Source organism: Paenibacillus sp. FSL R10-2748 (assembly GCF_038005565.1).
In the GTDB taxonomy this organism is placed as follows: domain Bacteria; phylum Bacillota; class Bacilli; order Paenibacillales; family Paenibacillaceae; genus Paenibacillus; species Paenibacillus polymyxa_B.
In genome coordinates this window covers 115,343-173,013 of sequence record NZ_JBBOTK010000001.1, presented here as the reverse complement: position 1 = coordinate 173,013, position 57,671 = coordinate 115,343, and the positions used below count along the sequence as shown (strand labels likewise).

The 57,671-nt window shown below is 45.8% G+C and carries 51 protein-coding genes (2 of these 51 running past the window's edge); 41 read left to right on the top strand and 10 right to left on the bottom strand.

Going from position 1 to position 57,671, the window contains the following annotated elements:
- Window positions 1-47, top strand: the final stretch of a protein-coding gene (locus tag NSS66_RS00770) for a nitroreductase family protein (protein ID WP_025722870.1). The gene continues 556 nt to the left of window position 1, outside the view; only the last 47 of its 603 coding nucleotides appear in the window; its start codon lies off the left edge, out of view; the stop codon is at window positions 45-47.
- A 240-nt stretch (window positions 48-287) separates the two neighbouring features.
- The gene (locus tag NSS66_RS00765) at window positions 288-1,211 is read left to right on the top strand and encodes an NAD(P)/FAD-dependent oxidoreductase (RefSeq protein WP_340958246.1); all 924 of its coding nucleotides are present in this window, start codon (window positions 288-290) and stop codon (window positions 1,209-1,211) included.
- A gap of 10 nt (window positions 1,212-1,221) precedes the next feature.
- Here the strand turns inward: NSS66_RS00765 and NSS66_RS00760 are convergent, their stop codons facing one another.
- Both NSS66_RS00760 and NSS66_RS00755 read right to left on the bottom strand, forming a co-directional pair.
- Window positions 1,222-1,551, bottom strand: coding sequence for a hypothetical protein (locus NSS66_RS00760; protein WP_023988302.1), 330 nt, complete (start codon window positions 1,549-1,551; stop codon window positions 1,222-1,224).
- A gap of 142 nt (window positions 1,552-1,693) precedes the next feature.
- Window positions 1,694-2,014 carry a winged helix-turn-helix transcriptional regulator gene (locus tag NSS66_RS00755; protein WP_007430161.1) on the bottom strand — a complete coding sequence of 107 codons (321 nt, stop codon included), beginning with the start codon at window positions 2,012-2,014 and terminating at the stop codon, window positions 1,694-1,696.
- Between the two features lie 290 nt (window positions 2,015-2,304).
- Here NSS66_RS00755 and zwf point away from each other — a divergent pair, with 290 nt between their 5' ends.
- The 8 genes from zwf (at window position 2,305) to NSS66_RS00715 (ending at window position 10,448) form a co-directional block, all read left to right on the top strand.
- Window positions 2,305-3,807, top strand: a complete 1,503-nt coding sequence (zwf, locus tag NSS66_RS00750) for a glucose-6-phosphate dehydrogenase (protein WP_023988303.1) — start codon at window positions 2,305-2,307, stop codon at window positions 3,805-3,807.
- Window positions 3,808-3,861: 54 nt separating this feature from the next.
- Window positions 3,862-4,755, top strand: a complete 894-nt coding sequence (gene gnd / locus NSS66_RS00745; protein ID WP_053325295.1) for a phosphogluconate dehydrogenase (NAD(+)-dependent, decarboxylating) — start codon at window positions 3,862-3,864, stop codon at window positions 4,753-4,755.
- 156 nt (window positions 4,756-4,911) lie between these two features.
- Entirely contained in the window at window positions 4,912-5,586 is a 675-nt protein-coding gene (locus tag NSS66_RS00740) for an SOS response-associated peptidase (RefSeq protein ID WP_071558831.1), read from the top strand.
- A 380-nt stretch (window positions 5,587-5,966) separates the two neighbouring features.
- Window positions 5,967-7,175 carry an MFS transporter gene (locus tag NSS66_RS00735; RefSeq protein ID WP_069080484.1) on the top strand — a complete coding sequence of 403 codons (1,209 nt, stop codon included), beginning with the start codon at window positions 5,967-5,969 and terminating at the stop codon, window positions 7,173-7,175.
- Window positions 7,176-7,230: 55 nt separating this feature from the next.
- Entirely contained in the window at window positions 7,231-7,677 is a 447-nt protein-coding gene (locus tag NSS66_RS00730; protein ID WP_013310026.1) for an OsmC family protein, read from the top strand.
- Between the two features lie 69 nt (window positions 7,678-7,746).
- The gene (locus tag NSS66_RS00725; RefSeq protein ID WP_025723669.1) at window positions 7,747-8,832 is read left to right on the top strand and encodes a lactonase family protein; all 1,086 of its coding nucleotides are present in this window, start codon (window positions 7,747-7,749) and stop codon (window positions 8,830-8,832) included.
- A 777-nt stretch (window positions 8,833-9,609) separates the two neighbouring features.
- Window positions 9,610-9,765 (top strand): hypothetical protein, encoded by a 156-nt coding sequence (locus NSS66_RS00720; RefSeq protein WP_023988309.1) that lies wholly within the window; start codon window positions 9,610-9,612, stop codon window positions 9,763-9,765.
- A 173-nt stretch (window positions 9,766-9,938) separates the two neighbouring features.
- Window positions 9,939-10,448 carry a hypothetical protein gene (locus NSS66_RS00715; RefSeq protein WP_023988310.1) on the top strand — a complete coding sequence of 170 codons (510 nt, stop codon included), beginning with the start codon at window positions 9,939-9,941 and terminating at the stop codon, window positions 10,446-10,448.
- 145 nt (window positions 10,449-10,593) lie between these two features.
- On the opposite strand, the gene NSS66_RS00710 is transcribed toward NSS66_RS00715, so the two are convergent.
- Window positions 10,594-11,220, bottom strand: a complete 627-nt coding sequence (locus tag NSS66_RS00710; protein ID WP_025723667.1) for an FMN-dependent NADH-azoreductase — start codon at window positions 11,218-11,220, stop codon at window positions 10,594-10,596.
- A gap of 240 nt (window positions 11,221-11,460) precedes the next feature.
- Between NSS66_RS00710 and murI the strand changes: the two genes are divergently transcribed.
- From murI to NSS66_RS00680, 6 genes are all read left to right on the top strand, one after another.
- A complete protein-coding gene (gene murI, locus NSS66_RS00705) occupies window positions 11,461-12,315 on the top strand; it encodes a glutamate racemase (protein WP_048481500.1) in 855 nt (284 codons plus the stop codon).
- A gap of 92 nt (window positions 12,316-12,407) precedes the next feature.
- Entirely contained in the window at window positions 12,408-13,256 is an 849-nt protein-coding gene (locus NSS66_RS00700) for a phosphotransferase (RefSeq protein WP_340958242.1), read from the top strand.
- A 42-nt stretch (window positions 13,257-13,298) separates the two neighbouring features.
- Window positions 13,299-13,697 carry a metallothiol transferase FosB gene (fosB, locus tag NSS66_RS00695; RefSeq protein WP_340958588.1) on the top strand — a complete coding sequence of 133 codons (399 nt, stop codon included), beginning with the start codon at window positions 13,299-13,301 and terminating at the stop codon, window positions 13,695-13,697.
- A 71-nt stretch (window positions 13,698-13,768) separates the two neighbouring features.
- Window positions 13,769-15,163, top strand: a complete 1,395-nt coding sequence (locus NSS66_RS00690) for an MATE family efflux transporter (protein ID WP_023988315.1) — start codon at window positions 13,769-13,771, stop codon at window positions 15,161-15,163.
- A 194-nt stretch (window positions 15,164-15,357) separates the two neighbouring features.
- A complete protein-coding gene (locus NSS66_RS00685) occupies window positions 15,358-16,338 on the top strand; it encodes a S8 family peptidase (RefSeq protein WP_340958240.1) in 981 nt (326 codons plus the stop codon).
- A gap of 154 nt (window positions 16,339-16,492) precedes the next feature.
- Window positions 16,493-16,978 carry a tetratricopeptide repeat protein gene (locus NSS66_RS00680; protein ID WP_340958239.1) on the top strand — a complete coding sequence of 162 codons (486 nt, stop codon included), beginning with the start codon at window positions 16,493-16,495 and terminating at the stop codon, window positions 16,976-16,978.
- 156 nt (window positions 16,979-17,134) lie between these two features.
- On the opposite strand, the gene budA is transcribed toward NSS66_RS00680, so the two are convergent.
- Entirely contained in the window at window positions 17,135-17,881 is a 747-nt protein-coding gene (budA, locus tag NSS66_RS00675; protein ID WP_025722973.1) for an acetolactate decarboxylase, read from the bottom strand.
- 162 nt (window positions 17,882-18,043) lie between these two features.
- Window positions 18,044-19,747 carry an acetolactate synthase AlsS gene (alsS, locus tag NSS66_RS00670; RefSeq protein WP_172828313.1) on the bottom strand — a complete coding sequence of 568 codons (1,704 nt, stop codon included), beginning with the start codon at window positions 19,745-19,747 and terminating at the stop codon, window positions 18,044-18,046.
- A 612-nt stretch (window positions 19,748-20,359) separates the two neighbouring features.
- Between alsS and uxaC the strand changes: the two genes are divergently transcribed.
- From uxaC to NSS66_RS00655, 3 genes are all read left to right on the top strand, one after another.
- Window positions 20,360-21,784, top strand: a complete 1,425-nt coding sequence (gene uxaC / locus NSS66_RS00665) for a glucuronate isomerase (protein WP_028542398.1) — start codon at window positions 20,360-20,362, stop codon at window positions 21,782-21,784.
- A 272-nt stretch (window positions 21,785-22,056) separates the two neighbouring features.
- Window positions 22,057-23,457 (top strand): MFS transporter, encoded by a 1,401-nt coding sequence (locus tag NSS66_RS00660; protein ID WP_023988322.1) that lies wholly within the window; start codon window positions 22,057-22,059, stop codon window positions 23,455-23,457.
- 87 nt (window positions 23,458-23,544) lie between these two features.
- Window positions 23,545-24,549, top strand: coding sequence for a LacI family DNA-binding transcriptional regulator (locus NSS66_RS00655; RefSeq protein WP_069079639.1), 1,005 nt, complete (start codon window positions 23,545-23,547; stop codon window positions 24,547-24,549).
- Window positions 24,550-24,648: 99 nt separating this feature from the next.
- Here NSS66_RS00655 and poxB read toward each other — a convergent pair whose 3' ends face one another.
- On the bottom strand, window positions 24,649-26,373 hold the full coding sequence (gene poxB / locus NSS66_RS00650; protein WP_028542396.1) for a ubiquinone-dependent pyruvate dehydrogenase: 1,725 nt from the start codon (window positions 26,371-26,373) through the stop codon (window positions 24,649-24,651).
- Window positions 26,374-26,687: 314 nt separating this feature from the next.
- On the opposite strand from poxB, the gene NSS66_RS00645 reads away from it, so the two are divergent.
- The 3 genes from NSS66_RS00645 to NSS66_RS00635 all read left to right on the top strand — a co-directional run bounded on the left by NSS66_RS00645 (window position 26,688) and on the right by NSS66_RS00635 (window position 30,790).
- Entirely contained in the window at window positions 26,688-28,181 is a 1,494-nt protein-coding gene (locus NSS66_RS00645) for a tagaturonate reductase (protein ID WP_023988325.1), read from the top strand.
- A 17-nt stretch (window positions 28,182-28,198) separates the two neighbouring features.
- Window positions 28,199-29,698, top strand: coding sequence for a UxaA family hydrolase (locus tag NSS66_RS00640; RefSeq protein ID WP_069079640.1), 1,500 nt, complete (start codon window positions 28,199-28,201; stop codon window positions 29,696-29,698).
- Between the two features lie 234 nt (window positions 29,699-29,932).
- Window positions 29,933-30,790 (top strand): DNA-binding protein, encoded by an 858-nt coding sequence (locus tag NSS66_RS00635; RefSeq protein ID WP_264453859.1) that lies wholly within the window; start codon window positions 29,933-29,935, stop codon window positions 30,788-30,790.
- A 195-nt stretch (window positions 30,791-30,985) separates the two neighbouring features.
- Here NSS66_RS00635 and NSS66_RS00630 read toward each other — a convergent pair whose 3' ends face one another.
- Window positions 30,986-31,876 carry a hypothetical protein gene (locus NSS66_RS00630; RefSeq protein WP_264453858.1) on the bottom strand — a complete coding sequence of 297 codons (891 nt, stop codon included), beginning with the start codon at window positions 31,874-31,876 and terminating at the stop codon, window positions 30,986-30,988.
- Between the two features lie 253 nt (window positions 31,877-32,129).
- Here NSS66_RS00630 and NSS66_RS00625 point away from each other — a divergent pair, with 253 nt between their 5' ends.
- The 6 genes from NSS66_RS00625 to NSS66_RS00600 all read left to right on the top strand — a co-directional run bounded on the left by NSS66_RS00625 (window position 32,130) and on the right by NSS66_RS00600 (window position 39,382).
- Complete coding sequence (locus tag NSS66_RS00625) at window positions 32,130-33,092, top strand: ABC transporter permease (RefSeq protein WP_076264208.1); 963 nt, start codon at window positions 32,130-32,132, stop codon at window positions 33,090-33,092.
- A 14-nt stretch (window positions 33,093-33,106) separates the two neighbouring features.
- A complete protein-coding gene (locus NSS66_RS00620; protein WP_028542392.1) occupies window positions 33,107-33,994 on the top strand; it encodes a carbohydrate ABC transporter permease in 888 nt (295 codons plus the stop codon).
- A 26-nt stretch (window positions 33,995-34,020) separates the two neighbouring features.
- Window positions 34,021-35,667, top strand: coding sequence for an extracellular solute-binding protein (locus NSS66_RS00615; RefSeq protein ID WP_028542391.1), 1,647 nt, complete (start codon window positions 34,021-34,023; stop codon window positions 35,665-35,667).
- Window positions 35,668-35,713: 46 nt separating this feature from the next.
- A complete protein-coding gene (locus NSS66_RS00610) occupies window positions 35,714-37,678 on the top strand; it encodes a sensor histidine kinase (RefSeq protein ID WP_028542390.1) in 1,965 nt (654 codons plus the stop codon).
- Window positions 37,650-38,438 (top strand): response regulator transcription factor, encoded by a 789-nt coding sequence (locus tag NSS66_RS00605; protein ID WP_023988332.1) that lies wholly within the window; start codon window positions 37,650-37,652, stop codon window positions 38,436-38,438. The genes NSS66_RS00610 and NSS66_RS00605 overlap by 29 nt, the downstream gene beginning before the upstream one ends.
- 131 nt (window positions 38,439-38,569) lie before the next feature.
- On the top strand, window positions 38,570-39,382 hold the full coding sequence (locus tag NSS66_RS00600; RefSeq protein ID WP_076160179.1) for a DUF3891 family protein: 813 nt from the start codon (window positions 38,570-38,572) through the stop codon (window positions 39,380-39,382).
- Window positions 39,383-39,497: 115 nt separating this feature from the next.
- Here NSS66_RS00600 and NSS66_RS00595 read toward each other — a convergent pair whose 3' ends face one another.
- Window positions 39,498-39,635: a hypothetical protein gene (locus tag NSS66_RS00595; RefSeq protein WP_023988334.1), complete on the bottom strand. Its 138-nt coding sequence runs from the start codon at window positions 39,633-39,635 to the stop codon at window positions 39,498-39,500.
- 257 nt (window positions 39,636-39,892) lie between these two features.
- Between NSS66_RS00595 and NSS66_RS00590 the strand changes: the two genes are divergently transcribed.
- From NSS66_RS00590 to NSS66_RS00560, 7 genes are all read left to right on the top strand, one after another.
- The gene (locus NSS66_RS00590; protein WP_076160182.1) at window positions 39,893-41,038 is read left to right on the top strand and encodes a glucose-1-phosphate adenylyltransferase; all 1,146 of its coding nucleotides are present in this window, start codon (window positions 39,893-39,895) and stop codon (window positions 41,036-41,038) included.
- A 23-nt stretch (window positions 41,039-41,061) separates the two neighbouring features.
- Window positions 41,062-42,165, top strand: coding sequence for a glucose-1-phosphate adenylyltransferase subunit GlgD (gene glgD, locus NSS66_RS00585; protein WP_023988336.1), 1,104 nt, complete (start codon window positions 41,062-41,064; stop codon window positions 42,163-42,165).
- Window positions 42,166-42,210: 45 nt separating this feature from the next.
- The gene (locus tag NSS66_RS00580; protein ID WP_264453855.1) at window positions 42,211-44,664 is read left to right on the top strand and encodes a glycogen/starch/alpha-glucan phosphorylase; all 2,454 of its coding nucleotides are present in this window, start codon (window positions 42,211-42,213) and stop codon (window positions 44,662-44,664) included.
- 190 nt (window positions 44,665-44,854) lie between these two features.
- Window positions 44,855-45,406 (top strand): DUF2062 domain-containing protein, encoded by a 552-nt coding sequence (locus NSS66_RS00575; protein ID WP_028542387.1) that lies wholly within the window; start codon window positions 44,855-44,857, stop codon window positions 45,404-45,406.
- Window positions 45,407-45,559: 153 nt separating this feature from the next.
- The gene (locus NSS66_RS00570; protein WP_340958237.1) at window positions 45,560-46,576 is read left to right on the top strand and encodes a hypothetical protein; all 1,017 of its coding nucleotides are present in this window, start codon (window positions 45,560-45,562) and stop codon (window positions 46,574-46,576) included.
- Window positions 46,577-46,733: 157 nt separating this feature from the next.
- Window positions 46,734-49,409, top strand: a complete 2,676-nt coding sequence (locus NSS66_RS00565) for a YhgE/Pip domain-containing protein (protein WP_279830684.1) — start codon at window positions 46,734-46,736, stop codon at window positions 49,407-49,409.
- A gap of 401 nt (window positions 49,410-49,810) precedes the next feature.
- On the top strand, window positions 49,811-50,785 hold the full coding sequence (locus NSS66_RS00560; RefSeq protein ID WP_023988341.1) for an aldo/keto reductase: 975 nt from the start codon (window positions 49,811-49,813) through the stop codon (window positions 50,783-50,785).
- Between the two features lie 146 nt (window positions 50,786-50,931).
- On the opposite strand, the gene NSS66_RS00555 is transcribed toward NSS66_RS00560, so the two are convergent.
- Complete coding sequence (locus NSS66_RS00555; RefSeq protein ID WP_053325309.1) at window positions 50,932-51,912, bottom strand: DMT family transporter; 981 nt, start codon at window positions 51,910-51,912, stop codon at window positions 50,932-50,934.
- Window positions 51,913-52,104: 192 nt separating this feature from the next.
- Between NSS66_RS00555 and NSS66_RS00550 the strand changes: the two genes are divergently transcribed.
- Complete coding sequence (locus tag NSS66_RS00550) at window positions 52,105-53,295, top strand: GTP-binding protein (RefSeq protein ID WP_075154117.1); 1,191 nt, start codon at window positions 52,105-52,107, stop codon at window positions 53,293-53,295.
- A gap of 2 nt (window positions 53,296-53,297) precedes the next feature.
- Here the strand turns inward: NSS66_RS00550 and NSS66_RS00545 are convergent, their stop codons facing one another.
- Entirely contained in the window at window positions 53,298-54,197 is a 900-nt protein-coding gene (locus tag NSS66_RS00545) for a LysR family transcriptional regulator (RefSeq protein WP_075154118.1), read from the bottom strand.
- Window positions 54,198-54,292: 95 nt separating this feature from the next.
- Here NSS66_RS00545 and NSS66_RS00540 point away from each other — a divergent pair, with 95 nt between their 5' ends.
- The 5 genes from NSS66_RS00540 to NSS66_RS00520 all read left to right on the top strand — a co-directional run.
- A complete protein-coding gene (locus tag NSS66_RS00540; RefSeq protein WP_025722950.1) occupies window positions 54,293-54,622 on the top strand; it encodes an antibiotic biosynthesis monooxygenase family protein in 330 nt (109 codons plus the stop codon).
- Between the two features lie 178 nt (window positions 54,623-54,800).
- Window positions 54,801-55,820 (top strand): ATP-binding cassette domain-containing protein, encoded by a 1,020-nt coding sequence (locus NSS66_RS00535; protein ID WP_075154119.1) that lies wholly within the window; start codon window positions 54,801-54,803, stop codon window positions 55,818-55,820.
- A complete protein-coding gene (locus NSS66_RS00530; protein ID WP_028542381.1) occupies window positions 55,817-56,632 on the top strand; it encodes an ABC transporter permease in 816 nt (271 codons plus the stop codon). The genes NSS66_RS00535 and NSS66_RS00530 overlap by 4 nt, the downstream gene beginning before the upstream one ends.
- A 61-nt stretch (window positions 56,633-56,693) precedes the next feature.
- Complete coding sequence (locus NSS66_RS00525; RefSeq protein ID WP_053325311.1) at window positions 56,694-57,368, top strand: response regulator transcription factor; 675 nt, start codon at window positions 56,694-56,696, stop codon at window positions 57,366-57,368.
- A protein-coding gene (locus tag NSS66_RS00520; protein ID WP_110455447.1) for a sensor histidine kinase crosses the window boundary here: on the top strand, window positions 57,365-57,671 show its start. It continues 818 nt past the right edge of the window; only the first 307 of its 1,125 coding nucleotides appear in the window; it begins with the start codon at window positions 57,365-57,367; its stop codon lies off the right edge, out of view. Before NSS66_RS00525 ends, NSS66_RS00520 begins: the two co-directional genes overlap by 4 nt.

Genomic DNA, 57,671 nt, shown 5'->3' with positions numbered 1-57,671 from the left:
AAAAAGAATTCCAGCCTGTTGAAGAACGAGTAAAAACATTTAAATAATTATAATTTTCACGATAAAATGACGATTCAGGCTCGACTTGGTAAAGCACTGTGGGTATCCACAGTGCTTTTTGTCATTCCATTTTTAAGGCATATAAGCTTTGATATGTACGGACACAGGGGTTAATTCATCCGTTAGTGGGTGATATTATGTTTAAAATTGGATGAGAAGTTTACATTGGTGTTATTGCGGTTTTATGCAGATGTCTAGGATAACGCGCATTCAAAGGAGGAAAAGTGATGAACTATGATTGCATTATTGTTGGTGGGGGAATTGCCGGATTGCAAGCAGCGATTCAATTGGGGAGATACAGCAGTCATCGAGTTCTAGTGATAGATTCGGGCTATGGTCGATCTACGCTGTGCCACCAGTATCATAATATTTTGGGCTTTCCTGACGGAATTTCTGGTGAAGAGCTGCGACGGCTTGGACGTAGTGAAGCCACGAAACTAGGTACTGAATTTGTTGAAGGGAAGGCGGTAAAAGCCACCAAAAGAGATGAGCTTTTTGACATTCAAGTGGAGGCAGGATCCGTCTATTCGTCAAAAACGCTGCTGTTGGCGACAGGGCTAACGGACCGTTTTCCAAAGCTGGATGGGTTACAAGCCTGCTTGGGCAACAGTGTATATGTATGCCCGGATTGTGACGGTTATGAGGTTCAGGATCGCAGCACGGTCGTTATGGGGGCAGGCAAAGCAGGAGCTTCCATGGCTCTGACTTTATCAGCGCGCACCGATCAACTTGTTTATGTCAATCATGAGCGTTCAGAGGTGCCGGACGAGCTGATCGTAAAGCTGCGGGAAAAAGGGATTGGCTATAAGGAAGCAGCCATTTCAGAGATTATAACCGGAGAATGGGGCTGTTTTGAAGGAGTGCGGCTGGCTGATGGACATGTGGTTCGAGCAGAGCGGGGCTTTTTAGCCTTTGGCAGCAATCACGTTCATTCAGAGCTGGCGGAGCAACTGGGTGTACATCTGCTGCATAATAAGCATATTGAGACTCATCCTCGCAGCAAAATGACAAATGTGGAAAATGTATGGGTAGCCGGGGACTTAGGAGCTCATGCCGAGCAAGCGACTGTGGCGATGGGAGAAGGAGCTATGTCAGCGATTTGGATACACAAGGTATTAACTGGTATGAAAACAAAAGAACCGCAGCTCTGAGAGCTGCGGTTTAGAACGATGGGTGTGTACTCGTTGGGAGTTGAAGTTCGAAGCGTTTTAATTGATCGCTCATGCCGTACTTACGTAAAATTTCCGTCTGTTTGTTGCCGATAAGATCAAAATGCGGATAGGGCTGACGCTGATGAATATATTGGGGGTTCAATCCGTTATGGTTGCACCATAAGCGCAGCTTGTCCAAATCAGAACATCCCACCTTGGTGACGGTTGTAATGCCTGGAAAGCGATCATCCAGCCAGTAATGTGTCAGGAAAGCAATTTCACCACGACTGACCTCTCTTTTCCAGGCCATAAGCTCCTGCCGGGTAATGCCAAATGCCATCGTTCTCATCCTTCCTTGGCTCATTCTGAAATCATGAGCTGTTGCGCGGTTGTTCCATTATTTTCGTACTATAGTTTGTATTATGATCCACATGGGGTAACACAATAACAGGAGACCCTGTGTGACGACCTCCTGTTAGCGGTTAAAGCCATCTCTCGGCCCAGCTCTCCACACCATTTAATGCATCACCTAGCTCTTTACCCTTGCGTGTCAGCGAATACTCGGTACGCACAGGCCGCTCTGTGATGACATTGCGAAGGATCAGGCCGGAAAGCTCTAGTTCCTTGATGCGTTCGTTCAGCATGCGTTTACTAAGATCAGGTATGGAGACGTGAATTTCACTAAATCGTTTGGGATGTTCCATCAAAGTATGAATGATGAGAGCGGTCCATTTTTTGCTGATGATCTGAAAGGACTGTTCCACCTTACCGCACAAAAGCTTAGGCTGCCTGTCGTCGCTCATCTGAATCCCCTCAATTTCATTGTTGTTTTAAACAGTATACTAAAAGTAACTCTGTATACCAATAGTAACTATAACGCTTTGTATCAACTGTGACATATTTAACAGTTTTTTCTCTTTCCTTTCGTCAATCATACCACAGAAAACGTTATCATTACAGGATATATCGAATGTTCACGATTTCGCTAAAATTTGATTGACTTGCCCCTTATTTTGGGTGTATTATGGGTTACGTTAATTCCTCAGGTAACTTTTAATAACCTCATCTTTATAATGGGAAGAAGGAATATTTCATGGATTCAATGACATTTGTCTTATTTGGAGCGACAGGGGATTTGGCGAAACGCAAAATTTACCCTGCCTTGTATAATTTGTTTGTAGAAGGTAAAATTCCGGCTTCCTTTTCTGTAATTGGGATGGGGCGTCGTGAAGTGGCGGACGAGCAATTTCAAAGTAATGTAGAGCAATCCATTAAGGATTTTTCCAGACACGTGAATGAAGACCGTGCACAGATGGATCAGTTCTTAAGTGCTTTCCGTTACAGCGCATTGAACGTCAACCACCCGGAAGATTATAAAAAGCTGCTGCAGCTTGCTGAGCAACGTGAAAATGACTTGGGAATTCCGGGGAACCGCATGTTTTACTTATCGGTGGCACCGGAATTTTTTGATGTGATTGCCCTCAATATTCGGGAGAGTGGTTTAGCTGAAACAAAGGGTTGGAAACGGCTCATTATCGAAAAACCATTTGGACATGATCTGGAATCCGCACGTGAGCTGAATGATCGCCTGAGCAGAACATTTGCTGAGGATGAGATTTATCGTATTGACCATTACTTAGGTAAGCCCATGGTACAAAACCTGGAAGCCTTAAAATTTGCTAATCCATTGCTTCAAGGGATATGGAACAATCAATACATCGCCAATGTGCAAATTACCGCATCCGAGACTGTAGGGGTGGAGGAGCGAGCAGGATACTATGATCATTCTGGCGCTATTCGTGATATGGTACAAAATCACATGCTACAGGTGTTGATGATGACGGCTATGAACAAGCCGGGACATGTCACGGCTGACCAGGTGCGTGATGAAAAAAGCAAGGTGATGGACGCGCTTCGTGCACTTGATCCTTCCGATATTGCTTCCAACGTGGTTAGAGGCCAATATACCAACGGTGAGATCAACGGAAAAGCAGTTCCTTCCTATAATGAAGAGCCGGACATCGGTCCTGATTCACAAAATGATACTTTCATTTCAGCTCGCCTATGGATTGACAACGAACAATGGTCGGGTGTACCTTTCTATATTCGTACTGGCAAACGCATGAAAGAAAAATCTACTCGTATCGTTGTGGAATTCAAAAAGGACAGCACAGATCCTTATGCCGCTCAAGGGCAACCGACTGACCCGAACTTGCTGATCATCCATGTTAACCCGGATGAAAAGGTAACGCTGCGTCTGAATAGCAGAGACCCGTTAAACGCTGGTCAACTGGAAACGGTTCTGATGAATTATCATTCCGAGGCCAAGGATGTACCAGAAGCCTATGAGCGCCTCATCTTTGATGCGCTGCGCGGCGATTCCACCTTTTTTGCTCATTGGAACGAAGTTGAGCTTTCATGGGTGTGGGTTCAACCTGTACTGGAAGCTTTTGCTCGTGGTGAGGTTCCACTTCATACGTATGCAGCAGGCTCTTACGGTCCAGAAGCTTCAGATCAATTGTTGGAAGAGCAAGGCTTTACATGGTGGCTGGACGAAAAGTCCGAAAGCACTGAAAAAGCAGTCGTTCGTTCTTAACATCAATAAGAAAGTATATACAAAATATGTTTGCTACGGCAGGAGGCCTTTACAATGCAAGTAGGATTAATTGGTTTGGGAAAAATGGGCTTAAATCTCGGGAAAAATTTGATCGATCATAAGCATGAACTTGTGGCTTACGACGTCAATGCAGCCGCCATCCAAGAAATGAAGGATTATGGAGCTACAGGTGCTTCCACATTGGAAGAGCTTGTACAGGCAACTCAATCCCCTAGAGTATTGTGGATTATGGTTCCTCACCAAATTGTGGATTCTGTGCTGGATCAGCTTCAACCGATGTTGTCCAAAGGGGACATCATTATTGAAGGTGGTAATTCTCATTACAAAGAGTCTATTGCTCGCCATGCCCGTCTTCAAGAATATGGTATCAGCTTCATGGATGCTGGGACCTCAGGCGGGATGGAAGGCGCACGCAATGGCGCTTGTTACATGATCGGTGGCGATCCGGAAGCTTGGGCGGTTGTTGAGCCTATTTTCCGCGACACAGCAGTGGAAAATGGATATCTGTATGCAGGTAAATCCGGAAGCGGACATTTTCTGAAAATGGTTCATAACGGTGTGGAATACGGCATGATGGCTTCCATCGGTGAAGGATTTGAAGTGCTTGAAAAAAGCAGCTTTGACTTTGATTATGAACAAGTAGCGCGTGTGTGGAACAACGGTTCTGTTATTCGCTCTTGGTTGATGGGCTTGACTGAACGGGCATTCTCCAAAGATGCAAACCTGGACGAAATCCGTGGGGTTATGCACTCTTCTGGTGAAGGAAAATGGACGGTTGAGGAAGCGCTGGACATTCAGGCTGCAACTCCAGTCATTGCTTTGTCCCTGCTGATGCGCTACCGTTCTCTTGATGCGGACACGTTCAACGGGAAAGTGGTTGCTGCGCTGCGCAATGAATTTGGCGGTCACGCGGTAGAAAAGAAGTAATAACGATATAAGCTAGTATCTATCCCCGTAGCTTCACAACTGCGGGGATATTGCTATATGTTTTGTCGTTTATTGGATGTTTGCAAAACCTGCATATGCATATTTTTCCTTGTATATCCGCACAATAGGTGAAAAAGGCGGAAGGGTGAATAGCATATGTGCAAAAGGTTTTCGTTATCGGCTGATTTGAATGAGGTTAGGGATCATTTTGGTATACAACGGGTGATGTATTATTACAAAACACGCTATAATATGAGTCCCACTCAGCATGTTCCAATTGTGCTGCATCAGGATGGAGAACGGGTACTTGATGAATTTCGCTGGGGATTTATTCCCTACTGGGGCAAGGATTGTGTCAATGCAGACTTGAATACAGTTCGGGTAAATCCGAGTTATCGCAAGATGGCGGAAACCCGACGTTGTATCATTCCATGCAATGGATTTTATTATTGGCGCAAATTGGGTAAACGCATGTGTGCTGTACGGGTGGTACTGCCGGAACAGAAGATGTTTGCGGTCGCGGGGCTATATGAAGTATGGCAGGATAGTCGTAAGGAGCCTTTACGCACCTGTACGATGATGACAGTTCATGCCAATACGGATATACGTGAATTCGATACCCGTATGCCAGCTATTTTGGAAGCTGATCATATAGATTCATGGCTGGACCCGTCTGTCCAGAACATAGATGAGCTGTTGCCTCTACTGCGCACGTATGAGCAAGGCGACATGAGCATCTATCCAGTGACCCCACTGGTGGCCAATGATGAACATGATAACCGTGAATGTATTCAGGAAATGGATTTGCAGTGGTCCTGGATTAAACCTTAAACGTATGGAGATTTTCATCCATTATTGATCATAAGCTTCCCGCCACCTGCATAGGTATGTATTGGGGAACAAGCGTCATGATCCGGGGAGAGGGGAAACGGCCGAAGGAGTATCTCATATGGGATGGAGGCGATTGGAATGAGTAACGATACACTCATCCAGCTGCTAGTGCTCATGGTGACGATCATCGGTCTGGTCCAAAACCGGTAAGTGGCAGGTTCCAGAAGGCGGGAGAATTGCCGTAGGCAATCTTCCGTTTTTTTCTGTGTTAAAAAGCTCGCAGATTAAGGAAGCTTACGGTACAATAGATGCTAGGCTACAGGTGACAAGACACCTGAATATACGTCTACATACGATATATTTTTAAGGGAGAGCGAATCATGAGTGAATTAACTTCATTACCACCAGCCAAAAAAAGAAAATTACTGTTTAGCGCAGGGCTCAGCTGGTTGTTTGATGCTATGGATGTGGGGCTGCTTTCATTTATAGTCGCAGCGTTGGCAAAGGAGTGGCATCTGGGATCTGAGCAAATTGGACTGCTGACTGCAATGAATTCGATAGGAATGGTGTTCGGAGCCGCTTTGGCGGGGATTTTGGCGGATCGTTACGGCAGACGCGCCATATTAGTGTGGACATTGTTGATCTTTTCTATTGCCAGCGGCTTATCCGCTTTTGCGACAGGTCTCGGAATGCTGCTGGTGCTGCGTTTTATTGCTGGTGCAGGCTTGGGCGGGGAATTGCCTGTTGCTTCGACGCTGGTGTCAGAATCAGTGCCTGTGAAAGAACGAGGAAGAGCGGTTGTGCTGCTGGAAAGCTTCTGGGCGGCAGGCTGGATCCTTTCGGCTCTTATTGCTTATTTTGTTATTCCAAAGTATGGTTGGCAAATGGCATTTATTCTCGGCGCAGTACCTGCGCTGTACGCTCTTTATCTGCGCAGAGCTATTGAGGATTCACCGCGTTACAAGCAGCAAAGCGTTAAACTTCCGCTGCGTGCACGATTGGCTTCGATTTGGTCGGGACCCAATCGCAAGTCTACGCTGATGCTGTGGATTTTATGGTTCACAGTTGTATTTTCATACTACGGCATGTTCCTGTGGCTACCGAGCATTATGTTTATGAAAGGTTTCGAACTGGTTAAAAGCTTTGAATATGTACTGATCATGACGCTTGCGCAACTACCAGGTTACTTTACCGCCGCCTATCTAATTGAAAAGCTGGGGCGCAAATTCGTACTGATCATCTACTTGCTGCTCACAGCAGTGTCCGCCATTTGGTTCGGCACCTCGGAAACGGCGGGAATGCTGCTAGCTGCTGGTATCTGCTTGTCCTTTTTTAATCTCGGTGCTTGGGGAGCCATGTACGCTTATACTCCGGAATTGTACCCGACAGCGGTCCGTTCTACCGGTGTGGGTATGGCGGCTGCGTTTGGCCGTATTGGAGGCGTTATCGGGCCTTTTGCGGTCGGTATACTCGTAGGACAAGGCGTAGCGTTACCATCTATCTTTGTGATTTTCTTCGTAGCTATCTTGATCGGAGCAGTGGCTGTATGGTTGCTGGGTACGGAAACCAAAAACCAGGAGATTGACTAACCTTTACATTCACCTGTGTAAAGATTCATAATATAAGAGAGAGGAGTGACCTGAAATGGAGCATACCTTTCTGCTCAAGGCAGACTGGAACGGGGGGCGCAACAGCGACGGCCGTATTGAGGCTGGACAGTTGCGGACTGCAATTTCGATCCCGGCTGAGATGGGAGGCCCTGGTGTGGGCACCAATCCAGATGAAATGCTGCTCGGTGCCGCCGCTACCTGCTATTTGATTACGTTGGCGGCTATGATGGAGCGCGCGAGTCTCCCGGTGGCATCACTGGCGCTGGAATCCGAAGGGATTGTCGATGTAACGAACAATATTTTTACATATCGCCGAATTGTGCATCGTCCGCAGGTTCAATTGGCCGCCGATGCGACAGAATCGCAGATCGAACAAGCATTGCGACTGGCAGAGCAGGCAGAAACCTCATGCATGATCTCGCGTGCCGTAGCGGGAAATGTGGCGTTGTCCACAGAGCCCGTGGTGGAGCGCGCCTCTTAAAGCGATATTTGTAACAGGAGCAATCATTCCAATTGCCCATCATTTTTTTAATCCAAGGAGGACACAACCATGACAGCACAACAAAAATTGCTCGTATTCGCAGGCTCTTACGCCGAATTGGAAGGTAACGGAGTTTATTCGTACACTTTTAATGAACAGACAGGAGCACTTACACTACAGGATGAGTTCTCCGGCTTGAAAAATCCTACATTCCTGAATGTGGACGTCAAAAATCGGAAGCTGTATTCCATTGGAGAGACGACTTCTGCTGCAGGAGCGAAAGTAGGCGAAGCCTCTGCTTTCGAAATTGACCCAGTTAAAGGAACATTTACATTGCTGAATCGTGCGGAAAACGTGGGTGCAACAACTTGCCACATTCAGCGTGATCCATCTGATCGTTACCTTATTGTAGTCAGCTACCACGGAGGTATGGTGGGACTGGTGTCTCTGACTGAGGACGGACGTATCGGTGAGTTGCTGGATGTTAAACAGCATGAGGGCAAAGGAGCGCATCCTGAACGTCAGGATCGTCCACATCCACATTCCAGTTTCTTTAGTCCGGATGGCCGCTTCCTGTTCGTACAAGATCTCGGCCTGGATCTGATCCGCGTTTACACCATTGATGACAGCAAAGGACAACTGGTGCTTCATGGTGAAACGAAAACCCATGCAGGTGCAGGTCCACGTCATTTGACGTTCCACCCGAATGGTAAATTTGCTTTTGTCATTAACGAAGTGGATTCTTCCATTACTTCTTTTGCATACGATGCAGAGGCTGGCAAGCTCACTGAGCTTGAGAGCGTACCGACATTGCCGTCTGATTTTACAGGTGAAAACACAACTGCTGAAATTGCGATTTCGGGGGATGGAGCTTATCTGTACGGTTCCAACCGCGGGCATGACAGCATTGTGGTATACGCTGTAGACGGAGCAACTGGCAAGTTGAGCTTGGTCGAGCATGTATCTGCCGAAGGAGAGCATCCACGCCATTTTGCTTTGACTCCAAATGGTGACCATATGCTCGTGGCCAACCGCGACACCAACAACATTGTTACGTTCAAAGTGGACAAGGCAAGTGGACGCTTGACCTACACTGGGCAACAAGTAACCGTGTCCAAGCCAGTATGCGTACAGCCTTTTTACTTTTCCGTGTAAAAATTAGGAAAACATTAGGGGTAACTAAGTAACGGTATGCGGCTTGTGACCGCTACGAGAACGGATCATTCTTCCGGTCGCTGTTGCCCCCGGATTTCTCGATTGTATGTTCAAGGGTAGAAATCCGGGGACAAAGGCGAACGCTCCGCTTCTTCAGAACAATTCCGTCCTCTCCGCTGCTTTAGTGCTTTTGGCGACCATTTTTTTATGCAGAAACAATAAATGAATACGTATATGTTGATGGTACTGATAGATTAACCAAGCATAGAAAATTTTTTAGTGAAAACGGCTCGTAGGATAACCTACAGCCGTTTTTATTTTAGGGCTTAGTCATTTCAAAAGAAGTCACTACCTACAAAAATAATATAAAATTTTATGGTTACAAATAAGATACGAATAATCTCGGCAGGAAAAGGGTACATATGTTATAAGCGGGACAAGAATCTCTCAATCCGATAATGCAAATCTAGGACAAGCATTGTGAGTTCCATATAAGGGTTAGAGGCTTAAAATAAAAGTATTATATTTGGCCTAAGTATTAGTTTAGGTCGTTGGCTTTTTTAGAGGCAAACTCATGAAAAATGAGCAATGGCAAGGATAAACTGAGTAACGAAGCGGGCAGATGGATTTCGGAGAAGCGATAGCGTTCGCCTTTGGAACTTGATTTTAACCATTAAAATATATTCAAAAAATCAAGCTCCAACAGCGATCGGAGAAACCATCTGATCGCGAAGTGGGCCTCACAGACCGATAAGAGTATATAAAGGAGGAAACGAAATGAAAATTATCATTACGCAAAAGGAAGCCGTCGACAAAGGAATATGGACAGAGATCATGGGGATGTTTGCTGTGACCAAAGAGGACGAAGTATGGCAAAATGAAGAGTTTATTCTCACCGAAGAACAGGCACGTCAGGTCGGATTATTAAGATAGCAAAGACAAATAGGACATGTTATCAAGTTTTAAGACCAAGTCTTAAAAAATCGTAACTTCTTTTTTATGTATCTGATACACTTTTTAACCGTGCAACGTTTATGATAAGTACACAAGGGTAATGAAGCTTACAGACACCGTGTACATACCCAAACGGCAAGGAGAGATCAGACATGATGAAACTAGCTTCGAAATGGACCGTATTGGCTTTAATGATGATGCTGATTACGACGGCAGGGGCAACAGCGCAAGGCTACACGCCTGTAGCAGCTGCTGAAAATCAGGAGACCGTATATATAAACCAAATGGAGATTCGTGACGGACAAATTTATTTGTCGGCAGACCCGATTGAATGGTATGAAGGCGCGGCAGCTGACAAAGCATTTGTGGAGCATGAAGGAAATACAGGATTGGATGGAGCTCCGGATGGCTACTACATCGTAAACAATTCCGTGCAAAATGACGTGTATCAGGTTGCACCAGATGCTTCAGTAGAGGTGCAGATTTATGATCACACGGGTAACATAGAAGATACAGACGTGCAATGGAACGAATCGATTCCTCTGGCACAGTTTGAGAAAGATTTTGCTAAAAAGGACGTTCTGGACCTCAGTCAATTTCCATACCATATTACGCTTCGTGAGGGTAAAGTTATAAAAATCGTGCAGCAATTCATTCCTTAAAATAGAAGTAATCTCATTTCACAAACACGTGCTTTCACTTGATTATAGATCAGGGGAGCACGTGTTTTTTTATACTTTATAACAAAAAAAGAGGATATCCAGCCCATATAGGGCGCGGATATCCTCTTCTCTTCATAATATATGATTAGAACGATTTTGCTGTGTCTACTGCACGTTGTACAGCAGAAGCAACGATTTCTTGTGCTTGATCTGGAGATTGATTATGTCCTTCCAGAACAACTTTCACGATGTCTTTCACTCCGAAGAAGGATAAGATGTTGTTCATGAAGTTCAAAGACATTTCAGCTGCAGCAGCTGGTCCTTCGGAATAAACGCCGCCTCTTGCATTCAGCAGGGCTACTTTAGTTTCAGTTACGAGACCAACAGGACCTTCAGCAGTGTATTTGAATGTTTTACCAGCTTGGTTCAGATAGTCAATGTACGTATGCAGTACAGCTGGAATCGTCATGTTCCAGAGCGGGAAAGCAAATACGACTTTGTCTGCTGCCAGGAATTGATCCAGGTAGCCATTAGCAATGTTTGCCAGGCGAGCTTCTTCTGCGTTCAGCTCCATGCCTCTAGCGGATTTGAACGTGCCGTTGATCATGTTAGCGTTCAAATAAGGAAGCTCGACGGAGAACAGGTCCAGCTCAGTGATTTCATCAGTTGGGTGGGAAGACTTGTAGCTTTCTACGAAGGCGTTATACAATTTAACTGTTGCAGATTCTTCAGCTGTACGATCATTAGCTTTGACAAATAATACTTTAGACATGATTTATTTCCCCCTAAGTAAGTTGAATAAGTAAGTTAAGTTAGTAAGTTACCAAGTAATATTACAATATAAAGATAATATCTGTCAACACTTTTATATTAAATTTACTTTGAAAAGCTACTTTATTTTTTACACTGAAAATTTTACGTGTTTCTTTTGCAAAATATCAGTTTTGCGGTAAAATTTAAATGTAAAGTTTAATGAAGAGAATGGTTTGAGTAGGCGAAGAAGAAAATGAACATGGTGCCAGCAAGATATAGCACAATAGTTGAACGAAAAAAGGTGAGTAGCTTGAAGATAGGTTTTTTTGATTCAGGATTGGGTGGAATTACAGTATTGTCCGAGGCACTAAGACGTTTGCCAAACGAAAATTTTGTATACATGGCGGATACCCTTCATGTGCCTTACGGGACGAAAACTCCCCAAGAGGTGCTTGGTTATGTCAAGGCTTCAGTACAAACGATTCTAAAAGAAGATGTTAAGGCATTGGTAATTGCCTGCAATACGGCTACAAGTATCGCGGTTGCGGAGCTAAGGAAGGAATATCCTATTCCGATTATTGGGATGGAGCCAGCTGTGAAGCCAGCGGTCGAGATGAACCGTGCCAATGGTAAAAGAGTTCTGGTGTTAGCCACACCATTGACGTTGAAACAATCCTGTTATGCAGCGCTGGTATCCAGAGTTGACGATCATGGGAGCGTGGACTCACTACCTCTGCCGGAGTTAGTACAGTATTGCGAACAGTTGAATTTTGACCGGGCAGAAATGTCCGAATATTTTAACCGTGAGCTGTCTTCGTTCAATCTCGACATATATGGTACGGTGGTATTGGGATGTACTCATTATCCTTTTTATAAGGAAATTCTCAGGGAACTACTGCCTTCTCATATTCAGTTAATTGACGGGAGCCAGGGAACAGTCAGACGGTTGAAACAGGTGTTGTCTGAGCGTAATTTGCTGGAGCCTTCGCCAAAATCCGGTCCATCGCAGGAGGGACATATTACATTTCTATGTTCTAGTCAGGATGAGACCTATGTGCATAAGATGGAGCGGGCGCTTGAAATCTATGCGGAGCATGAAAAGATTTATTTTTAAAAGAAGAGCGGCTGGCGAACGTGTTGGATCTTAATGAAATATCCAAATCGCCAGCCGCATTGTCGATCAGACGCATGAAGGGAGGGCGTAAGATGGATGTTCAACTGATCCTGAATGAGCTTCACGAAATGGGCGTGCTTGAAAGCCATATGCGAAATCTCAAACCGCTGACCGGCGGAACTTCGAGCAAAGTGGTTGTTGTCATGGACGGAACTAAGCCGCGATACGTGATTAAGCAAAATGATCCCGCTGTCGTAGAAGCCGAGACAGAATTCTTACATACCTATGTACAGGTTGAGAAACTATCGCGTTTGGTTTATGTAGATCCGTTGCACCGTTATTTGGTGTACACGTTTAGGTCAGGGCTCACACAGTATCATGGACAAAACAAAAGCGATTTGTTGCTTCGTCTGGCGACGGAGGTGATCTCGCACTACAAGCCTATTGGAGAGGAACGTCATTATGGTTATTCGGATCATCCGTTTGTGGAATGGAGAGATTTTCTACTGCACAGAACGAAGGAATCTGAAAAGATCATACAAGACGTTTTACCCCCAGAGGATCATCGGTTCGTTTATACCCTTGTGGCTGGATTGCCACAACGGAATATTAAATATTTGCTTCATGGTGACTGTGGAGTACATAATTTTGTGTTTACCGAAAACGGCACATTGACAGGTATTATTGACCCTGATCCAGTGGTGGGAGAACCTCTGTATGATCTAATATACGCCTTTTGTTCTTCAACGGATAGGCTGACCGTCGATACTATTTTGCCTGCTTTAGAGAAGCTTGGGCCGGAGATGGCAGGGGAATACGAGCTGAACAGGGAAGTGTTACTGGGATTATACTTTCGTATAGCTACCTGCATTCGCCATCATCCTAAAGACCTAAATACATATACAGAAGCGTGGCCTTATTGGCTGAACAGGGTTCGCTGAAAGGAACAGGGAATATGAGCATACAAGGAAGGATGGAATCATATTTGCTTTTCGGTGTCTGATTTGGAGAAGTCTATACATTTCTATCAGAATATACTAGATGGAAAACTGCTCGTTAAAGGACGTAAGTTGGCTTACCTGGACTGCTTGGGAATGTGGCTGGCCCTCAATGTGGAGGAGGATATCCCAAGAAATGAAATTCATCAATCCTATACGCATATTGCATTTTCGGTAGCGGAAGCGGATTTTGAGAGCATGCTTAACAAGCTGAGAACTTTTAATGTCACCATTTTGCCCGGAAGAGAGCGGAATGAACAGGACAAAAGGTCGGTCTATTTTACAGATCCAGACGGACATAAGTTTGAATTCCACACAGGACAATTGCAGGACCGCTTGGACTATTATAGAAACGATAAAAAGCATATGACTTTTTATGATTGAGTAAGTGTTATCGATATTGACGTGTAGGTATTAAGTAATAATTGGGTCGCATTTAGGAGGAATACGGAAGGATGTCACTGTCGCAGGAAAACGGTTCCAAGCAAGCACAAGCCGTTAAAACGATGACGGTTTTCGCAATCACTTGGCCGATCTTTATAGAGATGTTGTTTCACATTTTGATGGGTAGCGTGGATACGTTCATGCTAAGCCATGTTTCTGATGAGGTTGTATCGGCTGTAGGTGTATCAAGACAGTTGATTGAATTCACGATTATACTTTTCAATCTGCTTGGTCTTGGTGTAGGTGTGATCATTGCTCAGCTATTGGGGGCGCAAAAGCATGTGGATGCAAGCCGTGTTACGGCTTCGGCACTAACCTTTAATCTGGTGTTTGGTCTGGCGCTGAGTTTGATGTTTATTGTGAGCCGGGATTTTTTACTATCCTTTTACCATATTACCCCGACGATTAAGGAAAATGCAGAAATCTATATGATGCTGGCAGGGGGTTCGCTGTTTCTGGAAGCGCTCATGCTAACCGCAGGTCCGGTTATTCGCTCGCATGGTTTTACTAAAGATACGATGATCGTGGGCATTGGTATGAATATTTTACATATTGTAGGAAATGCATTGCTCATTTATGGCTGGTTTGGTCTGCCGCAGATGGGAGTGGCGGGAGCAGCGATTTCAACAGTTATTAGCCGTGCTGTAGCGTGTGTCTGGATTTTTCTACTGCTGTACAAGCGTGTAAGTGCGCCGATTCGCATCCGGTATTATGTACAGCTTCAATGGAGTAAGCTGGTAGCCATCCTGAAGATTGGTATTCCTGCCGGGCTGGAATGGTTGTCTTATCAGCTTAGCCAAATGATGGTGACCCGGTTTGTCAGCTTTATGGGTACAACGGCGATCGCAACCCATTTTTATACGAATACAATTGTGTACTTTTTTATGGTATTTGGAATGGCTGTAGGTGAGGGGACAGAAATTATTGTTGCCCGCCTGATTGGAGCAGGAGACAAGGAAAAGGCCTATCATCAACTTTTACGGAGCCTGAAATGGTCTTTGGTCATTACGATTGCTGTGATCGTGGTAGTATCCTTTTTCCGATATGAAGTGATGGCGATCTTTACAGATGAGCCGGCGATCATTCAATTAGGGGCAGCAATTTTGCTCTTCTGTATATTGCTGGAGCCGGGCCGAGTGTTTAATCATGTTGTCATTAACTCCTTGCGAGCGGCGGGAGATGTTCAGTTCCCGTTGATGATGGCCATTATTTCAATGTGGGGGATTAAAATCCCGCTAGCATATGTGCTGGGCATTCATATGGGATATGGTGTGCTGGGAGTGTGGATTGCACATGCCTGCGATGAGTGGGTACGAGGCATTTTCCACTATTTACGCTGGAAGGGGCGGAAATGGCAGCACAAATCGCTGTTATCTAAGGCTGAACTTCAGGCGGAATCAGCCTAAGGCTGAAAGAGATTCTACAACAGACATTCTTCAAGCGAATTGGAGGATGTCTGTTTTTTTTACAAAAATAAGCAAAATGGGGATGTTCAAACTTTTCAAAAATTGCTAGAATATAGTAACCTCGAAGGTAGTAGAGGTTTTCAAAGTTTCAAAGACGGATGGTTTCCGATTGAATCCATGAAGGAGGGAATAAGATGGAACGTAAAGTGCATATCATTCCTTACCAAGTGATCAAGCAGGAGCAACAAGTGAATGAAATACCGCGAGGTGTAGAGCTGATTCAGGCTCCTGCGGTATGGAACCAGACTCGAGGCCGAGGCGTGAAGGTGGCGGTGCTGGACACGGGCTGTGATTCGGACCATCCTGATTTGAAGGCGCGCATTATTGGCGGCCGGAATTTCACGGATGATGATCAAGGTGATCCGGAAATTTTCAAGGATTACAACGGTCATGGTACGCATGTGGCAGGAACCATTGCGGCAGCAGAAAATGCGGATGGTGTCGTGGGTGTTGCTCCAGAGGCAGACCTACTCATCATCAAAGTGCTAAACAAGCAGGGCTCCGGTCAATATGACTGGATTATTCAAGGCATCTATTATGCGATTGAGCAAAAGGCAGATATCATATCGATGTCACTTGGCGGTCCTGAGGATGTGCCAGAGCTTCATGAAGCAGTAAAAAAGGCTGTAGCTAGCCAAATCTTAGTCATCTGTGCAGCTGGAAATGAGGGAGATGGTGACGACAGAACGGACGAGCTTGGCTACCCCGGCTGTTATAATGAAGTGATTAGCGTAGGTGCTATCAATTTTGACAGGCACACCTCAGAATTTAGTAATTCTAATAATGAGGTGGATTTGGTTGCACCGGGAGAAGATATTTTGTCCACCGTTCCGGGCGGCAAATATGCGACCTTTAGCGGAACTTCGATGGCTACTCCACACGTAGCAGGTGCATTGGCGTTGATTAAGCAGCTGGCGAATGCGAGCTTTGAGCGTGATCTCACCGAACCAGAATTATACGCACAACTCATCAAACGCACGATTCCACTGGGCAATTCTCCTAAGCTGGAGGGCAACGGTCTACTGTACTTGACGGCAGTGGAGGAGCTTTCTAGTATTTTCGACGCGCAGCGTGTAGCGGGAATACTAACTGTAGGATCATTGAAGGTTAAATAAACCGTAACTTCAATTCGGAAATATAGCGGCTCTCCTAAAGGGAGGGTCGTTTTTTTGGATTTCAAATCTTAGGAAAAACTCCATTTACATTGCATTCAAATGTCGGGTAACATATACCTCAAAGATAGGCATGAGTCAGAAGTGGAGGATGAATATGAACGATATCATGGCGCAAGCTGACGAGCTTAGACGAACAGGGCAAGCAGAGAAAGCACGTAAGCTTCTTTTAAAGGCATTAGAACAGCAGCAAAATGATGCAGAATTGTGGTATCAGACAGCTTGGACACATGATTCATTGGGCTTAGAGAGGGAAGCGGTTGCCTATTATGAAAAAAGCCTAGGTATGGCGTTATCCGCAGAATCAAGGAAAGGAGCCATCCTGGGATTAAGCAGTACATATCGTGTATTGGGAGATTACGCCAAGGCGAAAGCGTGGTTGGACATAGGAATGAACGAATTTCCGGATTACAGACCGTTTCGGGTATTTTACGCGATGGTGTTATACAATCTGGGGGAATACGGGAAAGCCATGCAGGAGCTGCTAATGGAGGTGGCTGAGACGACCTCGGATTTATCTACACAGGAGTACTCACGTGCTATTCAATATTATGCAGATAAACTGGATCAGATCGAGGCATAGGTGAACCGGAGTGAGAGCATAAGCAGTAACGTATATATATGCTCGTACATAAAAAGATCACAGTCAGAGAGCAGTAATTCTCTTCCCTGACTGTGATCTTTTACTGTTTATTGTTTAGCTATAGGGTCCGTAACTTGATGAGTTAAATAACTGTGATTACTGCGCACCTTCAGTAACGGCAATTTCTTTCTCCAGGTTTTCTCTGGACAGGTTGGCCTTCAAGTAATCCGGCGTATCGGGCAGGACCAGGTGCAGATTGGATTTTTGACAAATGCGGATGGTACACTTTTCGACGATAAAATCAAAGACATGCCCGCCTCCGGTGCGTTCATCGTTAATAAAATGCAGATGAAATCCGGCTACCCCAATACCTTGAGCATAGGCAGGTGTCCAAAAACCTGTAATCACGCCGGAAGCCTCATTAAAAGTGAAGGTAGGCTGTGATTTGGTCGCTTCGATAAAAGGTTTGTATGGTTTAACTTGGTGAGGCACGGTCCGTGTCTTTACTTCATGAAAAGTGCCATCCATACGGAAGGCATAGAACAGATTACGGCTTGGAAACAACGTTAACAGCAGAGCTTCCAGCTCTTCACGATGCATAGGGCGGTCAATAGTATATGTGAAATCTTCCTGGAAAAAGGTGACAGTGGAAAAAGGTGTAGTTTCTTCCGGTTTTACGCGATGGGCCGTACCGTCTGGAAGCAAGTGATAAAATTCACCATCGAACGCGATCATCTCGCCATTCAGTTGATCAAAGGTACCAATTCCGAAATCCCCGTGCTTTTGCAACTCCTCAAAGGCAACAACTCCGTCATAAAGACCATCTAATAGAGCAAGCATAGTGGATGTTTGGTAAATATCATGATCAGCTTCTTGCTTGGTTTCCAATTGCGCAACGGTCATGGCAATACACTTCCTTTTATAATTGTATGCATTTATTTTCTTTCTTTTTCAATAATAAACGTAAAATTTCAGTAAATAACATGAATAACTCAAAAAAATCATTAAAAAAACGTTATACTCCATAATTGTCATAAAGCCGTCACGACTGAGGCATGGTTAAGGTTAGTTTAATTGGTTAGGCAGCAGTTTACGTCCCAACTGGATGTTATCCTGATAATCAATCGGAATATCGACGACCACAGGACCATCGGTATGAAGTGCCTGCTGCAATACACTTTCTAGTTCTTCAGGAGAGTGCACGCGTAATCCAGTGGCGCCGAAGCTTTCAGCATATTTCACTACATCAACATCTCCAAATTTTACACCAGACGTTCTTCCGTATTTAATCTGTTGTTGAAAAGCGACCATGTCATAGGAACCATCTCTCCATACGATATGCACCAACGGTGAGTTAAGACGTACGGCGGTTTCGAGCTCCATGGATGAAAAAAGAAATCCTCCGTCTCCAGAAATAGAAACGACTTTGTGACCGGGATTGACGAGCGTGGCAGCAATCCCCCAAGGCAGCGCTACGCCTAGCGTCTGCATTCCGTTGCTGAATAGAAGGCGCCGCGGTTCATACGAACGGAAATATCGTGCCATCCAAATATAGTGTGAACCGACATCACAGGTGACTGTGACGTTATCATCAATCAGGCTGCGCAGTGTACGAATAAATTGCAATGGATGAATCAGAAAATCATGCTTGTGTGCGGGAACAGCCGCTTGCTCGTTTAGATCATGGCGCAGACGATTCAATTGGTCGCAGGAGGATTTAGGTAGCTTTAAGGTAGGTAATTCTTCTGCAAGGCTACCCACAATCAGGGCTATATTTCCGATTAGCTCGTAGTCCGGTTGATAATCATGATCAATATCGGCTTGATGGTCATCCAGATGAATGAGTGTTCGGTTTGCCGGAATGTTCCAGTTTTTTGGATCGTATTCGATAGGATCATAGCCAATCGTCAGTACCAAATCTGCGGCTCCAAGAAGCATATCACCCGGTTGATTGTGGAACAGACCCACTCTTCCAAAATAGTGGTCTTCTAGTTCACGGGAGATGGCTCCAGCGGCCTGGAAGGTTTCGACAACAGGCAGATCTGTATCTCGGATGAGAGCACGGATAGCTGCGGTGGCTTCAGGCGTGCTGGCTTTCATGCCGAGAAGAAGTACGGGCAGCTTGGCTTTTTTGATTTGCTCTGCGACTTGTTTGATGAGTCCGGCGGGTGCGGTTCCGAGTTGGGGAAGAGAAACCTTCTCAATGACTGTTACTTCAGATGACGAAGTCAACACGTCCTGCGGCAGGCTGACGAATGTGGCTCCAGGCTGGGCTGAGGTCGCAATTCGAAATGCATTAGCAATTGCTTCCGGTACATTATCAGGATGTTCTACTTCTACACTGTATTTGGTGATGGGTTCGAATAGTCCGGCGTTATCCATAGATTGGTGCGTGCGTTTCAAGCGTTCGGATCTTGGGACTGCACCCGCAATGGCGACGACAGGATCACTTTCTGCATTAGCGGTGACAAGTCCTGTCGCCAAGTTAGATGCGCCTGGACCTGAGGTAACAATGCATACGCCCGGTTTACCGGTTAATCGACCGACTGCCGCTGCCATAAAGGCGGCATTTTGTTCATGACGACATACGATCAATTCGGGCCCCCGATCTTGAAGAACATCAAAAACAGAATCGATCTTGGCACCTGGAATGCCAAAAATATGGGTAACCCCTTGCTTGATCAAGCAATCGACAACAAGGTCGGCTCCTTTTGTATCGGATATAGTTTTAGTTTGAACAGCTTGCACTTTTGTACTCAATGCTACCACCTCTTCTTCTTCTCTGTGAAATAACTAATGAAATACTTTTAATGTAAATCAATGGATGTATATTGCAATTATAATACAATAACTGGTATTTTCAAGAAAGAAATTTTCAGAAAAAAAGAGAAAAATATATAAAACGTTTTCAAAGTTTGATTCTTCGGGGAAAATAAAAAGTGCGGAGATTTGGAATGGGTTGCTATTGCAATGGCAGATGTTCTCGGCGGATGTGAAGGAAAAGGCACCTATCACAATGAGTCTTTTAAAAATTCCTTTTTGGTGTTGGATGGTGCAGGACATAGACGAAATGCAAAACAGATCTGCCCCAAAGAGTGGAAGGTCGGTTTTTTTGTCCTCTCACATGATAAAAATCACTTTCCTCTACAAAGGATAGCGGTTACAATGTAATTGTTGTTAACGTAAACATTAAATTTAAGGTGAAGTAATCCGGCTTGAAATGATGTACAGGTATCGTATTATAGCTATATTATCTTGTGTAATCACGAGGTCTGCTATGTGATGGAGAATGCTATTGTTGAAAAACAAGTAGAGTTCGAACATTTTTGTTAACGTTAACAATTTATTAGGAAACACGATTATAGAAGGGATGAGAGAGTAATGACTAAAGCGTTTTTAGACGAAAACTTTTTGTTGAGCAATCCAACGGCTGAAATCTTGTACCATCAGTACGCCAAGGATATGCCGATTATCGACTATCATTGTCATTTAAGTCCACAAGAAATTTATGAAAATAAAGCGTTCAAAAATATTACGGAAGCCTGGTTGTACGGAGATCATTACAAGTGGAGACTTATGCGGGCTAATGGGGTTGAGGAACGCCTGATTACGGGGGATGGTGAAGATTATGACAAGTTTTTGGCTTGGGCCAAAACCGTACCTACACTAATAGGCAACCCGCTGTACCATTGGACGCATTTGGAGCTTCAACGCTTTTTTGGTGTCTATGAGCTGCTGAATGAACAGAACGCACCAGTGATCTGGGAAAAGGTAAACCAAAAGCTGCAGGGAAAGGGATTTGGCGCACGTGATCTGATTGTGAACTCGAAGGTAACTGTAGTGTGCACCACGGATGATCCGACAGACCATCTCGAATACCACAAACAAATCAGCAAGCTGACCGATTTCCCAGTGGCAGTGCTACCAAGCTTCCGCCCCGACAAAGCTTTGGAAATTAATCGTGAAACTTTCCAGCCTTGGGTGGCTCGGTTGGGTGAAGTCAGCGGACTGGATGTTTCTGGCCTGGAAGGATTTTTGAATGCGCTGGCGAGCCGGGTGCGCCATTTCCATGCTGCCGGAGGCCGGGTATCTGATCATGCGCTGGATACTGTAGTCTATGAAGAAACGACACTGGAGGAAGCGGCAGCCATATTCAGCAAGGCGCTGGAGGAAGGCCATGTGACTCCTTTAGAGGAGGCGAAATATAAATCATACGTTCTGGTTTTCCTTGGCAAACAGTATGCAGAACATGGCTGGGCTATGCAATACCACATTCACGCGCTGCGTAACAACAACACGGCTATGTTCCGTCATTTAGGACCGGATACAGGCTACGATGCCGTAAATGATGGCTCTATCGCTCGTCCATTGGCGGCATTGCTGGACGCACAGGAGCTGGCAGGTGGATTACCGAGAACCATTTTGTATTCGCTTAATTCGGTTGATTATCCAGTACTGGCAAGTCTCGCGGGCTGCTTCCAATCCGGTGGAACTGTAGGGAAAATCCAGTTTGGCACGGCATGGTGGTATAACGACCATATCGAAGGCATGCAGGAGCAGATGAAGTTGCTGGCTAACTATGGGGTGCTGTCCCGCTTTATTGGTATGCTGACGGATTCCCGCAGCTTCCTTTCCTACACACGCCATGAATATTTCCGCCGTATACTCTGTGACTTAATTGGGACGTGGGTTCAGGAGGGTAAGGCGCCTGAGGATCTGGAACTGCTCGGAGCAATGGTACAAAACATTTGCTACAATAACGCTGAGCAATATTTTAATTTCCCAACGGTTGTTCATAGTAAGTGAAGCTACCGCCTAAGGTGAGAACTCACTAACTTTATAAAAAATAGCTCTTGCCAGGAGCTTGTTTCAAACTCCCGGTAAGAGCAATTGAAAACAAAATAGTTATCAACTGAGGATTTTGCAAAAATCCCATAAGCGACTTCCAATGAACAAGATATAGATCGAAATGGTTTAGTTCGTCTGTATCTTGCACTTCGGAGCGACTGGAATCGAATTTTGCAAAATCCTGAACTAGATATGTGAAAATAATTACAAACATAGAGGAGTGTGTAGGTATGGGAGTGCCTATCGTGCAGGAGAGCGTCCAAACTGACAACAAGACAGGCGAGCATATTAGCCTGAAAGAAAAGATTTCGTATGGTATGGGTGACTTTGGAAACGGATTCATGTTTGATTTGGGGCAGTTGTATTTGCTGAAATTTTTTACAGATGTAGCAGGGGTTTCTGCAGGAGCCGCCGCAGGCATTTTCTTGGTCAGCAAGCTGTTTGCCGCCATCTGTGATCCCATTGTCGGGTCCTTTGTTGATTATCGCAAACATATCGGTGCACGTGGAAAATTTAGGCCTTTTCTTATTGTTGGAAGCGTTATCCTTGCAATTCTTACGGTTCTAACCTTTATTTCGCCGAATATTTCCCCCACAGGAAAACTCATTTACGCCTATGCGTCCTATATGATCTGGGGGATCGGCTACTCTATTGTAAACATTCCATACGGCTCGCTGGGTGCCGCCATTACGCAGGATACTCATCAGCGTGCTTCATTGTCATCTTTCCGTCAGGCAGGATCTCTGGGCGCATTATTCGTCACGAGTGTCGTTGTCATGCCGCTTATTTTACTGTTTCCTAACCATCATGTTGGCTATCCAGTTGTGATGGGGATTATGTCACTCATTGGTGTGATCGCTTTCATCATATGTTACCGAGGAACGAAAGAACGTATTATTAGCCAGTCCGGACCAAAAGAGAAGCTATCTATAGGCGTTATCGTCCATACCTTTACGAATAACAAGCCTTTACTGGTACTCGTTTTGATGACGATTTTCACCATATCCGCGTACAATATTAAGTCCGCACTGCTGATCTATTTTGCCGAATATAACTTGGGGCATGTAGAATTAATGGCTTATATGAATTTTATTATTATTGGTTCGTCGCTACTGGGTGTGTTGTTCCTGCCCAAGTTGGTACGGCGCTTCGGTAAACGAAAAACAGCCATACTGGGGATGCTGGTTAGTGTCATTGCCGACTCCATTAACTTTTTCATGCCTTCAAATGTATATATTTTCACAATCCTGGCCAGTATTTCGTTCATTGGTATTAGTATTCCTAACGGGGTTACCTGGGCATTCGTGTCCGATATCATTGATTATGGCGAATGGTCATCCGGGGAGCGTAAGGAAGGGATTACTTACTCGTTATTTAACTTTTCACGTAAGCTGGCTCAATCCTTGTCTGGCTTTCTATCGGGTATTGGACTAGCGCTCATCGGCTATGTTCCGAATGTGGTTCAGTCCTCTGGAACGCTGCTTGGGATCAAGGCATTACTTTGTCTCTATCCGGCTGTTGCCCTGGCTTTGGCCATGCTGGTCATCGGTAAAATGTACAAGCTGACTGACAGTAGACATGCAGAAATGGTTCAAGAGTTACAGCGTCGACATGCGGACAACCGCGTATAATTTGTGAAAGTCTTCTTTTCCGGGCGGCTCCTGTGGTATGGTGGGTATATAATTTTTTTAGAGCCTCACTAAGGAAAGGATACGTATATGGCAGCTACCATTAAAGACATTGCCAAATTGGCTAATGTTTCCCATACAACCGTCTCCCGGGCGCTCAATAATAGCCCGCTGATTAAAGAAGATACGAAACGCAAAATTATGGAGTTGGCAGAGCAACTCAATTACATTCCAAATTTTAATGCCAAAAGCCTGGTTCTCCAGCGCTCGCATACGATTGGCCTGTTTTTCACCAGTATTTCAGAAGGCACCAGCTCCAGCTTTTTTGCGGATACCATCCGTGGAGTTAATCATGTCATCGGGGTGGATTACAATTTGTTTGTGCGAGGAATTGACGATTACGCCGATTTTTCGGCCATTCACCGCAAGCGTTTTGATGGTATCATTCTGATGAGCCAGAGCGAGGCGGACAACCCTTTTATTTATCATGTGCTCGGTCAAGGTATTCCGCTTGTTGTACTGAATCGGCAGGTGTCCGGTGCGGGGATTGTAAATGTGATCTCTAATGATAAGGAAGGGTCCTATGAAGCGGTCTCCTTTCTCGTTGAAAGCGGGCATGAACGCATTGCGATCATCGAAGGGGTAGAAGGCTTCAAGTCTACCCAGCAACGCCGTGAGGGTTTTATGAATGCGTTGATTGATAGTGGTAAGCCGATTCGACATGAATATATCGTGCAAGGTCATTATGATACTGAAAGCGGAAGCCAGGCAATGAAGCAACTGCTTTCCTTGCAGGAGCCGCCGACAGCGGTATTTTGCTCTAACGATGATATGGCTATTGGGGCCATGAATGCGGTATTCGAAAACGGCTTGAAGGTACCAGAGGATATCTCAGTCATTGGTTTTGACGATATTGGGTTCTCAATGTATACGACTCCACCGTTAACAACGGTCAAAAGACCGATTGAGCAGATAAGTGAGCGCGGAGCCGCTTGCATTCTGGAACGAATTCAGTCACCGTCCAATGAGGGTGAGCTTATATTTATGGAGACTGCGCTTATGAAACGGAAATCAACGGCAGGCAGACCACGCTGAGTTTCGTTTTATTAACAGGCAGGCCAAAGGGGTAGAAACCATGCTAAATGTATGGTTTCTGCCCCTTTTAGGTTGAAAGGCGCTCTGCTTCGTCTGGATTTAACGAAAGAGATTGGTTTTAGCCAGTTCCACAATCTCGTCACCGCGTCCGTTCAACATCGCTTTCATCATCCACAGTGTAAATCCTTCTGCTTGTTTAAGATTAATTTTGGGTGGCATAGATAGTTCCTGACGGTTCACCACCACGTCTACCACAACAGGGCCATCATGAGCCAATGCTTGCTGAATGGCATCCTCCAGCATTGCCGGATCTTCAACCCGGATGCCCTTGAGCCCCATGGCTTGCGCTACAGCACCAAAATCAGGATTCACCAGTTCAGTGCCGTTTTCCAGGAATCCGGCTGCTTTCATTTCCAGCTCGACAAAACCGAGAGCGCCATTATTGAAAACAATGACTTTAATAGGCAGCTGATGCTGCTTCAGAGTGAGCAGGTCGCCCATCAGCATCGTGAGCCCGCCATCGCCTGAGAGGGCAATCACTTGTCGGTCAGGCTCAGTAGCCTGCGCTCCGATTGCCTGCGGCAGCGCATTTGCCATTGTGCCATGGTTGAACGAGCCGAGAAGCCGACGCTGACCGTTCATTTGCAAATAACGCGCAGCCCATACAGTGGGAGTACCGACATCACAGGTGAAAATAGCATTTTCCTGCGCGGCGTCACTGATGACCTTGGCGAGATATTGGGGATGGATCGGCGTATGACCTGGTTTACCGACGGCAAGGTCATCCAACTCCTGGCGTACCTTGGTGTAGTGGGAGACGGTTTTCTCTAGATGCTTGGAATCATGCTCTGACGTTAAATGCGGTAGCAGCATTTCCAATGTGGCTTTTACATCCCCGCATAAACCATATGTCAACGGAGTACGTCTACCGAGATGGGCTGGCTCTATGTCTACCTGTAGGACAATCGCATCCTCAGGGTAAAATTGTCTGTAAGGAAAGTCTGTTCCGAGCATAAGCAGGACGTCACAATCCATCATCGCATGGTACCCGGAAGAATACCCGATCAGTCCCGTCAATCCAGCATAGTAAGGGTTGTCATACTCCAGATATTCCTTGCCTCGCAGAGCAGATACCATAGGGGATTTTAACTTGTCGCATAGCTGCATGAGCAATTCATGAGATTGTGCACAGCCGGCGCCGCATAGTAACGTAATTCGTTTGCCTTTATTCAAATATTCGGCCAGTCTGGAAATTTCGGAAGCTGACGGATGCACTACAGGTGCAGTGGGATGGTAGACATGTTCAGGGACAGGTACCTTTTCCGCCTCCAAAGCTGCTACATCACCGGGAAGAACAATGACGGAGACACCTGAACGTGAAATTGCCTGTTGAATGGCCATGGTCACCGTTCTGGGAATTTGACGCGGTGTCGTAATAACCTCACAGAAGTGACTGCATTCTCCGAAAAGATGCTCAGGATGCGTAGCTTGAAAATATTCACTTCCGATTTCGTCGCTTGGAATATGAGCGGCAATAGCCAGTACAGGCACCCGATTGCGGTGGCAATCATATAAACCATTAATCAGATGCAAATTTCCGGGACCACTACTTCCAGCACATACAGCAATGCTACCACTAAGGTCAGCATCCGCTCCGGCTGCAAAGGCAGCCACTTCTTCGTGCCTTACATGAATCCATTCGATTTGACCATTGCTGCGAATGGAATCAACCATATTATTTAGAGAGTCTCCAACAATGCCATAAACCCTCTTGACCCCTGCATTGACCAAAACTTGTACAATAGTATCTGCGATTGTCTTCATAGATGTTCCTCCTGCCTAGTAAGTAGTGTTATCCTGCCCGTGCTTTCTTGCGTCTATTCTCCTGAAATGTATATAAGAACAAGGTCTCGGGATAGGGTGATAGTTAGCCTTAACCGTCTTGGATCAGGTGCGAAACAACAGAAAAAGGACGATATACTTGCAAATTTTTATATAAACGTATATGTTAACGTGTTCATATTATTGTCATTATTATTTTTTTAAACTAAAAATATTGATAAAACTATTTTGTTAACGTGTGCATTGTGATAAAATAACGATGAAATCATTATGGTAATTGTGGGAGGTTACTCCGGATGAAACAAGTAGATGAATTAGACCAATTAAACAGAAAAAGCTTTATCGTAACAGACCCGCATCCTGTGAGGGTGCTGCAATTCGGGGAAGGGAACTTCCTGCGTGCTTTTGTAGACTGGCAATTTGACAAAATGAATAAGCTGGCAGAATGGAATACGGGAGTTGTGATTGTACAACCGCAGCCAGGAGGCCTCGTGGAGAAGCTTAACGAGCAGGATGGCCTGTATACGGTTATTCTTGAAGGGATTAAGGATGGGAAGGCCATGAAGGAGCATACCGTTGTGGAGTGCGTCACTCGTGGGATTAATCCATACGGCTCTGATTTTTCCGAGTATGAAGCATTATCCCAAAAGCCGGAGCTGCGTTTTGTCGTGTCGAACACGACGGAAGCGGGGATCGCTTATGCACCAGAGGATCAATTGGAAGATCGTCCGCAAAAGAGCTTTCCAGGCAAGCTAGCCGCCTTTCTGTACAAGCGCTTTCAATTCTTCGGGGGCGATCAGAGCAAGGGACTGGTGATCATTCCGTGCGAGCTCATCGACCGTAATGGAGACGCTCTCAAGGAAATCGTACTGAAATATGCGGACCAATGGAAGCTTGGGGCCGAGTTTATTGCATGGTTGGAGGAATCGAATACGTTCTGCAACAGTTTGGTCGATCGGATTGTACCTGGTTATCCCAAAGACCGGATTCATGAGATTCAAGCAGAATTGGGTTACAAGGACGATTTGGTTGTTGTGGGCGAACAGTATCATTTATGGGTTATTGAAGGGCCACAGTGGCTTAAAGAAGAATTACCTGCTCATTTAGCCGGATTGAATGTACTGATTGTCGACGATATGGCGCCATACCGTACACGGAAAGTACGCATTTTGAATGGAGCACATACGGCGCTTACCCCTGTAGCTTATTTATATGGCCTGGACACGGTGGGGCAGGCGGTCGAGCATGATATTATGGGAAACTTTATCCAGTCGCTGATTCGAGAAGAAATTATTCCGACACTGGACTCGCCAGAAGCGGAATTGAATGTATATGCCGACGATGTTATTGAACGATTCCGTAATCCCTATGTAAGTCATTATGTTATGAGTATCGCACTAAATTCGGTGTCCAAGTTCAAGACACGGAACTTGCCATCCTTGCTCCAGTATGTGACACAGCGTAAGGCGTTGCCTGCCAAAATTGTATTTTCGCTGGCGTCCTTGCTCGTATTTTACCGGGGTGACAGAAATGGCGAGTCGATTGCGTTGGCAGACGAAGCTGAAGTGTTGAGTACGTTTGGTGAACTGTGGAGTAAATATGACGGTACTCTCGCCGGGGCGAAGCAATTGACTGCGCTGGTACTTGGCCGGCAGACATGGTGGGGGCAAGACCTGAACCAGATCGAAGGACTGGCTGAACAAACGGCACAGCACGTGTATGAAATTACAAGCAGAGGAATGAAGGAGACGCTCGATTCTCTAACCGGGAACAGCGTGCCCAGAGCATAAGCAAGGAGGAGACCGGAATGCTGGAGTTCATTCAAATTCATGATCAAGATAACGTGGCTGTCGCCTTGCGTGATTACAAGCAGGGAGAGACACTGGCGTGGGGAGCACAAGAAGAACAACGGGTGGAGCTAGCCGAGGATGTAGCACGTGGGCATAAAATCGCCTTGCAGGATATAGCTGAAGGTGGGCATGTTCTGAAATACGGATATCCCATCGGTCATGCCATTCAGCCCATTCAGGCAGGACAGCATGTGCATACGCATAATACGAAGACGAACCTGACAGGCGTGGAGGAGTACACTTATAAGCCTAAGCCAGCTCCTCATTTATATGAACAGGAGAGTCGTACGTTTCAAGGTTTTCGGCGAAAGGACGGCCGTGTGGGGATTCGCAATGAGTTGTGGATTGTGCCGACGGTCGGCTGTGTGAACGGGATCGCTGAACTTATTTTAAACCGTTTCAAGCAGGAAGCGGGAGATATTTCACCTTTTGAAAATGCACTGGTGCTCAAGCATAACTATGGTTGTTCTCAGTTGGGTGACGATCATGCACATACGCGCACGATTTTGATCGATGCTGTGAAACATGCGAACGCAGGTGGTGTACTTGTACTGGGTTTGGGCTGTGAGAACAATGAGATGAAAGAATTTAAGGAAGCCATCGGAGAATATGATTCGGAGCGGGTAAAGTTTTTGCTTTCCCAGGATGTGTCGGATGAAGTAGAGGAAGGGGTAAGGCTGCTTCATGAAATTTTTGCGGCCGTGCAAGAAGATCGGCGGGAACCTGTACCTTTGTCAGAGCTGAACATCGGCTTGAAATGCGGTGGATCTGATGGCTTATCGGGTATTACTGCCAACCCACTACTCGGACGATTGTCGGATTATATGGCCGCGCAAGGTGGAACAACGGTATTGACAGAAGTACCTGAAATGTTCGGGGCGGAGACAATTTTAATGGAGCGCGCTGCCGATGAGCAAGTATTTAATAAGATCGTACATCTGATTAACGATTTCAAACAATATTTTCTGGATTACAAGCAGCCAGTATACGAAAATCCGTCACCGGGCAATAAAGCAGGGGGCATCACGACGCTGGAGGATAAATCACTGGGCTGTACGCAAAAATCCGGGTCTTCCACGGTCACTGATGTCATTCAGTACGGGGAGCGTCTCAAGACCAAGGGACTCAACCTACTCAGCGCGCCGGGGAACGATCTAGTGGCATCTTCAGCTCTCGCTGCAGCGGGCTGCCAGCTCGTCATCTTCACAACTGGACGCGGTACGCCGTTTGGCTCCTTTGTTCCGACGATGAAGGTCTCAACCAACTCGCCGTTGTATAAGGCTAAACCTCATTGGATCGACTATAACGCCGGTTCATTGGTGGAGGATGTCAGTATGGAAGATGCGCTCCGCAACTTTGTCGATTACATCGTTGCTGTAGCCAGCGGAACCTGGGTGAACAATGAGAAAAACAATTTCAGAGAGCTCGCTATTTTTAAAAACGGTGTTACGTTGTAAAAGGCTGAAGTGTAAGGGAGGCGGAATTATTCCGCTTCCCTTTTTGAGTTTGTATGCTTCTAAATAAGCATGTTAGAAAAATTGGAATATATTATCATAATGTACTTGTCATATGCTTGAATTTATGATATAACTTAATTACGTAATAAATACGTAATTAAGTTATTTTTAGATAGGATTTAGATCTTACTTTTATTTGGTGAATATAGAAAGTCGGACAAGGAGGCGGGAACGGTGGATGATCTTGTTCACTCCGACATCACAGATCTAGACACACTTGTTAACATGATTAAGCTGTCTTTTTCATTTGCGGATGGTGCCAATATGATTGCTTTATGCGACCAGCTGTATAGCCATGTCAACCAAAAGTATCAGGAATTGCAGCTCTACAAAGCGCGCGAGAAACCTATACAACCCATACATACCAAACGGCCGTTAGTCTACTACTACGGCTACAGTCATCTCATGAAAGGCATGGCCTTCCAAAAACAGGGCAAGTATGAGGCCGCTCGCGATTGCATCGAAAAATATGCAGAATTGGGCTGGTTTAATGGTCTCGATCAATATGGGGAGGCAGAGGTAGAATATTACCGCTATGCTGCCAGAGCTAATTTGTATGCCCTTGATATTTTGTCAGGTCATGCCGAAGTGTTGCAGGAATACATCGAATTTCTTCGTAACAATCCGGAAGAACTGTTACCGGGGCTTCTTTCCATCGTTGAGGGAGCGTCGAGATACGACTATCCTTTAGAGGCTGTGCTAGAATCATTTGCCGAACAAATTGAAGGTTTTACATATTTTGAAGAGCCTGTGAATGTATCTTATTATTTTCGCTTCTGCTATCAACTGGCTCTTTATTATATCAAGCAACAACAGTTTACGGTTGCGTTGGGCTATATCCTGCAATCTCTCATGCTGTCCGATACCCTGGGTATGGAACATGAGCATGAGTTTAGGAAATGTACTGCTATATTTGAAATTTTCAGATCCCAAGCTACAGCAACACAGCAAGACCAATATATAACTATTTTAAAAGGAGTGTTAAAGGATGAAAAAATTGATTTCACGCCCTCTGTCGCTCAGTCTGTTTAGTTTGCTAGTGTTTGTTACAAGTCATGACCTCATCACGGTGTTTTATCATGGAGCCAATCATTAAGAAGGCAGAAGTAAAGTAGAAGTACACTCAATAGCAAGTAAGCTCATTAAGATCAGGGCTTACTTGCTATTTGGCGTATTATGAAGACCGATCATAACGTATATATAACGTGGCACATGTCCCAAAAATATTTAAGCTGTTGTAGGTTTATGCAGCAAACCTTGTTCTGATGGATGCAATGAAATTCTTGTCTGTTGGTAAACGGGGAATGATTCTTCCGTACTGTATGATCTGCTTTTTAACGCTGCATCCAGTGCCCGTAGCAAGGAACCTATGAATTGCTCTGGAGAAAAGAAAATGCTTTTCCCGACCATATGAATGTGAAGCTCGTTATGGTCACGGTTGCTTACAGACAGCAATATACCTTGACCCTGGAAACCCGTACCGATTGCGCGTATTTTGTTTATACCCGAGAGTAGCATTTCCGTTTTCACCGCACGCCCCTGTTCCTCTACAAATACAGAAATCAGGCGTTTGTCTGTAACGATAACAATTTGGTTACCCCGAAATGTATGACTCAGGTGTAGAAAATCTTTATATACCCCAATAGTCTGCTCATGCGGAGAAACAATCCCCATCCGTACAAACTCCTCCAGCTCAGTGACATCGGGTTCCTGATGATTTTTAATTCGTTTTTTGATACTGAACTGAATAGTCAGGATGCCCAAGATAGCTATGAGAAAAGCGCTAAGTCGGACATTAAATATAAAGAACATCAGGACAATAAGGCCGCCTACTAACCACTGTCCCCAAGTTAGATAGCGCAGCTTTTGTTGTACCGTACGGCGATAATAACCGTAGCCCTTTCCCGGTTGATACTCTTTGGTAAACTTTGTCATACCACGCATCATGGTTAATCCATAGACGGATAAAATTGTCATCGCGAGCGCCAAGAGCGTCATAAGCCATTCCTGAGCTGCAACGCCAACTAAAGTACACAGGCCAAACATGATGAGCCCCGCCCAGCAGGCAACCTTTTTAATTCGAACCTGTTTCTGAATCGAACGAACCAATTCTTCCATTCTTAATCCTCCTGATCTAGGTATATAGGTAATGATTGGAATCACATATAGTCTTATCGTACCATCTGATAGTCTTTTTCGTAAATTAATAGATGTAAAAATCCAAAGGCTGGAAGAAGGTTTTCGCGTATAGTCAGATCCCCACCTGAACTTTAGATACCAAAATCAAAAAATCCAGTACTACTCATTCGAAGCAGAAGCCTCTAAAATAATAAATGTAAGTGCTTACATTGCAAAGAAGGGAGGTCTTCGTATGAGAACAGGATGGAAGAATCCGCAGCCACAGCCACCGGTTCGATCGGGTAGAGGGGCATCACTAGCGCGCAAATGGGTTCAACAAAGACATTTGCAGACTATGGCGCTGCTTGGGGTGGTTTGGATGATTATTTTCCATTACATTCCGATGTACGGCATTTTGATTGCTTTCAAACAATTTGACATCATTGGTACCCTATCAAGCGCACCTTGGGCGGGGTTAGAGCATTTTCGGGCCTTTTTGGAGGATGATAACTTTTGGTACATTGTCAAAAATACACTGGGCATTAGCCTGCTCAAGCTGGCCATCGGGTTCCCGTTGCCTATTGTATTTGCTCTATTCCTGAATGAAATACGATCTACTCGGTTCAAAAAATCTATTCAGACCATTTCATACCTTCCTCACTTTTTATCTTGGGTCATTCTTGGCGGGATCTTAACGACGTGGCTGGCAGATACCGGGATGATTAATCAACTGTTGCTAGCCTGGGGTTGGATTGACCAGCCGATCAGTTATTTGGCAGAGCCGAGCTATTTTTGGGCTATCGTCGTTAGCTCGGATATCTGGAAGGAGCTTGGATGGTCAGCTATTATCTATTTGGCAGCAATGGCGGGGGTATCTACGGACATGTATGAAGCGGCCACCATTGACGGAGCCGGACGGTTTCAGAAAATGTGGTACGTCACCCTTCCCGCTATCAAGGGGACAATATCTATTTTATTTATTTTGGCGGTTAGCGGCATATTGAACTCCAACTTCGATCAAATTCTCGTCCTGCGTAACTCGCTGAATGAAAGTGCAAGTAATGTAGTTGATATTTATGTATATCAGGTGGGCATTCAGCAGGGCCGTTTCTCGTATTCTACCGCGGTGGGTTTGCTGAAATCGGTTCTTGCTCTCGTTTTGCTGCTAATTGCCAATTCGGTGACCAAGCGGGTGAATAATACATCCCTATTTTGAAGGAGGACGGCTGCATGCAGCTATTGCAACGCAGAACAGCAGGCGAAGCGATATTCGATTTCATGAACAACGTCTTCATGCTGATCATTTGTTTTGTCACGTTGTATCCCGTGTGGTATGTGCTGGTGAACTCCTTTAACGAAGGAGCAGACGCTATGCGGGGCGGCATTTACTGGTGGCCGAGGGTCTTCAGTCTGGGCAGCTATCAGGCTGTGTTTGCCAACAACGGTATTATGACCGCGATGGGGGTGACTATTGCCAAGACGCTTATCGGCACGATTGTTCATGTGTTTTTTACTGCAATGATTGCATATGCATATTCCCGTAGGGAGCTGATCGGGCGCAAGTTGTATATGCTGATTGGCACCATTACCCTGTTTTTCGGTGGGGGATTGATTCCAACCTATTTGCTGATACGTGATCTTGGACTGCTGGACAGCTTTTGGGTGTACATCATTCCTGCGATGTTCAGTTTTTTTGACCTTATTATTTTTATGGCTTTTTTCCGAGAACTGCCGGATGCACTGGAAGAGGCGGCGAAAATAGACGGTGCGAATGATTTTGGTATCTTTTGCCGGATCGTGCTTCCTGTATCTATGCCGGTAGTAGCGACGATTGCGTTGTTTCATGGGGTATACCAGTGGAACGATTATTTTACCGGAATGATTTATATTAATAATACGGATCTTCAGCCGATTCAAACGTATTTGTACCGGGTTGTTGCCCAATCTAGCTCTAATCAGATGATGGCTGCTGCACCGGGAATTGTTGCCCAGTCCGTCACTTCGCAATCGATCAAGCTGGCGACGATGGTCGTGACGACACTGCCTATTGTACTGGTATATCCTTTTCTGCAAAAATATTTCGTCAAGGGTCTGATGATCGGCTCGATCAAGGGTTAGCACATCATCCAAGGGGGAGATTTATAATGAACATTCGCAAATGGCAGAAGGGGCTGTTGGCCTCTGTTCTGCTGGTGGGTTTGCTCGCGGCATGTACGTCCGGTGGAGGCGGTACTGTCACGGAATTGAAGGACGAGAAGACCAAGGCTACGGCAGATGCACCGGGATGGAAGGCGGATATGGAGCCGATTACGTTTGACTGGTATTTGAACTTTTCCTGGTTCCCGAACAAGTGGGGGACGGATATGACCTCGAAGTATGTTACGCAAAAGACCGGGGTCAGCGTCAATTTTATCGTACCCGCAGGGAATGAAAATGAAAAGCTCAACACCATGCTGGCCTCCGGCAAGCTGCCTGATTTTGTCACGCTTGGTTGGGGAGAGGACGCGGTCAAAAAAATGATTGAGGGCAAGATGGTGCTTCCGCTCAACAAGCTGGCCGAGAAATACGATCCGTATCTGATTAAAATAGCTGATCCGGCGAAAATGTCCTGGTATCGCCAAACGGACGGGAATGTTTACGGGTATCCTAACGCTTCTTCTTCGCCACAGGATTATCAAAAATACGGCCAAAATTTTGTTTCCAACCAGACGTTTATGGTTCGGAAGGATATGTACGAGGCGATCGGCAAGCCGGATATGAGAACACCGGAAGGATTTTTGAAAGCGCTTCAAAAAGTGAAAGAGAAATTTCCAGAGGTGAACGGTCAGCCTCTTATCCCGATGGGATTCCACGAATTTACGGATAACGGAAATTATTCTTTTGAAGACTATTTACTTAACTTCCTAGCCATTCCTCATGAAAAAGACGGCAAGCTATACGATCGTCGTTCGGACGAAGAGTATATTCGCTGGCTCAAAACATTCCGTCAAGCAAATGAGCAGGGCCTGATCGCCAAGGACGTATTTATCGACAAACGTCCGCAAATGGAGGAAAAGGTGGCACAGGGCCGATATTTTGCCATGTTATATCAGCGCTCTGACTTTGCCACACAACAGGTAATGTTATATGCGAAGGACCCGAACTCCGTCTATATCGCGGTGGATGGACCTTCGAACAGTAAGCTGGACCCGCCGACGCTGGCTGGGCCGGGTATTTCCGGCTGGACGGTGACGCTTATTTCGAAGGATGTCAAAGACAAGGAGCGGGCTATTGAATTTCTGACTTATCTGATTAGCGAGGAAGGAAACCGCGATCTGTATCTGGGGGAGCAGGGCAAGCTGTGGGACATGGTTAACGGTAAGCCAGCCTTCAAGCCAGAGGTGCAGGAGCTGCTGAACAAGGATCGTTCTGCTTTTGATAAAAAATATGGAGCCTCCTTCACCTTCTGGATGCTGATGGATACGAATATGAATTTGCAGTGGGCGCCGCCCAGCGTCGAGCCGTATAAGCAGCCAGAGGATTGGACGAAAGGCAAGACGAAAGGCTTCTCCCAATATGACAATATCAAACCGACCGGAACTTCGGCGGAGGGCATTGCGTCAGGCCAGATAGATAAAATTTGGGGCAAGACATTGCCGAAGCTGCTGCTGGCTTCCTCAGATGAGGAATTCGACCAGCTGTTTGCTCGCTTTTTGGAAGATCGCAGAAAAGCAGGATATGACAAAGTTATGGCCTATCAGCAAAAAGCCTATGAGGAAAACCTTAAGAAAATTGAACAGTTCACCAAATGATTTAATTCGATGACTTAATCTATTGAACCCCTAAGGATGTGATTTCATGCCAGGCCGTGCACGTTCACAGATGAAGAGCCTGCTGCGCCGCACTATATGGCAGTGGATGAAGGGGACGGCCGATCGGCTTGGCGGTTGCTCTCTTCAAGTTAAGCTCATTGTCGCGTATATCGGAGTCATTTTAATTCCGGTGGTATTGTTCTCGCTATATACCTTTCACCAACTGTACGAGAATACCATGCAAGACATTACCGTACAAAATCATTATGTGTTGGATACAGAGCTGGCCCATATTCACAGCAATATGGAAATTATGGAGCGAACCGCACAGCTTGCGATCTCAGATCGCAACGTACTTCGTTATCTGACCGAGGAACGTGAAATAAGCAGCGATGAGCTGGTCCAATTCAACTTGAATGTGTTTCCAAATTTACAGCACTTGCTGTACAGTAATCCCAATGTAGAGAACATTCGACTGTATACGAGTAATCCTCAGGCACATGAAATATGGCCGATGATTTTTAATGAATCACGACTGCCTAAAGCTTCCTGGCTGAAAACGGCCCAACTCCGACAAGGGAAAATATGGTGGGAAATGTACAAGGGGCCGAAAAGCTTACTTCTGGGGCAATCCCGGCAGGAAAGTGAGACAGTGCAGTATATGGCACTGCTGCGTGAAATTCAGTCTACCGGAGGAAGACACGCAGGGTTGGTAGAAACAAACATGAGGCTGGAGCTATTTTCACCTAGAGTATTTGGAATCCCACAACGTGACCGCGCATGGCAAATGTTCATTCTAGACGGCGACGATTCCAGCTCAAGGAACGCTGATAAACCAATGTCTTCTACCGATATAGCTACAGCTTCCTCTCAATCAGATTCAATTTCGATCCCTCTGTCCCATGTGCACCATCTGTTTCAGTCCCAGGTTCAGGGACCGGGTGGTGCTTTTGATTTTTCCTATGAGAATAAGCCTTATCTCGGCATGTACCGTTATATAGAAGGGTTGGACGCCTATTTGCTAAATGTGGTGGCGCTGGACGGTCCGCTGGGTGATCTCCGTCAGAAACGCAATGCCATGCTGCTCATTATTAGTATGCTGATTTTGTTTATGTCCGTCATTTCTTATACCCTGCATGCCTTCATTCTCAAACAGCTACATACACTGCGTGAATCCATGAAAAAAGTAGAGCAGGAGGGTGACTTTCAGCTTAGAATTCCAGTATATGGGCGGGGAGAAGTGGCTGAGCTGGCTCTATATTTTCGCAGTCTACTGAGTCGGATAAACGGACTCATTGCCGAAGCAGTACACAAGCAGGCCGCTGCTCAGGAGGCTGAGCTGCTAGCGCTCAAGCATCAGATTGATTCCCATTTTCTCTATAATACATTGGAAAATTTAAAAATGATGGCGGAGATAGAACGACAGTATCCGCTGTCGGATGCCCTTACCTCCCTTGGCTCGATGATGCGTTATAATCTCCAATGGTCGGGATCGTGTGTTGCTTTGCGGGATGAAATCCGCCATATTCAGCATTATGTGGCCATCATGAACATTCGCCACGATAACCAAATTGGATTGGAAATTCATCTATCGTCGGCGTTTATGGAACTGGAGATGCTGAAAATGTCGCTGCAGCCTGTAGTCGAAAATGCTATCAAGCACGGTTGGAGTGCATTGCAAAGCCCATTCAGCATCACGATTGAAGCCTGCCCTAAGCAGGATATTATAGAATTGCGCATACAGGATAACGGAGTGGGGATATCTGAAGAAAGAAGAAACGCCATCATGGCTGGTCTAGCGCGAACGGAAATGGATTCCCACGAGCCCGGGATGAATGGGGGAATCGGTTTGTATAATGTGCATCGCCGTTTGAGTATGCAGTATGGCGAAGAGTATGGCATAAGACTGGACAGCATCCCCGGACAATCGACGACAGTGACCCTGATTTTGCCTAAACGTTACATGATGAGGGGGGCAGACCATGACGACCAAGCTGTTGATTGCGGATGACGAGAAAAATATTCGAATGGGACTTCAAGCTATGATCGAACGGGAATTTTCCGGTCTCTATGAATGTGTACTGGTCAAGGACGGAATGGAAGCCTGGCAGCATGTGAAGCAGTTTTTGCCCGAGTTGGTGATAACGGATATCCGTATGCCTGTTATGGATGGCATTATGCTGATGCAGCATATTCACGAGCTGGAGCCGGGTCGCAGACCTTTGGTAATCATTCTCAGTGGATATGACGAGTTCCAGTATGCGCGCGAAGCGATTCGCTGTGGGGCACGGGAGTATTTGCTCAAGCCAATCGTAAGGGAGGAACTGTTTGGTGCGCTGGCAGTTTTGAATGAGGAATTGAAGCAGAGGAACCACCTCATATACGATGGTGTTGTCAGCGTAGAGAAAGATAGACCAGCTGGCGCGAGTGCCATCGTCGATAGAAGCGGTAGTATGACACGTGCTATCCAATACATCCATGCTCATTACAGCGAGGATTTGAATATGGCAGTAGTATCCAATTCAGTATCCTTGAATTATACGTATTTTAGTCAGGCGTTCAAAGCCTATACAGGCCTTAGCTTTGTTCAATATGTAAAAAGGCTGCGCATTACAGAAGCCAAAAAGCTGCTGGAGTGTCAAGGGGGCAAGATTTATGAAATTGCGGCTAACGTGGGCTTTGACAATGCAAAGCACTTTAACAAAGTGTTTCGTGAGCTGGAGGGGATGACCCCGCAGCAGTTTCGAGTGCAGAATCAAAGGGGTAATTAGATATAAAGAGGCGGAAAACTTCACTGCCTTTTTAACCTTATCCTGATATAATAAACGTAAGCATAACCATCGCCTTCAATCAGAGAGTTTGTACACAATCACACGAATCGCCGAACGGAAGGGGAGAGCATATGGTTATTTATGAAACGGACCAAGCTTATATCATGACGACGCAGCATGACCATGCCCATATTTCAGGTGAGTTGGCTTCACAATGGGAAGAGAGTGCCTTCAAGAATAGACGTCATAAGCAGGATTTTGTATATGCAGCAAGGGAGCATGATCGGGGCTGGATACAGTTAGACGCTGCTCCTTTCTGGAATGATCATGTGTCTGCACCTTATACGTTTATTGATTTTCCGCTCAATCCTCGTTTTGTTTTCTATCGTCTTGGGATTGATGAAGTCGAACAAGGTAATACGTATGCGGCGTTGCTGTGTAGCTTGATGTACAGGGAGCTAGTCGGACGGACCGAGCATCAAAACGCTCAGGACAAGCAGATTACGCATGCTTATCAGGAAGCGGAGGCACAGCGTCGTCAGAGGCTCAAACAGGAGCTGGCATGTGGCGTAACCTTCGACCATCAAGTGCGGACGGATGTACGGAGAATGTTGTTTTGTGACGAATTGAGTCTGTTTTTGTGCAGCCGAGAGCCGGGCACGCCTACAGCAGATTATGAATGGTTTGCTGAAGGTTTAAGCTTCCCGGCTGTTCGACATGAAAGCGGGCGAGTTTGGGCCGAGTGGCTATCGGATCAGACTGTAGGTCTTTCCTTTTTTCCTTTCAGGGGCAAGGTAGGGATTACTCATACCTTTAAGAAGGTGGACAAGGAGAAAATTCGTACCTTTGGTCTCCTAGAGGCTTACCGTTCTTCTGAATGGACGCATCGAACCTTTACCGTTGAACATATCATGGAAGTAGAAGAACATAAGGAGAATGCCTGACAGTCTACGGATACAGCCTCGAACAATATTTTGTTCGTAGACGCAGAGAAAAGTCAGAGCAAAGCCTCCCTGAACCATGCTTCAGAGAGGCTCGCTTTTTTCTAGCTTTAACATTTTACGATTTTGCAGATGTTTTCGCACGATTGACAATAGTCTGTACCTTATTCAATACCTTATCGCGTGCCCCTTTATTTTTCATCAGATACGTAACACCCATTCCCAATGCGGCTACCACCCATTTTTTATTCTTCATGAATAACGCCTCCTTATGATCATGTTGTCATACACAGTTGCTTTAAAAGCATCCAAAATGTGAAAAGATGAACGGGATTTTACGATTTAGTGATTCCTTGCACTCGTTCCGCATAACTATGATTTTACCCTTCTCCATCAAATCTTACCCGTTCCTTCTTCAATGAAACGATTACGACTGTCTTTTCATGTTTAATGGATATTATTAAATATCCCGCCACAATTGCTTCAGACGCACATGACAGGGAGGTCTTTGTTATGAGAAAGAAGGAAGTGGTTGCCATGCTGCTCGCCGGCGGACAAGGCAAAAGACTCAAAGGACTTACCCGTACACTAGCCAAACCGGCAGTATTTTTTGGAGGAACTTACCGCATTATTGATTTCCCTCTCAGCAATTGCACTCATTCTGGTATAGACACCGTAGGCGTATTGACCCAATACGAGCCGTTGGTGCTTCATTCCTATATCGGCGTTGGGAGCGACTGGGATTTGGATCGCCTGGATGGAGGAGTTTTTGTTTTACCACCGCACGAGAAAGAAAATGGAAACAACTGGTACAGGGGCACGGCGGATGCAATTTATCGAAACCTGCATTTCTTGGATCAGTATGACCCGGAGCATGTACTCATTCTTTCAGGGGATCACATTTATAAAATGGACTACAGTCGAATGCTCCACTATCACAAGGAGAAGGAAGCAGACTGCACCATTTCTGTCATCAATGTCACGATTCAGGAAGCCAAACGATTTGGGATATTGAACGCCGATGATGATCTCAAAATATATGACTTTGAGGAGAAGCCTGAACAGCCGAAAAGCACATTGGCCTCCATGGGTATTTATTTGTTCAAATGGGAGGTGTTACGTCGCTATTTACTGGAAAGTGCAAGCGATTCTGAATCCTCACATGATTTTGGCAAGGATATCATTCCATTGCTGCTTCAGCATGGACGGTCGTTGTATGCGTACCCGTTTGCCGGGTACTGGAAGGATGTAGGTACCATTCAGAGCTTGTGGGAGTCCAACATGGATCTTCTGGTTCAGGATCCGCCTTTGGATCTGAACGATCCTTTCTGGCGCATCTATACCCGCAGTCCTAATCAACCGGCCCAGTATATAACCCAACGGGCAATCCTCAAAAACAGCATTGTAAATGAAGGCTGCATGGTGGATGGAGAAGTAAGGCATTCTGTACTATTTTATGGGGTCGAAGTAGGTGAAGGGAGCGTCATTACCGATTCTGTCATCATGCCAAACGTAAAAATTGGGCGCAATGTACGTATCCACCGGGCTATCGTGAATGAGAACATCGTTATTGAAGACAACGCGTTTATCGGACCTGAAGATAGTTCTGATGAGATTATTTTGTTCGATCAGGAAAGCCAGCTTCATGCACGAATTTAACCCGGATAAGGACGGTGTCTGCTATGAGCCGACTCATTGGAGTTATCAACCTGGATCACGAACTGGATCAGTTGAAGGAGTTGACCTATTTCCGGTGCGGGGCCGCAGTCCCCTTTGCCAGTCGATATCGGCTCATTGATTTTACCTTATCCAACATGATGCATGCAGGGGTGCATGATATTGCACTGTTTATCCGCCGCAAATACCGTTCGCTGCTGGATCATCTGGGTGAAGGCCGGCCTTGGGATCTAGACCGCAGACGGGGCGGGTTGTTTATTTTGCCACCGGACTGGAATGATCCGACAGATGCATCACGTGGGGATTTGCAGCATGTGCACAACAATCTGGACTTTTTCCATCGCTCATCGGGGCAAACCATTGTTCACGCAGGAACTCAGCATGTCAATAAGGTTGATATCGAGGATGTATACCGTTATCATCGGGAGAAAAATGCAGATGTTACCCTCGTATATAAACCCATAGACCAGCTCGAATCTGAGCATGCTCCTTGTGCACGACTGGAGATTGATGAGAACGGACGAGTGACTGGTATTCATCAGGAGCAGGATCATCATAATATTTATCTGGAAATGTTCGTGATGGACAAAGGCTTGTATCTGGATCAGGTGAAGCATTGCATTGCCCATCAGGATAATCATTTCTTTCGCGATGCCATCCAGAAAAACCCAAGTGGACTGCGCATTTATGCGTATCGTTATGAAGGTTATCATGCGGTCATTAATTCTATCGAGAGCTACTATAAAAATAGCATGAAGCTGCTGGATCAGGAGCAGTATCATGCACTGTTTCAGAATCAGCCGGTGCATACCAAAATCAAGTATGAAGCCCCGACCCGTTATACGCACAGCGCCGAGGTGGATCATTCACTTGTTGCCAATGGCTGCACCATTGGGGGCAAGGTCGAGAACAGTATTCTTTTCCGTGGAGTACGGGTGGAGGAGGGTGCGCGGGTAAGCAACTCGATTATTATGCAAAAATGTGTCATCCGTAAAGGGGCAGTTGTGGAGAATGTGGTTTTAGATAAAGATGTACAGCTTTCACCAGATCGAACTCTGATTGGAGACATTAGAGTTCCCTATGTCATTGCCAAGAATAGCGTAATTTAAAGGATATACTTAGCCATTAAAACGGAAATAACAGGAGGTACAACTTTGTTCAGCAATAAAGAAGCTTTTAAGCAGGCTTTTCGAGAGCAACTGGTCGGAAGGCTGGGCAAACCGATGCAGGAGGCTCAGTCGGAAGACGTATATAAGGTTTTGGGTGGCATGATTCGTGAACAAGTCGGCAAGAATTGGGCAGAAACGAACCAAGCCTACAAAGAAGGACAAGAGAAGCAGATTTATTATTTTTCACTGGAATTTTTGATAGGTCGTCTACTGGGCAGTAATCTGCTGAATTTGGGCGTACTGGATATGGTTCGGCAGGCATTGGGTGAACTGGGCTGGGATCTGGAGGAAATCGAAGAACAGGAGGCGGACGCGGGGCTAGGCAATGGTGGTCTCGGCCGTCTGGCGGCTTGCTTCATGGACTCGCTGGCATCCCTTGGCTATGCAGGACATGGCTGCGGCATCCGATATAAATATGGTCTGTTTGAACAGCGTATTGTGGATGGTAATCAGGTTGAACTGCCGGATTACTGGCTACAGAAAGGGAATGTCTGGGAGGAACGCCGTCCTGACAAAAAGGTCGAGGTTCATTTTTGGGGAAGAGTGGAAACCCGTGAACAGGAGGGACGTCTTGTATTCGAGACACAGGATGCCGAAACAGTCTGGGCTGTCCCTTACGATATTCCGCTGGTGGGCTATGGTCATGCGCAGGTGAATACGCTGCGGATTTGGAGTGCGGAATCAGCGCTTGATCCCGTTCGAGGACCGATTCGAGGCGAGGGCGGTTATTACCGCTTTCTCGACTACAATCGATCGGTGGAATCCATCTCGGCATTTCTATATCCGGATGACTCCAATTATGAGGGAAAGCTGCTTCGCTTGAAGCAGCAGTATTTCCTGTGCTCGGCCGGATTGCAAAGTATTTTGCGTACGTTCGAGAAGCTTCGTTTACCTTATAGCCAGTTGCCCGATAAAATAGCACTGCACATTAACGATACACATCCGACGCTGGTTATACCGGAACTGATGCGTATTCTGATAGACGTGAAGGGCTTGGGCTGGGACGATGCATGGGATATTACGACGCGAACCGTTTCTTATACGAATCATACGATATTAAGTGAGGCGCTGGAACAATGGCCTGTCAATATGGTACGGGAGCTGCTACCTCGTATTTCCTTGATCATTGAAGAAATTAACAAACGTTATTGCGCTATGCTACTGGAGCGTTACCCAGGCCAGGACATCAAAATTGGTGAAATGGCGATTATTCATGGTGAACAAATCCGTATGGCTCACTTGGCAATCGTTGGCAGCTACAGCGTTAATGGGGTGGCTGCGCTGCATACGCAAATATTAAAGGAACGAGAGATGAAGTCGTTTCACGAGCTGTACCCTGACCGTTTTAATAATAAAACAAACGGGATTGCCCATCGCCGCTGGCTGATGCACGCCAACCCGGAGCTGGCAAGCTTGTACGATGAGACCATCGGCACACGTTGGAGGACCCGTCCAAGGGAGCTCATCGACCTGCTTCGTTACAGTGGGGACGAGTCGTTCAAAGAACGGATACAGGCGATTAAGCGAAATAATAAAGTCAGGCTCGCTGAGCATGTTTTTGCAAAACAGGGCGTGCGACTGGATACGTCCTCCATTTTTGACGTACAGGTCAAACGGTTGCATGGTTATAAGCGACAGCTGCTCAACATTTTGCATGTGATGCATCTATACAGCCAGCTTAAAAGTAATCCTGGCCTGGATGTGACGCCACGCACGTTTATTTTTGGAGCCAAAGCCGCTCCCGGTTATTTTCTCGCCAAACAGACAATCAAGCTCATTAACAACGTGGCGGACACGATCAATCGGGATGTAGATGTCAAGGACAAGCTGAAAGTCGTTTTCCTTGAAAATTATTCTGTCTCGCTAGCGGAGCTGATTATTCCTGCGGCGGATGTCAGTGAGCAGATTTCCACGGCAGGCAAGGAAGCCTCTGGCACAGGGAATATGAAATTTATGATGAACGGTGCGCTCACAATAGGTACATTAGACGGAGCCAATGTTGAAATGCATGAAATGGTAGGGGATGCCAACATGTTCATTTTTGGATTGAAGGTGGATCAGATCGAGGCATATTACCGGGACGGCCAGTATTCGGCGCGCAAAACAGCCAATAGCGACGAAAGACTGCGTGAAGTGTTGGATCAACTCGTGAACGATGCTCCTTTTACGCGGCATGAACGGGAATTTGAGGCCATTTATCAATCCCTGATTGATCATAATGATGAATACTTTGTGCTCAAGGACTTCGCAGCCTATGTGGATACACAGGTTCATATTGAACAAGTGTATCGGAATCCCTCGGAGTGGACTCGGCGTGCTATTGTCAATATGGCGAACTCTGGTAAATTTTCTAGTGATTGTACGATTCAGCAATACGCGGCTGAGATTTGGGACATTGTGCCTCTCCAAAACGATGTCAACAAGCGAATTCTGTCCTAAAACGGCGAAACAGGCGGAATAACATTGCTTTTCGAACGCTGAGGGTTATAATGACAGTATAGACATAAGTAAGGATGGGAGCTGTATTGACTCATTCCTGAACTTGAATAGTACTGTTGAAGGAGTCCTCCTATTGATAAAGCTCAATCCGAAAAGGCTCAAACCTCATAAATCGAAGAAGAAATATAATATGTTTCAAAATATATGGCGTGCGATTCGGCTGAATTTCATCAAGCTATTGCGCGCCCCTGGTGGAGTTAAAAAGATCTCTTTGGGCTTCGCCATTGGCTTTGCGCTGGAGATGATTGTGATTTCCACGGCTTCTCTGGTATACCTTGTTTTTTATCCGATTGTTCGTCTGTCCGGCGGCTCGTTGCCTGCGGCCATTGTGGGTAACGTTGTAGGTAAGCTAACCTTTTTGCCAATTGTACTGATGCCATTCGCCAAGCAAGTGGGGGCTTGGATTTATCCATCCCATTATCCGGTACATGTCAGGGGCGGACGACTTCACGAGCATTCTTTTATGGAGCTGTTTCACGGCAACTGGTCTGTATTCAGAGACTTACTGCACGGAGGCTTGCACATCCTGATCGGCATGTCGATTTTCGGTGTGGTGCTGGGCATTATCTCGTATTTTGTCATTCAGGTTCTGTATAATCGTTCGCTGCACAAACGGTTGGAAAAGCGGAAGTTGCGTCATGGTGCAGCATTTTCGGCGGCCAGACTGCTGAAGAATGGATAATGATGCATAAGAAAGAAGCTCTTCGAGCCTATTTATTAGGTCCGAAGGGCTTCTTTGAGTTGGGGCAAGCAACTTTTATTTTTGTATTACGTCTAAGGAATATATGTATCCATTCTTTTAAGTCTCTTTTGAGACATCAGGAGGAATTGCCCCATGAAAAAATGGAATTCTATCACTGCAACAGTTGCGGCAATATCCATGCTTTTGGGAACGGCTCCAGTTGCATTGGCACAGCAGCCCGCCGCTGCCATAGCTCAAAACGCACAAACTTCTGTTAACTTGGACCCAACCGCCACTAAGCGTTTAACAGATGTGCTGAACACATTAGCGGGGAAACAAACAATAAAGTTTACAAGCGCTGATACTGCTTTTGACTCATGGACGGTAAACGGTACTTTGAGCGGGACAGCTAATGCTGATTTCATCCAAAATTACGATTCCAAAAAGGGAATCGTGCAATCCACCAGCATTATTTATGATGCGGCTGATCTCAACAAAGTTATGGACAATAATCTACGCAGCAAGGTTGCATCGTTCCTGAAAACATTTGATTCTGATGGAGTGTTTAAAACGGATGCTGTCTGGCGTGTATATTCACCGGATGACGAAGGAGAACTCAAAAATTATTGGGTGCTATGGGGGCATGACCAGAGTCTCTACATTGACCTTGATCAAGGAAATAAAATAACGGCCAGCATAATGTATTCGCTCAAAGACGTTAAAGCTTCACTGTCCAACAAAGCGAATCGTTCGCTTAAAACAGTTGGTATTGCTTCGAGCAATCCGTTTGAATATGTGTTTCGTCAGCATGAAGGCAATGATACCGTTTGGAATTTCCGGGACGATAATGAGTTAAACAACGTGTTGATTGGCGTGAAAACTGGTAAAGTGTGGGCCGTAAAAAACGAGCTTGGCATGGATTGGACGGGGGAAAAGGATTTTGTCAAAGCATTCGCTAAGCCAAAGCTCAGCCAAACTCAGGCTCTTTCAGCCGCGAAGTCGAAAGTGCAATCTCTTTTCGGAATTAACCTAAAAGGATATACCGTAAAAATTAAGGATAACGAGTATACGTTCTCCCAAAAAGGCGCGGTTACTGTGGTGGGGAAAATCAATAAAAAAGGAGCATTATATTCCCTAGAGGCTATGCCCGCGAATGGAGTTCGAAATTAAGCAGAATGATTTTATTGAAAAGCGTATGATCTCTATAAGAGGCATACGCTTTTTACATATTTTGTAACAGGATTGGCTTCATTCGCTCGAATCGTTTACAATACGTGTGCATACAACAATGGACGACAGGTTAATGTACATACAAGGAGTGATGAAGTTGCGGAAGATATGGCAAATCTACTTAACAGACTGGAGAAATGTATTCAAAGTATCGACCGGGACTTTATTAGTCATTGGCATCATTCTTTTGCCTTCTGTCTATGCATGGGTGAATTTGAAAGCGATGTGGGATCCGTATGCGAATACATCTGGGATTAAAATTGCAGTAACCAGCCAAGATCAGGGTGCAGAAGTGAATGGTAAAAAGATTAATATCGGCGATGAGGTTTTGCATAACCTTCAAAATAACAAGAAGCTGGGTTGGACTTTTGTCAATGAAGCGGAAGCACGAAAAGGTGTGTTGAATGGTGATTATTATGCCAGCCTGCTGATCCCGAAAGATTTTTCAGAGAAAATTACGAGTGTGCTGACGGAAAATCCGCAAAAGCCGGAAATTGATTACGCCGTAAATGAAAAAATTAATGCAGTAGCTCCGAAAATTACATCTTCGGGGGCAACCTCTCTGACGAACCAGATTAGCCAAAACTTTATTGAAACTGCCAGCCAGGCGGTATTGACGAAGTTGAAGGAAGCCGGAGTCAGGCTGGAGGAGGAGCTCCCGACGATTCGTAACATTGAGAACCGGGTGTTGGAGCTGAATAATCGATTGCCGGATATCGAAAGGTTGGGCAAACAGGCATTGGAACTGGAGCAAAATTTGCCGAAAATAAAGGCACAGGGACAAAAGATCATTGCATTGAAGGAGAAAATTCCTGAAATTAACCGTGCCGGTGACCTGGTGCTCAAAATTGACAAAAACATGCCTGAGCTGGACAAGGTAGCCGCTGTTATTTTGGATATCCAAAAAAGACTACCTGATATTCAAAAGGCCGGTGATCGAATTGTTGAACTAGATCAAAATTTCAGCAAGGTAGAAAGCGCACTGGCCACAGCCCTAGAGGACACGCAAACGGCTCTTAAAGTCATTAATGCTGCCCAGAAAGCACTGCCAGAAGTACAGAAAATAGCGGACACAGGCAAGGATTTTACAACCGGTTTACTCGAATTTCTGGACAAAAACGAGGGTGCGCTTGATTCGATTGGTACAGTAGTTAAAGAAGACTTACAACTGGTACAACAAATCGCGAATGAAGTTTCTCAGATTACAGACATTGTTCGTGGTGTGGATTTTGATCCTAAAGCAGCACAAGCTGCGGTGAATCGTGTCAGCGGTAGGCTGACAACTGCCGTGGGAGTGTTGGATCATATTTCTCAATTGCTGAAGCGTGTGAACGGATACTTGCCAAGTCAACCTCTGGATTCACTTATTTCCCGTGTGAGCGGGGTAGAGGATCGTTTCCGTCGTCTGAATAGCACAGTAACTAGCATCGGGGATGCCATTCAGCGCGGCGAAAAGCCTGCGCAAAATCTGCTGGATGACACTGATCGCCTTGCAGGAGAAATCAGTAGCGGAATTGACAGCATTTTGGGCAATTATGATACGGAGTATGCACCCGCCATTCAAAAGGCGCTGGATCAGATCAAATCCGTTGCCCGCAATTCTGCCAATGTGCTGACTACAGCTCAAGAGCAGCTACCGAATATTGAAAAGCTATTAAATGACGCACAGGCTGCAGCAGAATTCGGTCAGCAAGAGCTAACACGTCTCCAGCAGGATCTGCCACAATACCGTCAAAAACTGCATGAAGCGGCGACGACGATTCAGGGGCGCATGGGCGAGTTTACGAATGCTGTGAACAAAGCGGCAGACTTTGTAAATAACGATTTGCCAGCGGTTAAAAGTAAAATTCATCAGGCAGCAGATTTTGTGCGTAATGATTTGCCTAAAGCGGAACAACAGTTTGTCAAAATGGCTGACTTAATAGAAAATAAATTTCCTGATGCAGAAAAAGCGGTACACCAAGTAGCCAATTTTGTAAGGACCGATCTTCCAGCTGCCGAGGATTCCATACGTCAGGCTGCAGACACAATTCGCAAGCTTAAGGGCGAAAATGCACTCGGACGCGCTATTGCATTGCTCAAGGGGGATGTGAAAAAGGAAAGTGATTTTCTCGGCAGTCCGGTATCGTTGAAGCAGGAGCGGATATACCCAATTCCCAACTATGGTTCTGCGATGTCACCTTTTTACACTACATTGTCGATTTGGGTAGGTGCGATGCTACTGGTCTCGATGTTCAGGGTAGATGTGGATGACCCGGAAGGACAATTTAAAAGCTACCAAGTGTATTTCGGACGGCTTATGACATTCTCCACGATTGGCATTTTTCAAGCGCTGAGCGTATCTCTCGGTGACTTGTTCCTGCTCGGGGCGTATGTGGATGCCAAAGTAGCTTTTGTACTATCGTCTATGCTGATCAGTCTGGTGTTTACGGCGATGACCTATACACTAGTTTCTGTGTTCGGCAATATCGGCAAGGGACTGGCAGTCATCCTGCTGGTGCTTCAATTCTCCAGTTCAGGAGGGACATTCCCGATTGCGACGAGTACACCGTTTTTTCAGGCGCTGAATCCGTTCGTACCATTCACCTATGCGGTTAGTCTGTTACGAGAGACAGTAGGAGGGATGTTGCCTTCAACGGTGATACGAGATGTGGTGATGCTGTTTGTATTTATCGGTGTTTGCTTCCTGTTTGGATTGGTGTTTAAGAAGCCGCTCAGCAAGCATACGAAAAAAATGGCCGAGCGAGCAAAAGAAACGAAATTGATTCCTTGATTGTAAAAAAAGAATGAGTTACGGTGGCTGAAGTGAGCCGCTCCGCGAAGGATTTGATCTTACGATCGCTGTTGCCACGGGATTCTTTGGATTAGGACATGACAAGGTAAAAATCCCATGGCAAAGGCGAACGCTTCGCTTCTCCAGATTCAAATTCTCCGCTCCGCTGCAACCGCCGTAAAGTCACTATTTTTTCATATGGAGTAGGTAGTATGGTAGGAGATGCCTCGCGCTTGCTGCTTCGGCGGTGCGTGGGGCTTTTTTGCATGCGCTATCCAACCTTAAATTGCATTTGGGGTTGTTTCAATATGGTTTTTTCTGGTGAATAAACGGAGTATGGTCTTTTTTGGCATGTAATTTTGCGGAATTTTTAAAATCCTTAGGCAAAGGCGGGAAGCAGTATGGAGTATTCATACTTAGGAAAGTCAGGCTTGAAGGTTAGTCGGTTATGTCTGGGGACGATGAATTTCGGACCGGAAACCGAAGAAAAGGATGCGTTTAAAATTATGGATGCCGCACTGGATGCGGGCATTAACTTTTTTGATACGGCTAATGTATATGGCCATGATCGTAAAGGTTGGACAGAGGAAATTATCGGACGTTGGTTCCAGCAGGGCGGCGGAAGACGCGAGAAGGTCGTGTTGGCAACGAAGGTATACGGAGACATGAAAAATGAACATGACGGACCCAATGCAGGATCAGGCTTGTCTGCTTACAAAATTCGCCGTCATTTGGATGCGTCGCTGAAACGTCTTCAAACCGACCATGTAGAGCTATATCAAATGCATCACATTGACCGAAATGTGTCATGGGATGAACTGTGGGGCGTATTTGAGTCCGTGGTGGATCGGGGACAAGTTGATTATATCGGTTCCAGTAATTTTGCAGGCTGGCATATTGCGGTGGCGCAGGCAGAAGCGAAGGCACGGCGTTTTCTGGGGCTTGTATCCGAGCAGCATTTGTACAACCTGAACGAACGTTCCGCCGAGCTTGAAGTATTACCAGCAGCTCAAGAGCTGGGTCTGGGTGTGATCCCATGGAGCCCGCTGGCGGGCGGACTGTTGGGACGGAATGCGTTAGCAGGTACTGGTTCTCGCAGCGCACGCGCCAAAGAAAAGGTGGAGCAGAATCGTGCGAAGCTGGAGCAATTTGCAGCATTGTCCCGCGAGCTGGGTGAAAAGGAAGACGTGATTGCACTGGCTTGGGTACTGTCCCATCCGGCCGTAACGGCTCCAATTATCGGACCACGGACCTTAGAACAGTTAGAGGATGCTCTACGGGTACCTGAGGTCAAATTGAGCGAAGATGTGCTTGCCAAGCTGAATGAGATTTTCCCCGGTCCGGGAAAACCTGCGCCAGAAGCCTACGCTTGGTAATAATACTTCGTACTCGTAATAAAACATCATTCTTTGTGAGAAATAATCGGCAAAAAGCAGCAGATCAGGAGCTTCCTCTTTGATATGCTGCTTTTTTTCTGGTGCCTGATCCACACTTGAACGACCGTGACAAGAATAAATATGCGCTAAATGGGATCTATCTTTTTAGATATGATTTGCTGATTGGTTTTCTTATGATGTGTTGCATAACTGTGCAGAATCATGCCGAGGATGACGATGAACATACCCATCCATGATAAAAGAGACGGCATGGGGATAGACAAAAAGATTAATTCTCCCATAAATGCAAAAAGAACTTCCAGAGATTGTGTTGCTTCTACGGTCGCCAGCTTTTGCATATTTCCACGAACCTGATCTGTAGCTTTAAAAAATAAAACCGTAGCGATCACCCCTGAAAACACAGCCACCAAAGCAGACTGTATCGTCTGATCCTTACTTGGCATTCCCGCGCTGAAAACTCCATATAACGAAAGCAATAACCAGAAGGGTAAGCTGGCTAATGTCATCCCGAGCACACGCTGATAGGCATCCAATCGTCCTGCACAGACTTCCATCATTTTACGATTACCTAATGGATAGGCGAATGAGGCGAGTATGACAGGCAGAATACCGAATAAAAAATCTTGGGTAGAAATGGATTGCGACTGTTCGACTTGCATAACAATAATGCCGATTAAAATAACGAGAGACATCAACAGTCCCTGGAGGGGGATTTTTCCTCGTATTTTGACAGGGCCGTTCTCCGTCTGGACAACCTCAGCAAATAAAGGGACAAGCAAAGAACCAGAAATGATGGTAATTTGCCAGGTTCCCGCGATCAACCACCCTGGTGAATAAGCCGATGCGAAGCATAACGGAGCATAAAATAAGCCAAATCCGATGAAGCTCCACCACAACCACGTTCCTGGTTGTTCCTTCATGACTTTCCAAAGAGGCTTAAGCTTTTGTTGGGTCATCACAATGACGACTAGAATAGGAACCATAAACAGATATCGCAATGAAGCACTCCAGATCCAGCTCCCGCCAGACAGCTCCATAGACCGGTTCAGAACAAATGTAAAAGCAAAAAAGAAAGCCGCCAACACACCTAACCAGATTGAGCGCATAGCATTCACCTAATTCTTTAAGTATCGTTATTTCTCATATTAATAACTTTAGATCATTCAATTCAAGAGTTTCTTACAGTTGACAAGGTAAGAGGGATGCTGTATATTACTGAAAGTTAATGTTAATAGTAATTATTACGATTTAAAAAAGAATGAAAATGAAAAGCCAATATTCAAGGGAGCGTAACAGCGATGAATAAGAAAGCAATACCGGTAACAGTGTTGAGCGGATATTTGGGTGCAGGAAAAACAACGATTTTGAATCATGTATTAAACAATCGGGACGGAATGAAAGTGGCAGTCATCGTCAATGACATGAGTGAAGTGAATATAGATGCTGAGCTGGTTAAAAAAGAGGGCGGCTTGTCCAGAACAGAAGAAAAACTGGTCGAGTTGTCAAATGGTTGTATTTGCTGCACATTGCGTGAAGATTTATTGCTGGAGGTCAAGAAGCTGACGGAACAAGGCGATTTTGATTATATTTTAATCGAATCTACAGGCATCAGTGAACCCGTGCCAATCGCTCAAACTTTTACATACGTTGATGAAGGAACTGGCATTGATTTGGCATCGCTGGCAAAACTGGATTGCATGGTGACCGTAGTTGATGCGAATCGTTTCTGGCATGATTTTGAATCAGGAGAAACGCTACTGGATCGCAGGCAGGCTACTGGTGAAGACGACACGCGTGATATCTCGGACTTGCTGATTGACCAGATTGAAACCTGTGATGTATTGATTCTGAATAAGTGCGATCTGGTTCAGCCTGCGGAGCTGGACAAGCTGGAGGGTGTGCTGCGGAGATTACAGCCTGAAGCCCGGATCATTCGTACTTCCAAGGGAAAGGTCGCTCCTTCGGACATTTTGAATACAGGGCTATTCAATTTTGACAAGGCTAGTCAATCCGCTGGATGGATTCGTGAGCTGGAGCTTGAAAGCCATACACCAGAAACGGACGAATATGGGATCAATTCCTTTGTATATCGCCGTAGAAGACCATTTCATCCTGCGAGATTGGCTGAATTTATGAACTACTGGCCGGAGGAGGTCGTTCGCGCCAAAGGTTTGGCCTGGATTGCCACCCCGCAGGATTGGGCAGCGAGTATTAGCCAAGCTGGACCATCTATTCAATTTGGCCCTGCGGGAAGCTGGCTTGCTGCGTTATCTGAAGAAGAACGGCAGGAGATCGTCGCAGCCGACCCTGAGGCTCTGGACCATTGGGATGAACAATGGGGCGACCGTATGAACGAAATCGTCATGATAGGTATCGAAATGAATCGATCGGACTTGGAAGAAGAGCTAGATGAATGTCTACTGAATGATAACGAAATGGATATGGACTGGTCCAGTTTTGAGAATCCGCTTCCTTGGCCGACATGCTGAAGCTAGTTGATCCATTCAGTAATAAAGTCCATACATTTTTTAGCTGCTGGAGAAACATTTTTTAAGGAAGCGGTAGCGATACCGATAGTACGGGAATGCCTTTCGTCCAAAGGTCGAATAGAGATGTCGTAAGGAATGTGAGACAGGATCATTTCAGGAAGAATACTCACGCCTAGGCCATTCTGCACCATAGCCATAATCGCATGGTCATCTTCTAATTCATATTTGATTTTAGGTGACATATTATGCTGTGAAAAAATATTTCTTACATCGGTGTCACAGCCTGCAACAGGCATAATGAAAGGCTCATCTCTGAGCCGTTCTACTCGAATTGAGGCTTGCTTTCCAAGAATATGATCGGAAGGAAGTAGACAAAGCATGCTTTCTTCTTTTAATGGCAACGCCTCTAATGTGTCTAACGTGGGTAGGTTCACAAAGCCGAAATCAGCTTCCCCACTGACTATCCAGCTCTCAATTTCATGGTAGTTCCCATCGAGCAGTTTTACTTCAATAAGAGGAAACTGCTCATTGAATTTTTTTAGAATACGCGGCAGCCAATGAATAGAGACGCTTGAAAATGTACCGATCTTTACGGTTCCGATTTCCAATCCTTTAATTAAAGCTACCTCTTGGTAAAGCTTTTCGTCCATTTGTACAATCTCTCTAAATCGCTTCATTAATCTTTCCCCGTTATTGGTTAATCTGATGCCTGAACGACCTCGGATCAGAAGAGTCAGCCCTAGTTCATGTTCCAACCCAGAGATCGCATGGCTGATTGCTGATTGTGTAAGTTTTAAAACTTCCCCGGCCTTTGTGAAACTTCCCATTTCAACTACGCAAAGAAAAATCTTATATTTAAACAAATTCGTGTTCACTCCTATTTTTTTATGAAATATATTCATGCATCATATCAGATATATTCATTTTTTTTTATTTAATATTTATGGTTATAATCAAATTAAAGAAAGGTTATTTAATTTTATTTTAGGAGGAACATATGAACTCAATTGCTAAAACTCCTCGGCCGCCCTATTATGCAGCTATCTTTACTTCTGAACGTACGGAAGGAGATGGCGGGTACGGAGTGATGGGAGACAAAATGGTGGAACTTGCTGCCCAACAGCCTGGTTTTCTAGGTGTGGAAAGTGTTCGTGACCACAATGGAGTAGGCATTACAGTTTCTTATTGGGAGTCTCTAGACGCTATAAAAAATTGGAAACATAACGAGTTGCACAAGGTAGCGCAGGAAAAAGGGAAATCCGAGTGGTATAAAACATTTGGTTTAAGAGTGAGCAAGGTAGAACGAGATTATTTTTTTACAGTGTAAATAGGTTCAATATCAAAGTTAGTGCTTAGCATGAAGCCAAAGAAGTCCCATATGAGGACTTCTTTGGCTTCTCTGTCAGAAAGGCATCGTCGACCATTTTGGAAAACGTAAACGGTTCTATTCATATTCAGTTCATAAACGTGGGTTATCCTCTCTATAGAAACCGTACAGGGAGGATATGAATGTGGATTATACAGACAGAAAAGAGACCTTGGCCATTGAAGCAAGGGGACTCGTAAAAGCTTTTGGTGACAAGCAGGCGGTTGACGGTGTCGACCTGAACGTGCGTGCTGGCACGATCTACGGTGTGCTTGGTCCTAATGGAGCAGGCAAAACGACTACCATCCGAATGCTGTCAACGTTATTGCGGCCTGATGGGGGATCAGCCCGTATCTTCGGGCACGATGCAGTAAAGGAGCCGCAGGTTGTGCGTCAGTTGATCGGGGTGACAGGCCAGTATGCATCGGTCGATGAGTCTCTTAGCGCTACCGAGAACCTGATCATCTTCTCCAGACTGCTTGGACTGGGACGTGCCGAGGCGCGTCATAAGGCAGCGGAGCTGCTGGAGGAATTTGGCTTGGCCGAAGCGGCCAAACGACCGCTAAAGCATTTCTCCGGAGGTATGCGCCGTCGGCTGGATTTGGCCGCAAGTCTCATTGCCAAGCCGCCGCTGATTTTCCTGGATGAGCCGACTACCGGACTAGACCCGCGCACGCGTGTCCAGATGTGGGACACGATCCGGAGTTTGGTCAAGACCGGTTCCACCGTACTGCTTACAACCCAGTACCTCGACGAGGCGGATCAACTTGCTGATCGAATCGCGGTGATCGATCATGGCCGGGTAGTCGCTGAGGGTACGGTGGATGAACTGAAAGCGGCAGTGGGGGCGTCGACTCTGCAACTCAAAGTGCAAAATCAACAGGACATCGAGAGAGCTGTTCAGATCGTTGAACAGGTGCTTTCAGTTAAGTCCAGCGTGTCAGTGGAAACTGGAAAGATTATCTCTCCGATGGCCAACGCAGATCGGGTAACGGACCTGCTGATCGCCCTCCGTACCGGAGAGATTCGTCTAGCAGAGATGAGTGTGCAGAAGCCGACGCTCGACGAGGTGTTTTTGTCCATCACTGGTCATGGGGCACAAGTAAACAGACAGCAGACGTCCCAAGGAGCGCATGCTGTGGAGGGGGCGAGAGCATGAAGAGTACTACTGTTATGACAGGTTCTGATCGCACATTGAAGAAGTCTGTGAGTTTCAGGCAGGCGTTTTTCAATTCCATGACGATGGCCTACCGGGGCATTCTGAAGATCCGGCATACTCCCGAGCAATTGTTTGATGTCACGCTCCAGCCAATCATTTTCACCCTTATGTTTACCTATATCTTTGGTGGCGCCATCTCAGGAGACGTGCAGCATTATTTGCCGGTTATTATTCCAGGCATCCTCGTGCAGACGGTGATCTCGACCTCCGTCGTTACCGGCGTCCAACTACGTGAGGATATGGACAAAGGAGTGTTCGACAGGTTCAAGTCACTCCCAATCGCACGCATTGCGCCTTTGGCTGGAGCTCTGCTGGCTGACAGTATCCGGTATACTATTGCGACTGTACTTACCTTCGCCATGGGGTATATTTTGGGGTATCGGCCAGAGGGAGGACTGCTGAGTGTCGCTATCGCCGCGCTTTTGGTCATCGTGTGTTCCTGGGCAGTCAGCTGGATTTTCGCCTTCTTTGGCGTGATTGCCCGCACTGCTTCCAGTGTACAGGGCATCTCCATGATTGTTCTGTTTCCGCTCACTTTTGTTTCCAATGCATTTGTGCCTGTGGACACCATGCCTGGTTGGCTACAGTGGTTTGTAAACGTCAACCCGATTTCACATCTTGTGAACGCAGTCAGGGAGCTTGCGAATACGGGAACGATTGGCGAGGAACTGGCGATCTCACTGCTTGGCGCTACAGTCATTGTGGCGATCTTCGCGCCGCTTACGGTGCGTGCTTATATGCGTAAAGCATAAGATGGCGGTCTTCTTGACGAGGACGAGAGATTTAAGGCAGAGTTAGTTAGGGGGGATTGAAATGACGTGTGTATTAGTCGTTGATGATGATCCGCATATTCGTGAACTGGTCGGACACTTTTTGAGAATGGAAGGTCTGGAGGTAGTCGAGGCGGTGGATGGTTTGGACGCGATGCGCATTTTTGATCAAAACAAGGTCGATTTGCTTGTTCTTGATATCATGATGCCGGGAATGGATGGTTGGGAGCTGTGCCGTAAGCTGCGAGAGCAGACCGACCTGCCGCTGCTTATGCTTACAGCCAAAGGAGAGACGTCACAGATCGTGAAAGGCTTCGCGCTCGGAACGGACGACTATCTTGTCAAACCATTCGACCCCATGGTGCTTGTCGCACGCGTGAAGGCTTTATTAAAACGTTATCGTATCATGGCTTCAAAATCAGTGACTGTCGGAGATCTTGTCCTGCGCAGCGATACATTTGAGTGTCGGGCTGGAGAGAAGGAGATTACCCTGCCGCTCAAGGAGTTTGAGTTGCTCTTCAAGCTGGCCAGCTATCCTGGCAAAACCTTTACCCGCGACCAGTTGATCGAACAGATCTGGGGTTATGATTATGAGGGAGACGAAAGAACAGTTGATGTCCATATCAAGCGCCTTCGGGAACGATTTCCGGAGGCAAGGCACTCTTTCCGGATCAGTACGATCCGAGGATTGGGTTATCGGCTGGAGGTAAGGCAATGAAGCGGGAACCGGGATTCCTCCATATCCTTGCGAGACTCATGCTGGTGTTATTGGTGCTGTATCTTAGCTGGACTGCCGCGTACTTTATTACGGCGGCGATCTATTCGCGCATGTCATGGGCTTTTCATGATTTGTTCGTCTTTCTTATTAATGCGACGCTTGGCTTTTTCTTCTTCGGTATTATCAGTATGACGGTAAGACGCTTCATCCAGCCTAGAGAGCAGCACGCTTTTACCGAAATGATCGATGCTTTAAAACGTATTTCGCAAGGAGACTTTCACATTAATCTGGATTGGGACCTCG

Bases quoted from the DNA above. Each gene is read 5' to 3' on its own strand.
- NSS66_RS00765 (WP_340958246.1), top strand. From the start codon at position 288: ATGAACTATGATTGCATTATTGTTGGTGGGGGAATTGCCGGATTGCAA.
- NSS66_RS00760 (WP_023988302.1), bottom strand. From the start codon at position 1,551: ATGGCATTTGGCATTACCCGGCAGGAGCTTATGGCCTGGAAAAGAGAG.
- NSS66_RS00755 (WP_007430161.1), bottom strand. From the start codon at position 2,014: ATGAGCGACGACAGGCAGCCTAAGCTTTTGTGCGGTAAGGTGGAACAG.
- zwf (WP_023988303.1), top strand. From the start codon at position 2,305: ATGGATTCAATGACATTTGTCTTATTTGGAGCGACAGGGGATTTGGCG.
- gnd (WP_053325295.1), top strand. From the start codon at position 3,862: ATGCAAGTAGGATTAATTGGTTTGGGAAAAATGGGCTTAAATCTCGGG.
- NSS66_RS00740 (WP_071558831.1), top strand. From the start codon at position 4,912: ATGTGCAAAAGGTTTTCGTTATCGGCTGATTTGAATGAGGTTAGGGAT.
- NSS66_RS00735 (WP_069080484.1), top strand. From the start codon at position 5,967: ATGAGTGAATTAACTTCATTACCACCAGCCAAAAAAAGAAAATTACTG.
- NSS66_RS00730 (WP_013310026.1), top strand. From the start codon at position 7,231: ATGGAGCATACCTTTCTGCTCAAGGCAGACTGGAACGGGGGGCGCAAC.
- NSS66_RS00725 (WP_025723669.1), top strand. From the start codon at position 7,747: ATGACAGCACAACAAAAATTGCTCGTATTCGCAGGCTCTTACGCCGAA.
- NSS66_RS00720 (WP_023988309.1), top strand. From the start codon at position 9,610: ATGAAAATTATCATTACGCAAAAGGAAGCCGTCGACAAAGGAATATGG.
- NSS66_RS00715 (WP_023988310.1), top strand. From the start codon at position 9,939: ATGATGAAACTAGCTTCGAAATGGACCGTATTGGCTTTAATGATGATG.
- NSS66_RS00710 (WP_025723667.1), bottom strand. From the start codon at position 11,220: ATGTCTAAAGTATTATTTGTCAAAGCTAATGATCGTACAGCTGAAGAA.
- murI (WP_048481500.1), top strand. From the start codon at position 11,461: ATGGTGCCAGCAAGATATAGCACAATAGTTGAACGAAAAAAGGTGAGT.
- NSS66_RS00700 (WP_340958242.1), top strand. From the start codon at position 12,408: ATGGATGTTCAACTGATCCTGAATGAGCTTCACGAAATGGGCGTGCTT.
- NSS66_RS00690 (WP_023988315.1), top strand. From the start codon at position 13,769: ATGTCACTGTCGCAGGAAAACGGTTCCAAGCAAGCACAAGCCGTTAAA.
- NSS66_RS00685 (WP_340958240.1), top strand. From the start codon at position 15,358: ATGGAACGTAAAGTGCATATCATTCCTTACCAAGTGATCAAGCAGGAG.
- NSS66_RS00680 (WP_340958239.1), top strand. From the start codon at position 16,493: ATGAACGATATCATGGCGCAAGCTGACGAGCTTAGACGAACAGGGCAA.
- budA (WP_025722973.1), bottom strand. From the start codon at position 17,881: ATGACCGTTGCGCAATTGGAAACCAAGCAAGAAGCTGATCATGATATT.
- uxaC (WP_028542398.1), top strand. From the start codon at position 20,360: ATGACTAAAGCGTTTTTAGACGAAAACTTTTTGTTGAGCAATCCAACG.
- NSS66_RS00660 (WP_023988322.1), top strand. From the start codon at position 22,057: ATGGGAGTGCCTATCGTGCAGGAGAGCGTCCAAACTGACAACAAGACA.
- NSS66_RS00655 (WP_069079639.1), top strand. From the start codon at position 23,545: ATGGCAGCTACCATTAAAGACATTGCCAAATTGGCTAATGTTTCCCAT.
- poxB (WP_028542396.1), bottom strand. From the start codon at position 26,373: ATGAAGACAATCGCAGATACTATTGTACAAGTTTTGGTCAATGCAGGG.
- NSS66_RS00645 (WP_023988325.1), top strand. From the start codon at position 26,688: ATGAAACAAGTAGATGAATTAGACCAATTAAACAGAAAAAGCTTTATC.
- NSS66_RS00640 (WP_069079640.1), top strand. From the start codon at position 28,199: ATGCTGGAGTTCATTCAAATTCATGATCAAGATAACGTGGCTGTCGCC.
- NSS66_RS00630 (WP_264453858.1), bottom strand. From the start codon at position 31,876: ATGGAAGAATTGGTTCGTTCGATTCAGAAACAGGTTCGAATTAAAAAG.
- NSS66_RS00625 (WP_076264208.1), top strand. From the start codon at position 32,130: ATGAGAACAGGATGGAAGAATCCGCAGCCACAGCCACCGGTTCGATCG.
- NSS66_RS00620 (WP_028542392.1), top strand. From the start codon at position 33,107: ATGCAGCTATTGCAACGCAGAACAGCAGGCGAAGCGATATTCGATTTC.
- NSS66_RS00615 (WP_028542391.1), top strand. From the start codon at position 34,021: ATGAACATTCGCAAATGGCAGAAGGGGCTGTTGGCCTCTGTTCTGCTG.
- NSS66_RS00610 (WP_028542390.1), top strand. From the start codon at position 35,714: ATGCCAGGCCGTGCACGTTCACAGATGAAGAGCCTGCTGCGCCGCACT.
- NSS66_RS00605 (WP_023988332.1), top strand. From the start codon at position 37,650: ATGACGACCAAGCTGTTGATTGCGGATGACGAGAAAAATATTCGAATG.
- NSS66_RS00600 (WP_076160179.1), top strand. From the start codon at position 38,570: ATGGTTATTTATGAAACGGACCAAGCTTATATCATGACGACGCAGCAT.
- NSS66_RS00595 (WP_023988334.1), bottom strand. From the start codon at position 39,635: ATGAAGAATAAAAAATGGGTGGTAGCCGCATTGGGAATGGGTGTTACG.
- NSS66_RS00590 (WP_076160182.1), top strand. From the start codon at position 39,893: ATGAGAAAGAAGGAAGTGGTTGCCATGCTGCTCGCCGGCGGACAAGGC.
- glgD (WP_023988336.1), top strand. From the start codon at position 41,062: ATGAGCCGACTCATTGGAGTTATCAACCTGGATCACGAACTGGATCAG.
- NSS66_RS00575 (WP_028542387.1), top strand. From the start codon at position 44,855: ATGTTTCAAAATATATGGCGTGCGATTCGGCTGAATTTCATCAAGCTA.
- NSS66_RS00570 (WP_340958237.1), top strand. From the start codon at position 45,560: ATGAAAAAATGGAATTCTATCACTGCAACAGTTGCGGCAATATCCATG.
- NSS66_RS00560 (WP_023988341.1), top strand. From the start codon at position 49,811: ATGGAGTATTCATACTTAGGAAAGTCAGGCTTGAAGGTTAGTCGGTTA.
- NSS66_RS00555 (WP_053325309.1), bottom strand. From the start codon at position 51,912: ATGCGCTCAATCTGGTTAGGTGTGTTGGCGGCTTTCTTTTTTGCTTTT.
- NSS66_RS00550 (WP_075154117.1), top strand. From the start codon at position 52,105: ATGAATAAGAAAGCAATACCGGTAACAGTGTTGAGCGGATATTTGGGT.
- NSS66_RS00545 (WP_075154118.1), bottom strand. From the start codon at position 54,197: ATGAATATATTTCATAAAAAAATAGGAGTGAACACGAATTTGTTTAAA.
- NSS66_RS00540 (WP_025722950.1), top strand. From the start codon at position 54,293: ATGAACTCAATTGCTAAAACTCCTCGGCCGCCCTATTATGCAGCTATC.
- NSS66_RS00535 (WP_075154119.1), top strand. From the start codon at position 54,801: ATGAATGTGGATTATACAGACAGAAAAGAGACCTTGGCCATTGAAGCA.
- NSS66_RS00530 (WP_028542381.1), top strand. From the start codon at position 55,817: ATGAAGAGTACTACTGTTATGACAGGTTCTGATCGCACATTGAAGAAG.
- NSS66_RS00525 (WP_053325311.1), top strand. From the start codon at position 56,694: ATGACGTGTGTATTAGTCGTTGATGATGATCCGCATATTCGTGAACTG.